The 56,078-nt window shown below is 53.6% G+C and carries 57 protein-coding genes and 1 tRNA gene (2 of these 58 cut by a window edge); 31 read left to right on the forward strand and 27 right to left on the reverse strand.

Annotated elements, in window-relative coordinates:
- From LZ463_RS14750 to LZ463_RS14760, 3 genes are all read left to right on the forward strand, one after another.
- On the forward strand, positions 1-580 hold the 3' portion of the coding sequence (locus tag LZ463_RS14750) for an InlB B-repeat-containing protein (RefSeq protein ID WP_241456585.1). 53 nt of this gene lie to the left of the window's left edge; the window shows 580 of its 633 coding nt (coding positions 54-633); the start codon falls outside the window, past its left edge; its stop codon occupies positions 578-580.
- A 215-nt stretch (positions 581-795) separates the two neighbouring features.
- Positions 796-2,397 carry a right-handed parallel beta-helix repeat-containing protein gene (locus LZ463_RS14755; protein ID WP_241456586.1) on the forward strand — a complete coding sequence of 534 codons (1,602 nt, stop codon included), beginning with the start codon at positions 796-798 and terminating at the stop codon, positions 2,395-2,397.
- A 383-nt stretch (positions 2,398-2,780) separates the two neighbouring features.
- Positions 2,781-3,527, forward strand: coding sequence for a helix-turn-helix transcriptional regulator (locus LZ463_RS14760; RefSeq protein ID WP_241456587.1), 747 nt, complete (start codon positions 2,781-2,783; stop codon positions 3,525-3,527).
- Between the two features lie 34 nt (positions 3,528-3,561).
- Here the strand turns inward: LZ463_RS14760 and LZ463_RS14765 are convergent, their stop codons facing one another.
- The 3 genes from LZ463_RS14765 to LZ463_RS14775 all read right to left on the reverse strand — a co-directional run bounded on the left by LZ463_RS14765 (position 3,562) and on the right by LZ463_RS14775 (position 6,363).
- Positions 3,562-4,767, reverse strand: a complete 1,206-nt coding sequence (locus LZ463_RS14765) for a metallophosphoesterase (protein WP_241456588.1) — start codon at positions 4,765-4,767, stop codon at positions 3,562-3,564.
- Between the two features lie 72 nt (positions 4,768-4,839).
- On the reverse strand, positions 4,840-5,853 hold the full coding sequence (locus tag LZ463_RS14770) for a tetratricopeptide repeat protein (protein WP_241456589.1): 1,014 nt from the start codon (positions 5,851-5,853) through the stop codon (positions 4,840-4,842).
- Positions 5,854-6,015: 162 nt separating this feature from the next.
- Entirely contained in the window at positions 6,016-6,363 is a 348-nt protein-coding gene (locus LZ463_RS14775; protein WP_241456590.1) for a winged helix-turn-helix transcriptional regulator, read from the reverse strand.
- 172 nt (positions 6,364-6,535) lie between these two features.
- On the opposite strand from LZ463_RS14775, the gene LZ463_RS14780 reads away from it, so the two are divergent.
- From LZ463_RS14780 to LZ463_RS14790, 3 genes are all read left to right on the forward strand, one after another.
- A complete protein-coding gene (locus LZ463_RS14780) occupies positions 6,536-7,090 on the forward strand; it encodes a carboxymuconolactone decarboxylase family protein (protein WP_241456591.1) in 555 nt (184 codons plus the stop codon).
- A 159-nt stretch (positions 7,091-7,249) separates the two neighbouring features.
- Positions 7,250-8,485 carry a hypothetical protein gene (locus LZ463_RS14785; protein WP_241456592.1) on the forward strand — a complete coding sequence of 412 codons (1,236 nt, stop codon included), beginning with the start codon at positions 7,250-7,252 and terminating at the stop codon, positions 8,483-8,485.
- The gene (locus tag LZ463_RS14790; protein WP_241456593.1) at positions 8,482-10,104 is read left to right on the forward strand and encodes a hypothetical protein; all 1,623 of its coding nucleotides are present in this window, start codon (positions 8,482-8,484) and stop codon (positions 10,102-10,104) included. The genes LZ463_RS14785 and LZ463_RS14790 overlap by 4 nt, the downstream gene beginning before the upstream one ends.
- Before the next feature lie 62 nt (positions 10,105-10,166).
- On the opposite strand, the gene LZ463_RS14795 is transcribed toward LZ463_RS14790, so the two are convergent.
- From LZ463_RS14795 to LZ463_RS14805, 3 genes are all read right to left on the reverse strand, one after another.
- Positions 10,167-10,961, reverse strand: coding sequence for a substrate-binding periplasmic protein (locus LZ463_RS14795; RefSeq protein ID WP_241456594.1), 795 nt, complete (start codon positions 10,959-10,961; stop codon positions 10,167-10,169).
- A 235-nt stretch (positions 10,962-11,196) separates the two neighbouring features.
- Positions 11,197-11,631: a hypothetical protein gene (locus tag LZ463_RS14800; RefSeq protein ID WP_241456595.1), complete on the reverse strand. Its 435-nt coding sequence runs from the start codon at positions 11,629-11,631 to the stop codon at positions 11,197-11,199.
- A gap of 2 nt (positions 11,632-11,633) precedes the next feature.
- On the reverse strand, positions 11,634-12,134 hold the full coding sequence (locus LZ463_RS14805) for a MarR family winged helix-turn-helix transcriptional regulator (RefSeq protein ID WP_241456596.1): 501 nt from the start codon (positions 12,132-12,134) through the stop codon (positions 11,634-11,636).
- Between the two features lie 86 nt (positions 12,135-12,220).
- On the opposite strand from LZ463_RS14805, the gene LZ463_RS14810 reads away from it, so the two are divergent.
- The 3 genes from LZ463_RS14810 to LZ463_RS14820 are packed head-to-tail and all read left to right on the forward strand — an operon-like array spanning position 12,221 to position 13,800.
- Positions 12,221-12,712 (forward strand): carboxymuconolactone decarboxylase family protein, encoded by a 492-nt coding sequence (locus tag LZ463_RS14810; RefSeq protein ID WP_277624063.1) that lies wholly within the window; start codon positions 12,221-12,223, stop codon positions 12,710-12,712.
- Positions 12,709-13,152 (forward strand): GNAT family N-acetyltransferase, encoded by a 444-nt coding sequence (locus tag LZ463_RS14815; RefSeq protein ID WP_241456597.1) that lies wholly within the window; start codon positions 12,709-12,711, stop codon positions 13,150-13,152. Before LZ463_RS14810 ends, LZ463_RS14815 begins: the two co-directional genes overlap by 4 nt.
- 6 nt (positions 13,153-13,158) lie before the next feature.
- Complete coding sequence (locus LZ463_RS14820; RefSeq protein ID WP_241456598.1) at positions 13,159-13,800, forward strand: FMN-dependent NADH-azoreductase; 642 nt, start codon at positions 13,159-13,161, stop codon at positions 13,798-13,800.
- A gap of 79 nt (positions 13,801-13,879) precedes the next feature.
- Here the strand turns inward: LZ463_RS14820 and LZ463_RS14825 are convergent, their stop codons facing one another.
- The 4 genes from LZ463_RS14825 to gcvA all read right to left on the reverse strand — a co-directional run bounded on the left by LZ463_RS14825 (position 13,880) and on the right by gcvA (position 16,708).
- Entirely contained in the window at positions 13,880-14,029 is a 150-nt protein-coding gene (locus LZ463_RS14825; protein ID WP_241456599.1) for a hypothetical protein, read from the reverse strand.
- Between the two features lie 67 nt (positions 14,030-14,096).
- A complete protein-coding gene (locus LZ463_RS14830; protein WP_241456600.1) occupies positions 14,097-14,954 on the reverse strand; it encodes an alpha/beta fold hydrolase in 858 nt (285 codons plus the stop codon).
- A 121-nt stretch (positions 14,955-15,075) separates the two neighbouring features.
- Complete coding sequence (locus LZ463_RS14835; protein ID WP_241456601.1) at positions 15,076-15,654, reverse strand: TetR/AcrR family transcriptional regulator; 579 nt, start codon at positions 15,652-15,654, stop codon at positions 15,076-15,078.
- Between the two features lie 148 nt (positions 15,655-15,802).
- Entirely contained in the window at positions 15,803-16,708 is a 906-nt protein-coding gene (gcvA, locus tag LZ463_RS14840; RefSeq protein WP_241456602.1) for a transcriptional regulator GcvA, read from the reverse strand.
- A gap of 156 nt (positions 16,709-16,864) precedes the next feature.
- On the opposite strand from gcvA, the gene LZ463_RS14845 reads away from it, so the two are divergent.
- Positions 16,865-17,770, forward strand: a complete 906-nt coding sequence (locus LZ463_RS14845) for a DMT family transporter (RefSeq protein ID WP_241456603.1) — start codon at positions 16,865-16,867, stop codon at positions 17,768-17,770.
- Between the two features lie 185 nt (positions 17,771-17,955).
- Here the strand turns inward: LZ463_RS14845 and LZ463_RS14850 are convergent, their stop codons facing one another.
- Complete coding sequence (locus LZ463_RS14850; RefSeq protein ID WP_241456604.1) at positions 17,956-19,374, reverse strand: FAD-binding oxidoreductase; 1,419 nt, start codon at positions 19,372-19,374, stop codon at positions 17,956-17,958.
- Between the two features lie 180 nt (positions 19,375-19,554).
- On the opposite strand from LZ463_RS14850, the gene LZ463_RS14855 reads away from it, so the two are divergent.
- The 10 genes from LZ463_RS14855 (at position 19,555) to LZ463_RS14895 (ending at position 27,915) form a co-directional block, all read left to right on the forward strand.
- Positions 19,555-20,571 carry a YHYH protein gene (locus LZ463_RS14855; protein WP_241456605.1) on the forward strand — a complete coding sequence of 339 codons (1,017 nt, stop codon included), beginning with the start codon at positions 19,555-19,557 and terminating at the stop codon, positions 20,569-20,571.
- A gap of 19 nt (positions 20,572-20,590) precedes the next feature.
- A complete protein-coding gene (locus LZ463_RS14860) occupies positions 20,591-21,307 on the forward strand; it encodes an SCO family protein (RefSeq protein WP_241456606.1) in 717 nt (238 codons plus the stop codon).
- A gap of 89 nt (positions 21,308-21,396) precedes the next feature.
- Complete coding sequence (locus LZ463_RS14865; protein ID WP_241456607.1) at positions 21,397-22,569, forward strand: metallopeptidase domain-containing protein; 1,173 nt, start codon at positions 21,397-21,399, stop codon at positions 22,567-22,569.
- Positions 22,570-22,694: 125 nt separating this feature from the next.
- Positions 22,695-23,732, forward strand: a complete 1,038-nt coding sequence (locus LZ463_RS14870) for an SPFH domain-containing protein (RefSeq protein ID WP_241456608.1) — start codon at positions 22,695-22,697, stop codon at positions 23,730-23,732.
- A gap of 5 nt (positions 23,733-23,737) precedes the next feature.
- Positions 23,738-24,688, forward strand: a complete 951-nt coding sequence (locus tag LZ463_RS14875; RefSeq protein WP_241456609.1) for a diacylglycerol kinase catalytic domain-containing protein — start codon at positions 23,738-23,740, stop codon at positions 24,686-24,688.
- Positions 24,689-24,721: 33 nt separating this feature from the next.
- Positions 24,722-25,189, forward strand: a complete 468-nt coding sequence (locus LZ463_RS14880; RefSeq protein WP_241456610.1) for a hypothetical protein — start codon at positions 24,722-24,724, stop codon at positions 25,187-25,189.
- A gap of 4 nt (positions 25,190-25,193) precedes the next feature.
- A complete protein-coding gene (locus LZ463_RS29110; RefSeq protein WP_277624064.1) occupies positions 25,194-25,322 on the forward strand; it encodes a hypothetical protein in 129 nt (42 codons plus the stop codon).
- 128 nt (positions 25,323-25,450) lie between these two features.
- Positions 25,451-26,389, forward strand: coding sequence for an ADP-ribosylglycohydrolase family protein (locus LZ463_RS14885; protein WP_241456611.1), 939 nt, complete (start codon positions 25,451-25,453; stop codon positions 26,387-26,389).
- Positions 26,386-26,790, forward strand: a complete 405-nt coding sequence (locus LZ463_RS14890) for a macro domain-containing protein (protein ID WP_241456612.1) — start codon at positions 26,386-26,388, stop codon at positions 26,788-26,790. Before LZ463_RS14885 ends, LZ463_RS14890 begins: the two co-directional genes overlap by 4 nt.
- A 78-nt stretch (positions 26,791-26,868) precedes the next feature.
- Positions 26,869-27,915: an ADP-ribosylglycohydrolase family protein gene (locus LZ463_RS14895; RefSeq protein ID WP_489686121.1), complete on the forward strand. Its 1,047-nt coding sequence runs from the start codon at positions 26,869-26,871 to the stop codon at positions 27,913-27,915.
- Positions 27,916-28,025: 110 nt separating this feature from the next.
- Here the strand turns inward: LZ463_RS14895 and LZ463_RS14900 are convergent, their stop codons facing one another.
- On the reverse strand, positions 28,026-28,412 hold the full coding sequence (locus LZ463_RS14900) for a nuclear transport factor 2 family protein (protein ID WP_241456614.1): 387 nt from the start codon (positions 28,410-28,412) through the stop codon (positions 28,026-28,028).
- On the opposite strand from LZ463_RS14900, the gene LZ463_RS14905 reads away from it, so the two are divergent.
- The gene (locus LZ463_RS14905) at positions 28,407-28,610 is read left to right on the forward strand and encodes a hypothetical protein (RefSeq protein WP_241456615.1); all 204 of its coding nucleotides are present in this window, start codon (positions 28,407-28,409) and stop codon (positions 28,608-28,610) included. The genes LZ463_RS14900 and LZ463_RS14905 overlap by 6 nt on opposite strands.
- Before the next feature lie 311 nt (positions 28,611-28,921).
- A complete protein-coding gene (locus LZ463_RS14910; protein ID WP_241456616.1) occupies positions 28,922-29,281 on the forward strand; it encodes a glyoxalase superfamily protein in 360 nt (119 codons plus the stop codon).
- 48 nt (positions 29,282-29,329) lie between these two features.
- Here LZ463_RS14910 and LZ463_RS14915 read toward each other — a convergent pair whose 3' ends face one another.
- Positions 29,330-30,223 carry a GNAT family N-acetyltransferase gene (locus LZ463_RS14915; protein WP_241456617.1) on the reverse strand — a complete coding sequence of 298 codons (894 nt, stop codon included), beginning with the start codon at positions 30,221-30,223 and terminating at the stop codon, positions 29,330-29,332.
- Positions 30,224-30,424: 201 nt separating this feature from the next.
- Positions 30,425-33,196, reverse strand: a complete 2,772-nt coding sequence (gene polA / locus LZ463_RS14920) for a DNA polymerase I (protein ID WP_241456618.1) — start codon at positions 33,194-33,196, stop codon at positions 30,425-30,427.
- Between polA and LZ463_RS14925 the strand changes: the two genes are divergently transcribed.
- Both LZ463_RS14925 and LZ463_RS14930 read left to right on the forward strand, forming a co-directional pair.
- Positions 33,197-33,934, forward strand: coding sequence for an LOG family protein (locus LZ463_RS14925; RefSeq protein WP_241456619.1), 738 nt, complete (start codon positions 33,197-33,199; stop codon positions 33,932-33,934).
- A gap of 32 nt (positions 33,935-33,966) precedes the next feature.
- Positions 33,967-34,731 (forward strand): DUF4253 domain-containing protein, encoded by a 765-nt coding sequence (locus LZ463_RS14930; RefSeq protein WP_241456620.1) that lies wholly within the window; start codon positions 33,967-33,969, stop codon positions 34,729-34,731.
- Between the two features lie 200 nt (positions 34,732-34,931).
- Here the strand turns inward: LZ463_RS14930 and LZ463_RS14935 are convergent, their stop codons facing one another.
- The 5 genes from LZ463_RS14935 to LZ463_RS14955 all read right to left on the reverse strand — a co-directional run bounded on the left by LZ463_RS14935 (position 34,932) and on the right by LZ463_RS14955 (position 39,297).
- Positions 34,932-35,750 carry a hypothetical protein gene (locus LZ463_RS14935; protein WP_241456621.1) on the reverse strand — a complete coding sequence of 273 codons (819 nt, stop codon included), beginning with the start codon at positions 35,748-35,750 and terminating at the stop codon, positions 34,932-34,934.
- A gap of 39 nt (positions 35,751-35,789) precedes the next feature.
- Positions 35,790-36,356: a DUF922 domain-containing Zn-dependent protease gene (locus LZ463_RS14940; protein ID WP_241456622.1), complete on the reverse strand. Its 567-nt coding sequence runs from the start codon at positions 36,354-36,356 to the stop codon at positions 35,790-35,792.
- Between the two features lie 83 nt (positions 36,357-36,439).
- Positions 36,440-37,627, reverse strand: coding sequence for a basic secretory protein-like protein (locus LZ463_RS14945; RefSeq protein ID WP_241456623.1), 1,188 nt, complete (start codon positions 37,625-37,627; stop codon positions 36,440-36,442).
- 79 nt (positions 37,628-37,706) lie between these two features.
- Complete coding sequence (locus LZ463_RS14950) at positions 37,707-38,360, reverse strand: LysE family translocator (protein ID WP_241456624.1); 654 nt, start codon at positions 38,358-38,360, stop codon at positions 37,707-37,709.
- Positions 38,353-39,297 (reverse strand): NAD-dependent epimerase/dehydratase family protein, encoded by a 945-nt coding sequence (locus LZ463_RS14955; RefSeq protein ID WP_241456625.1) that lies wholly within the window; start codon positions 39,295-39,297, stop codon positions 38,353-38,355. The genes LZ463_RS14950 and LZ463_RS14955 overlap by 8 nt, the downstream gene beginning before the upstream one ends.
- 140 nt (positions 39,298-39,437) lie before the next feature.
- Between LZ463_RS14955 and LZ463_RS14960 the strand changes: the two genes are divergently transcribed.
- On the forward strand, positions 39,438-40,343 hold the full coding sequence (locus LZ463_RS14960; RefSeq protein WP_241456626.1) for a LysR substrate-binding domain-containing protein: 906 nt from the start codon (positions 39,438-39,440) through the stop codon (positions 40,341-40,343).
- Positions 40,344-40,452: 109 nt separating this feature from the next.
- Here the strand turns inward: LZ463_RS14960 and LZ463_RS14965 are convergent, their stop codons facing one another.
- Complete coding sequence (locus LZ463_RS14965) at positions 40,453-41,355, reverse strand: CPBP family intramembrane glutamic endopeptidase (protein ID WP_241456627.1); 903 nt, start codon at positions 41,353-41,355, stop codon at positions 40,453-40,455.
- Between the two features lie 554 nt (positions 41,356-41,909).
- On the opposite strand from LZ463_RS14965, the gene LZ463_RS14970 reads away from it, so the two are divergent.
- Positions 41,910-42,797 (forward strand): substrate-binding periplasmic protein, encoded by an 888-nt coding sequence (locus LZ463_RS14970; protein ID WP_241456628.1) that lies wholly within the window; start codon positions 41,910-41,912, stop codon positions 42,795-42,797.
- Positions 42,798-42,818: 21 nt separating this feature from the next.
- Here the strand turns inward: LZ463_RS14970 and LZ463_RS14975 are convergent, their stop codons facing one another.
- The 4 genes from LZ463_RS14975 to LZ463_RS14990 all read right to left on the reverse strand — a co-directional run bounded on the left by LZ463_RS14975 (position 42,819) and on the right by LZ463_RS14990 (position 46,025).
- The gene (locus tag LZ463_RS14975) at positions 42,819-43,148 is read right to left on the reverse strand and encodes a peptidyl-tRNA hydrolase (RefSeq protein WP_241456629.1); all 330 of its coding nucleotides are present in this window, start codon (positions 43,146-43,148) and stop codon (positions 42,819-42,821) included.
- Between the two features lie 13 nt (positions 43,149-43,161).
- Entirely contained in the window at positions 43,162-44,379 is a 1,218-nt protein-coding gene (locus LZ463_RS14980) for a DUF1444 domain-containing protein (RefSeq protein ID WP_241456630.1), read from the reverse strand.
- 83 nt (positions 44,380-44,462) lie between these two features.
- Positions 44,463-45,506, reverse strand: coding sequence for a ribonuclease T2 family protein (locus tag LZ463_RS14985; RefSeq protein WP_241456631.1), 1,044 nt, complete (start codon positions 45,504-45,506; stop codon positions 44,463-44,465).
- Between the two features lie 78 nt (positions 45,507-45,584).
- Positions 45,585-46,025, reverse strand: coding sequence for a hypothetical protein (locus LZ463_RS14990; RefSeq protein ID WP_241456632.1), 441 nt, complete (start codon positions 46,023-46,025; stop codon positions 45,585-45,587).
- 9 nt (positions 46,026-46,034) lie between these two features.
- On the opposite strand from LZ463_RS14990, the gene LZ463_RS14995 reads away from it, so the two are divergent.
- Together LZ463_RS14995 and LZ463_RS15000 are read left to right on the forward strand one after the other, a co-directional pair.
- Positions 46,035-48,431, forward strand: coding sequence for a fused MFS/spermidine synthase (locus tag LZ463_RS14995; protein ID WP_241456633.1), 2,397 nt, complete (start codon positions 46,035-46,037; stop codon positions 48,429-48,431).
- Between the two features lie 201 nt (positions 48,432-48,632).
- A complete protein-coding gene (locus tag LZ463_RS15000; protein WP_241456634.1) occupies positions 48,633-49,223 on the forward strand; it encodes a metal-dependent hydrolase in 591 nt (196 codons plus the stop codon).
- Positions 49,224-49,233: 10 nt separating this feature from the next.
- Here LZ463_RS15000 and LZ463_RS15005 read toward each other — a convergent pair whose 3' ends face one another.
- The 3 genes from LZ463_RS15005 to LZ463_RS15015 form a co-directional block, all read right to left on the reverse strand.
- Positions 49,234-50,238: a LysR family transcriptional regulator gene (locus LZ463_RS15005; RefSeq protein ID WP_241456635.1), complete on the reverse strand. Its 1,005-nt coding sequence runs from the start codon at positions 50,236-50,238 to the stop codon at positions 49,234-49,236.
- Positions 50,239-50,509: 271 nt separating this feature from the next.
- A tRNA-Gly gene (locus tag LZ463_RS15010) sits at positions 50,510-50,583 on the reverse strand.
- Between the two features lie 589 nt (positions 50,584-51,172).
- The gene (locus tag LZ463_RS15015) at positions 51,173-51,841 is read right to left on the reverse strand and encodes a hypothetical protein (RefSeq protein WP_241456636.1); all 669 of its coding nucleotides are present in this window, start codon (positions 51,839-51,841) and stop codon (positions 51,173-51,175) included.
- A 494-nt stretch (positions 51,842-52,335) separates the two neighbouring features.
- On the opposite strand from LZ463_RS15015, the gene LZ463_RS15020 reads away from it, so the two are divergent.
- The 3 genes from LZ463_RS15020 to LZ463_RS15030 all read left to right on the forward strand — a co-directional run.
- The gene (locus tag LZ463_RS15020) at positions 52,336-53,961 is read left to right on the forward strand and encodes a ribosomal eL19 family protein (RefSeq protein ID WP_241456637.1); all 1,626 of its coding nucleotides are present in this window, start codon (positions 52,336-52,338) and stop codon (positions 53,959-53,961) included.
- A gap of 164 nt (positions 53,962-54,125) precedes the next feature.
- The gene (locus LZ463_RS15025) at positions 54,126-54,845 is read left to right on the forward strand and encodes a foldase protein PrsA (protein WP_241456638.1); all 720 of its coding nucleotides are present in this window, start codon (positions 54,126-54,128) and stop codon (positions 54,843-54,845) included.
- A 717-nt stretch (positions 54,846-55,562) separates the two neighbouring features.
- Positions 55,563-56,078, forward strand: partial view of a glycoside hydrolase family protein gene (locus LZ463_RS15030; RefSeq protein WP_241456639.1) — the 5' portion only. Its footprint extends 969 nt past the window's final position; the window shows 516 of its 1,485 coding nt (coding positions 1-516); its start codon is at positions 55,563-55,565; its stop codon lies off the right edge, out of view.

Below are 56,078 nucleotides of genomic sequence, written 5' to 3' on the forward strand. Positions count from 1 at the left end.
ACTGTCCGTAGCGCATGCCCAGACACAGAACGGATCTTTCAACCTGACGGTCAGTCAGACTGGTGTTGGCCGTATCACTTCTGACTTAGGCGGCATTCGTTGCGACAATACCTGCACAGTCAGTTTTAATGCAGGCAGCATCGTGACCCTGACGGCCATACCTGCCAATAAGTACATGACGCTGGGTAGTTGGGGCGGGGCATGCAGCGGGAACAGCCCGACCTGTGAAGTGAAAATGAATTCTGCCAAGACCGTGACGGCCACCTTCAAATATGCCCAGCTACCCGGAAATCCAAGTAGCCCGACCGGGGCGCCTGTTACCATCAAGTGGAAAGCACCTGTGACCAAGGCAGACGGCGCCGCCTTGATTGGCCTGACCGGCTACAAGATCTATGGCAGCAAAACCCAGTATGACCTGGCGCCAACCCTACTGACGACAGTACAGAATCCCCAGGCCCTGTCAGCATCGGTCAGCGGATTGACAATCGGCACCTGGTATTTCTGGGTATCGGCCACAACCAACGAGGCCGAAAGCGAATTGCAATACCTGAACCAGGCTGTTGTCGCAGCTGCTCCTTAAACGGGCGGCCCGCTATTTGTCAGCATCAATACATTGATCATTTTTGTATCCGCCCCATCCATATCGCTATACCAATGTGTGCCGGGCGGATGATTCAAAACAAATTCGAAAGACTACTCATGAATAAAATTCTTGCGTATGGACTGTTGGTTTTTGCCTCTGCGTCTGCTCAGGCAACAGACTATTATTTTTCTGACTGTCAGACAGGTGCTGATATGCAGACATGCAAAATCGGGAACGACAGCAACCCGGGTACGCCAGATGCGCCCAAGCTCAGCCTCGCGCATGCAAGGGTCATCCTGGATAATGCATCTGCCGGTGACCAGATACTGTTTGCCAGAAACGGCTCATGGACATCGGTGACCTCGGCTTTCTGGACTGGTAACAACAGAGGGACAGCGGCAAAACCGATTGTCATTGGCGACTATACGCCAAAGAACTACACAGGGTCAGCGAAACCGCTGATCACTCTCACCGGTCCGCAGGCAAGCTGTCTGGTGATTACCAATGGCGGCGCAACTCCTGTTCATAAGGAGGGATTTGTATTCAAGAACATCAAGTGTGTCGGCATTGGCGCGACAGGTGTTGCCGATGCAACCGGCATCAATACCTATAACGATGTCAGTGATGTCTTGCTGGATAATCTTGACATCAGTGGTTTCTCCATCGGTGTCTACCCCGCGGATGGCCGCGTTGCCGGCACGGTGACCAAAAGCCTGACGTTGCGCAATTCCTACATCCACGATAATACGACCCAGGGCTTTCTTGGTGGTGGCCCCAATCTGCTGATTGAAAACAATGTTTTTGATAACAATGGCTATATATCAGATCGTGGTAAGTCGCTGGACAGGAATCATCATATTTACCTGACTGCAGAAAAATTTACCGGTGCAGTTGTGCGTGGTAACAAACTGACCCGCTCTGCAGTATGTACCCCTGCCAGTGGAATTACCTGCGCCACGCAGAACCAGTGTTATGGTGTTCCGATTGTGGCGCATGGAACGGTGAGTGACCTCGTGATAGAAAACAATGTCATCGATGAGTCAAGTGGTGCTGCACCCGGCTGTTACGGTATTCAGGTCGCACCCGGGTATGGCAGCATCGTTGAAGCCTTCCCTGGAGCAATCGTGCGTGGCAACCGTCTTGTCAATGTGGGCGGGAATGCGATAGATATCGGCTCATGCCCGAATTGCGTGATTGAAGACAATGTCATCGCCTGGACTAACTCGCCCAACATGACTGTCGTAGGCATCAATGCACCCTCTGGTAACGTCGGATCAGGTGACGCTGTTGATACCAGCCTAACAGTGCGCAATAATTCCATCTATGTCAGTGGCGCCGATGCCTATAGCAGGGGGATACAGTTGACATCGACCGGCACTGCGCACAACGTCATCAACAACCTGATTTTTTTTGCATCGAACACAAGTGCAAGCGCCAGATGCTTTGTCACTACAGACCTTGGCATTGCAAAATTCAATGCGTTTGACTACAACTTGTGCTACAGCGACAGGCCTGATCATATGGTGCGTTACAGCCAGGCTTATGCAACCCTGACAGGTACTGGAGGAGCTCAAGCCAACGGTTTTGACGTACACGGCAAGAACAGTAATCCGCTGATTACCGTCCCTGTACCAGGCAATGATTATTCCATGGCCCTGTCTTCGCTGAACAGCCCGGCTGCGAGCGGCGGCCATCCGGCATTGTCCAAGCGGCTTGGTTATCGTGGATCGTTCAGCCCTAACGGTCCGATGTTCATCGGCGCTTATCCATACAGGCCTTTGGTTACGGCACCGTCATCGCCGACGCCGAACTGATCCGGCTTGAGCCTGTTCATCTTGATAACATGACAGCTTTTGCAGGTGAACAGGCTCATCCTGGCAGTTTTATTGTTGTAGTCGGGCCATACGGATCAATATTTTGTAAGCATTTGATTCAGTAAATATACCCGTTCAAATAAACCAGATCCATTGACCTGGTTTTTATCTGATGCAAACTCAAGCTGCTCAAGCGCAGACAGATAATAAGGCAGGTGATTTACCGGTTTAAGCGCATCAAAAGCCCGGTTTGCTCAGACAAACCGGTTTCTTGACAGGGTATCGCTACTCTGTAGATAATTTTGCAGGGTGCTGGCGGTCAATCAATTTGTTGTCAACCCGAAGGAAGCGTATGCCGTATTCATGCTGAGAGGGGTGTCAACTTGACTGATCAACTAGTGTCAGAAGCAGCGTCAATTATTACCATTGCCGATTTCAAGCAATGGATACGCAACTTCATTCAACCCCTTTATCACCATGCGGCCATTTATTGTGGCTATGGCCGTGTGCATGCAGGTGGCGTTGGTCTTGATTACGTCATTACCGATAATTTCCCGGTTGAGCACCTGGACAATATCCGCAACAAGGCGGGTGGCATGGATTCTCCCATTTTGCGGCGCTGGATAGCCACGCAGCAGCCACAGTTTTTTTCAATCGACGAACCCTGGGCTGATATTCCGCCAGCGTGGTTCCAGCACTTTCGGAATACCGGATTAAAAAATATTGCTTCCCACGGTGTGTTTGACACAGTGCGTTGTGTCGGTACCTATTTCAGTTTTTTTGACGTTGGCAGACCATTCAGTGAGGAAGATGCTGAGCTGCTCAAATACCTGTGCCCCATCATTCATGAAGCGATGTGCGATGCCATTGACAGGCTCAATGATGTCAGCAAAATCGAAGCCAGCCTGGATAGCCTGACCAAACGTGAGCGCGAAATTGCTGACCATATCGGGCTGGGCAAGACCAACCGTGAAATTTCCGAAGCGCTTTGCCTGAGTGAGATTACGGTGAAACATCATCTGATGAAAATTTTCACCAAGTTTGAAGTCAGCACGCGGGCGCAGCTGGCAGGCTTGCTGGCTGAATACCGGGCAAAGCTCAAGCCGGATTGCGAGTTCAAGCTGCTGTAAAAAAATGGCGGCGTATGCTGGCCAGTCATACAGGTCAGTCGACAAGGTCTTTTGACTTTTGCGGCCCGTCTGGTATTTCGGCATGTACGCCATCCATGCCTGCCTTGCTGATCTTGCCATTCTCCCAGAAGAACATTTCCCCTTTGACGCCGCCCTTGATGCCTGAATCGATGGAAATCACCTTGCCCTGGTAATGTGAATACACACCATCCATGGTGGTATGGCCGACAACGATGCGGCCGACCTTCATCTGCTGCAGCAAGGCAGCCAGGTCATCATTCGCCAGTTTGGGGGTATTAAAATAGCCGCGGTACCAGAGTGGCCCCAGGCTGCCGTACAGATAGTCGAGTACGGCTTCTGTCTTGATCTGCTCCTTGCTCAAACCCAGTGACTGGCGATATTTTTCATTGATCTCGGCCATGCTCAGTTTGAGGTTCTGGTAATCAGGATGCAGGCCTCCATGCATGAACAGCATGCCGTTGACCTCAATGATGACAGGTTTGCTGCGCAGCCAGCGGCCCAGCACACTGTTGTTGTCGAACATTTGCTGATAACTGCTGCCGAGCTGGCGTGCGACTTCTGCATATTTCTTGTTCAGATAGCGCACATTGCCTGACAGCGACATCGCTTCATGATTGCCGATCAGCAGATGGACTGCGCCACCGGCTGCCCTGGCCTGCTCCTCCAGCGCATACAGCAACCACAAGGCTTCAGTGACCTTGGGACCGCGATCGAAGACATCACCGGTAATGACCAGGTGACCCTTGCCATAAGTCCATTGCCAATCCTTGTTGATGATGCCATTGCCCTGCAAGAGCTTCTGCATCAGGTCGAACTGGCCGTGGATGTCGCTGATGGCCGCCAGCTTGTCCGCTGTAAATCTGGCCGTGACAGGGAAGGCGGATTCTGCTGCGCGTATTGTCAATGCCTGCGGATAACCGCAAGGTGCCGGCAAGGTGACATTCGCGGTTTTGGTGAAACTGCGTTTTTGTACCTGGTCATTGCAAACCCAGCTGACATCCAGACCTCCTTTGTCAGTCTGGTAAAACACATATGGACCGTCGTTGATGCCAGTGACAGGTGCGGTGGCTGTGCTGACCTGGCTGGTGATGGTGGCAGTCTGTGCCAGGCTGGCCTGCACCAGCGTCAAACCGGAGAGTGCCGCAACGGCGATTTGTGTTGCTCGCTTGCGCAGGCTCGTACCGGCAACTGCCGGAAATAAGGTCAGGGCTGGCATCATGGGGATCGTTGTTGCGTTGAGTGAGACTTCAATATGTCATGCTTAAATAGGTCTGATTATGCTCAGCTGGTTTTAATAAGAGATAGGCAATACCTGTCCCTGTATCACTTCCGGCTTGCTCCTGGGTTTGTTGTTCGATGGCAGGTTCAGTTTTGGTGGCAGGCTGCCAGATTTCCATTCTTCGGCCAGGGCCAGGGCCCCCTGTATGTCCTCTGTCTTCATGCGGAAGGCCAGGCCGAGTTTTTCCCTGTTGGGCAGGTCCTGCAATTCCTTGTTCTTGTCGAGCTTGTCGGCGATGGAAAAATACAGATAGGCACGTGACAGGTCGACGGGCACGCCATTGCCCTCGGCATAGATGCTGCCCAGTCGCACAAAGGCACGGGCGTGACCCTGCCTGGCGGCCTGGGCCAGCAGGTAGATTGCCTGGCCTGGATCGCGCGGCATGGTCGTGCCGTTCAGGTATTGGGTTGCCAGATAGGTTTGGGCCTGGGCATTGCCAAGCTCGGCGGCATGGCCGGCAAAGATATTGGCGACGCGCTGGTTGACCTCGGTCCCCAGACCCAGAGCGTACACACGCGCCAGACGGAAATAGCCCTCTGCATCATGCTGGTCTGCTGCAGCCCAATACCACTTGTTGGCCAGGGCCTGGTCTTTGGGCAAGCCTTCGCCGGTTTCATAACAGATACCCAGGGTGATCTGGGCTGTGGCCAAACCTTTTTCGGCAGCTTTTTTATACCACGCCAGCGCCTGCTGCATGTCTTTTTCCACACCCAGGCCCAGGCGATAGCCTTCAGCCAGGCTGAACTGTGCACGCAGATGATCAGACAGGGCCGCACGGCGGAACCATTCCATGGCCTTGGCTTCGTCTTTGTCCGGTCCTTTGCCACTCAGGTAGAGCAGGCCCAGGCTGTATTGTGCTGCTGTCTCGCCTTTTTCTGCCCGCAGGCTCCAGTCCTGGAAGGCCAGGGCGTAATTGCCTTCCACATAAGCGGCAGCGGCTTCATCCGGCTTGGCTTGCGCCAGCGCCGGGGCGGGGGACAGCATGTAAGAAGAAACAAGAGCGGCAAGAAGATAGGTTTTGAACATGGGCATCAATAGTCAATCATGCAAGTGGCGCAGCCATCAAAGCGGCAGTTTAACGCATGACTGTGCAAAGGTGGCTCTTAATTAACAGCAATTTGCCATTCGTCCCCATACTGCCCAGCTTGCGGCTGACAGTCCTCGGCGACCACGGGCAGGCGGCCTGATTCATTCATCAGTATTGGCTTCATCAAGCAGGAGTCCCCACTCTTCCGACCACTGCAAAAGTGGTAGCAGGGCCTGCAGCAGGCTTTGTCCTGATGTGCTCAGTACATAGCCGCCGGTTGCCGCCATTTCTATGATGTGGGTGTCGCGCAATTCGCGCAGGCGCTGGTTGAGGACGGTGGGCGACATATCGTCGCAGCGTTCACGCAATTCGCGAAAAGTCAGTGCGTCTGTACGCAATTCCCAGATCATGCGCAGCGCCCAGCGCCTGCCCAATAAATCCAGCAAGGCCATGATGGGGCGGCCGGTTTGGGAGCCGCGTACCGGTTGCCGTGGTTTGGGTGTTGTCATCACTTCTCCAGGTGCTACGTAAACAGTAGCAATTATTTTGTTGGTGTGCTACTGTAAACGTAGCGGATGCGGCCTATTGTAGCACTGGTAACACTGGCAACACTGCACAAAAATTGCAACGGGGCTGCCAGCGCATACGTGCTGTGCTGCCCGCTCACCTGAGGAAGAAAGCATGTCCACCAGCAGAATCGCTCCCCTGGAGCCCCCTTATGCACCAGAGATTGAACAGGCATTCCAGCGCATCATGCCGCCTGGCATGGCGCCGTTGAAGTTGTTTCGCACCCAGGCCCATAACAGCCGGGTCCTGCAGCGCGTATTTGCCGGCAATCTGCTGGACAAGGGCAGCATCAGCTTGCGCGAGCGCGAACTGGTCATATTACGTACCTGTGCACGTTGCGGTTCTGAATATGAATGGGGTGTCCACGTCGCCCTGTTTGCCGCTCGCGCCGGTCTGACGCAAGCAGACATAGCAGCTACCTTGTTGCCAGACCCGGGACGGACTGAGTTGCCAGACCGGGAGATTATCTTGCTCAGGGCCGTGGACGAACTGCATGATACCTCCGGCATCACCGATGCAAGCTGGCAGGGCCTGGCGCAGCACTACGACCAGACACAGATACTGGAGATCATTACCTTGTGCGGCAGTTATCACACGATATCCTTTGTTACCAATGCTGCCCGGGTGGAACTGGAAGACTTTGCACCACGGTTTGCGCAGTATCGCTGAATCCTCTGCAAGCACGTACCAGCTTCTTTGAGCAGGATGGCAGTTTCCGGAGGCAAAAGGGTTTTCAGGCCTGTAGCCCAAGTTAATAAATGTTTTGTGCTATTATTGTCTTAAACTTTTTAAGACTGACGCTTGAAAGACCTCAGCCCCGAGAGCACAATGCAGACCAAACTACTTTTGCCAGGCTTATTTTTCTCTGCATTTTCCTCAGTGCTTGCCTTCTCCGGCTGCAAGGATAAGGCGGCCGTTCCTTCTGGCGAGATTGTTGGCGGTGCCGCTCATTTCTACAAGGTGAGCCCCAGCCCGTATGCGCGAGCTGCCTATTCGTGGTGCGACGCCAGCCATCTGGCCATGACATTGAAAGCCAGTGACGCTACACAGCCATTGCGCAGCCTGTACCTTGACCCAGCTCATCCGGACCAGGCCCAGCCCATAGAATTCAGTGACGAACAGGGCAGGAAGCCGCTTTTTTCCGTCGCCGACTGCCATGACAACAAGCTGCTGATCTCTGCCGAAAGCGCAGGCAAATATCCCGGCCCCAATTACCAGGATGACCTGTACCTGATGCCGCTGGGTAAGCCTGCGCAATTGCTGATGGTGGCAAAAGACAGCCCGGCTACCCATGTCAGCCTGTCAGGCAAATATATGCTGGCCAGCATGCCGCGCAATCTGGACGGCAAGGGCTACAAACTGGACCCGCAATGTACAAGATTTGCCAGTACAGAATTCAAGACCCTGTGCTGGGATGTGAAAGACAACGACGTCCTCGCACTGTCGCGTTTCGTGATCCAGAAATACCTGTGGCAGGACCGGGTGTCGGTACGTATTCCCGGCGCCGGTTTCAAGGACGTGCCCAATACCGAGCCTGCCATGCAGGGCGGGGCGGGCAAGCCTGCCATAGAGAATGCCATTCTGCTCCAGGACCTGGACAACAAACTCATTGCGCGGCTTGACGATGATGCAAAGTTCGAGACTTACTGGATGATGTCTTACGCCATCAACCCCGATGAAAACATGCTGTATGCAGCCTGCAAACTGAAGGGCAAGTCCACGTCCACCACGGATTTTGACAAGGTCTGCCGCTATCGCCTGGACGGTGCTGCCCACGCCTGGGAGGAAGTATTCAGCTTCCCGCTGTCAGACCAGATCAAAAAAGGCATACAGGAAATCAGCATCGATGCAGCCGGCAATGTTTACTTCGCCATGCCGGGCAGCAGCGGTAAAGAGGGAGGCATCTGGAAGTTTGATGTCGCAAAAAACAAGGTAGTACAGATCGTGCCAGGTGTAGCCAATCAGTCCGATGGCAAGCCCAGCGTGTCTGCCGATGGCAAGACACTGGTTTTTGAACGCGAAGGTGCTCTGCATTTCGCTTATCAGCAAGGGGAAGCAAAATGAATGGTTTTGTCGACAAGGAAGTTGCCAGGCAGGTGTCAGAAAATGTCTACAAGGATGCGGCTGGCACCAAACTGCCGCCTGGGTTTCAGATCGACAAGAGCTTTGGCAACAAGGGTGAGTTCAAGGACAATAACGGCGTCTACATGTATGCCCTGATGCCGACGGCAGACAATACCAGCGTGCCATCCAATACCCGCATACTCGGCATGCGCGGGACGGAAGGAAAAGCCACCGACGTCTATGCCGACATTGCCGATGTCGGGCATGGTCAGTTCGGTGCGGCAAAACCTGCTGTCAATGCCTGGCTGGCCAACAATATCAAGGCTGGCAACAATATCGAAGTGACTGGCCACAGCCTGGGCGGCGCACTCGTGCAATGGACTATTAATGACAAGAACCTGCAGGCGATAGCCGACATACCCATGCCGCCTTCAAAGCAGGGGCTGGCCATGGCAGATATACAGTCGCACCTGCATTTCACGACCTTCAATGCGCCTGGCATATCCCAGGTGCCGGGTACCACATCCCAGGACCGTACCAGCGCCATCAGTGGCGAACACCATGTCATTGCCTTTGAAAAGAAACCCGGCGCATTGCTGTATTCCGGCGATCCTGTGCATCTGCTTGGCGGCGAACATGTTGGCGGCACCATGGTGGCGCACAGCCCCAATTATGCCGGTCAGAGTTTTATCGATGAACACGCAGCCCACACCATCGGCAACAAATCAGGTAACTGGAATGCGCCGGTGCTGGCAAATTACAAAGCCCCATCCATTGATGCCAGTGAATACCAGGATTATGTCAAGACCATGATGGGCGCGCTGGGCCAGGATGGCCAGCCCAAAAGCGAGTCACAGGCCGCCGCCAAAACGGCATTGGCGCTGTATCTGGCCGGTGGCAAGCTCGGTTACGAAACCATCAAATCAGGCGTCACCACAGTAGTCGATTACAGCGATAAAGCCATCAACTACGCCAGCCAGACCGTCAAGCTTGGCGTCAACACCGTGGCCGATGCCGGTGGCAAAGCATTTGAGGCGACAGCACATGCTGTCAAGGACGGTGTCAATGCCGCCGTCGATTACAGCCAGAAAGCCGCCAACGCTACCGTCCAGACCGTCAAGCTTGGTGTCAATACCGTGGCCGATGCCGGTGGCAAAGCATTTGACGCGACTGCGCATGCCGTCAAGAGCGGCGCACATGCTGTCGTTGACTATGGCAGCAAAGCCGTCCATGCCACCACCCAGACCATCAAATATGGCGCCCATGTCGTGGCGGATACCGGGGCCAAGGCATACCACGCCCTGGCTGAAAGCGGAGCCAAGGCATACAACGTCATCGCCGAGACGACCAAGGCCGGGGCACACGCCGCAGTTGATTATGGCAGCAAGGCAGTCAATGCGACCGCCCATGCAGTCAAAGCCGGCGCCCATATCGTGCTCGATGCCGGCAGTGCCGGCCTGGACAAGATGGCCAAGCTGGGCAAGGAAGGCGGCGCCATGCTCAACAAATCGCTGGTGGACCTGGGTCTGTTGTCTGCGCCGTCGACACCCTCAAGCCGCATGGTGGAACGCGCCGGCCCGCCGCCATCAGAAGCAGCCAATAACCGGGTCAAGCCTTGACACCGTGTTTTGGGCAGATGGCTGGCCGACGCCAGCCATCAATGAGATATGCTTCCCCCGTTTCAATTACCAGGTGATGCATCGACCCGGATGACTTGTGGGGGCGGGACGTCTCCTGGCAGCCACTTCTGGTGTATTTTCTGGAAGCTGCCATCTTTCTTCATCTGGCGCAAAGCTGCCTCCCACAGGGCAAGGGTGGCAGGTGATGTCCTGATGGAAAAAGCCAGGTACAACTCCAGGCTGTCGAGCACCATTACTTCTTCTATGTCGGCCATGCTGTGACCGGTTTCCTGCAAGACGGCGTTGACGGCCATGCTGCCCTCCACCCACAGGTCAAAACGTTTGGCGAACAGCATCTTTGACGAGTTTTGCGGTGAATCAGCCTGAACGAGTTTGTAGAATCCCTTTTTTCTGGCAGCGTCGGCAAAGATGCTGCCACGATAGGCGCCGACTCCCATTTTGTATATATCCACGTCAGGCATTCTCAGACGTGCAGCCTCGCCCTTGCGCGTATAAATAACCGTCTTGGAAATGGCGATCGGCCCCAGCATGTGCATGAGCTTTTCCCGCTCTGGCGAACGGCCCAGGCTGAACAGTAATACGTTTTCATCTTCCAGCACAGCCTTGTAGCCGCGTGACCAGGGCACCAGTTGTATGGGTTCCTGGTTACCAATCATTTTTTGCAGGGATTTGACGACATCAACGGCCATACCATCCACGCCTGTCTTGCTCTGGAAATTCATCGGCGGCCAGTCTTCGGTATAGATAGTCAATTTTTGCGCATACGCAAACGTGCCAGGCAAAAGCAGGATGGCAGCGGCAATAATGATGCCCAAGCCAGACTGGACTGAAGCCATTGCAATAGATCGCAGATGAACCCTGTTGAGCATAACTCCTCTGACGCTTGGCAAAAATCCGGATCGAGAAACGGATGGTTTATCATACAACTGCCATCGTGAGAGGGGCATTCAATTGTGGCGTTTGAGTGGCCGTGAAACCATGTTTTACTTTTATCGATTGCAAAAAATAATGACTTTCCGACACTATTGTCTGGTCGATGCCTATATTGCCACCATAGTCTGGGTGCCAGCTTCAATCGAGTTTTTGCATACCGCAGCTTAATGTACGTGCATCGACGTCTTCTTCTTTGCGGTGTTCATAGTCTTGTTGTGATGTATAGCCCTGGACCAGCCAGAATTGCGGAAATGCAGGATCGAGTGTCATGGCAATCACAGCCTGGCGACATGTTTTGTTTTTGTGCTTGAGCAAAACGGCAATGTGAGGCGATGCGCTGTCCATATCAATTTTCAGTATGGTATAGGCGACTGGCTTGCACACGCTAAAAGAGCTATTCCATTCTATCGTTTTTTTACGCAAAAACAGTTTGCCAAAACAAGCTCTGCCCTGACCCTGGAAAACGCCGGTGTAAGTCTGACTGGCAGCGTCTGCATTTCCATGATCCAGCAGGGCCAGTATCAACAGGCATAGCATACGCAGCATATTCCGGGTGAATGAAGTGTTTTGCATAGTTAGTCGCCTGCTTCTGGAGTAGTCCTGGCCACGTCCACCAGCCAGCGCCTGATGACTTTTTCTTCTTCCGCATTAAGGTCAGGCAGCAGAGACTGCTCCACAGGATGGGCTGCCTTTTTGCAGCGCGCCAGCAATTCTTTTCCCTCAGGAGTAATTTCTATGACCTGTATGCGTCCATGCACCGGGTGGGGCTTGCGCCTGACCATGCCATCTCTTTCGAGATTGTTGACGATGACGCTCATGGTTTGCGGTGTCAGCAGGGCAAGGCGGGCCAGGTCAGCGCCAGATGCCCCGGGGTAGGCGGCCAGCATGGTCAGTACAGAAAACTGCGGCAAGGTCAGGCCCAGCCCGGCCAGCACTTTTTCCATGCGTATGCGGTGGGCAGCGTAAGCCTGCCCCAGCAGGTAGCCGATATGACCCTGCTCACCGCGCTTGCCCTCGCCGATGGCTGGTACGGTGGCCAGGATGGCGTCAGGGGTATTCAGATTTTTCTTGCGCATGATGTAAGAATTCGAATATTATTGTAAACATGATCGAATTCTGATATTAACCTGAAATTAACCCGGATGAAAGAGAAAGACTATCCATGATTACCTCCCACCAGGCCCGCAGTGACTGGGCCACATTTGAACAAACCGCACCTGAAGTGCTGCTCGCGATGCGTGCTCTTGGCAAGGCGGTCGACGACAGCGGGCTGGACAAGAGCCTGACTGAACTGATCAAGGTGCGTGCTTCGCAGATCAATGGTTGCGCATTCTGCCTGCAATTTCATTTGAACCTGGCACGCAAGCTCGGTGTGCCCGCAGCGAGGTTGGACCTGGTGGCCGTCTGGCAGGAGGCGGCCATCTACAATGCCCGCGAACGTGCTGCACTGGCCTGGACTGAAAGTCTGTGCAACATGGCCGGCCAGCCGGTCAGTGATACTGCCTACGCGCAGGTGAAGCAGGAATTCAGCGATAGTGAAATCGCCTTCCTTACCACGTCGATTGCGGCCATCAATGCCTGGAACCGCATTGCCGGCGCCTTGCAGTTCGCTCCTCCGATACCGGCAGAAAACTTGAGCGGTGGTGAACAATGAAGATAGTTGACATCCATGATGAAGCGGGTCTGCGCGCCATCTTCCCGCTGATGCAGCAATTGCGCCCGCATCTGGCTGATGCGGATGAGTTCATCCAGCGCTGGCAAAGACAGAGGCTGGATGCTTACCGGATTGTCGCGCTATACGCGGATGAAGAAGCGGATAGTGAGCCACTGGCCCTGGCCGGTTATCGCATACAGGAAAATCTCGTGCATGGCCGCTTTCTTTACCTTGATGACCTGGTGTCTGACCAGACATCGCGCAGCAAAGGTTATGGTCAGTACCTGATGGATTATCTGCACAAACAGGCCAGCCTGCATGGTTGTGCAAAACTGGTGCTTGATACACCCTTGTCCAATTCCCTTGGTCATCGTTTTTATTTCCGCTGCGGCATGCTGGCGACATCGCTACGCTTTAACATGCCAATTGCATCAGCCTGAATAGGTATGAAAAGCCTTTTGCATATTGCCGTCAGCCCGCGTGAGGGCGCCTCACATAGCCGTCAGGCTGCACATCAGCTCATTACCGGCCTGCAAGAGCGTGGTCCGGTTCGCGTCATCAAGCGCGATCTCGCCGTCACGCCACTGCCGCATCCGGACCAGGCTTTCGTGACAGCCAGCCTGTGTCCACCTGCACGGCGCAATCAACAGCAGGAACAGGTACTGGCCCTGTCAGACATGCTGATCAATGAGCTGGTATTGGCGGATGCCGTGCTGATCTCCACGCCCATGCACAATTTCGCCCTGCCGTCGGTACTGAAAGCCTGGGTTGATCATATTGTACGGCCGCATCGTACTTTCATCAGCACGGCACAGGGCAAGCAGGGCTTGTTGCAGGATAAACCGGTTGCCCTGCTGCTCGCCTGCGGCGGTGCTGTTGCTGATATTGCCGATGTTGCCGATGAGTCAGGCCCTGTCGTTGATGGCATGCAGAAGGACTGGGCCACACCCTATCTGCGTCATATATTCCAGACCATGGGCATACGCAGTTTTCAGTCTGTCCTCCTGCAGAATTGCAACCGTGACGTCAGTCTGCGCCAGGCATCACTGGACAGGCTCAGGGGCTGGCAGCAAAACTGGCCCTGGTAAGCAAGCATAGTGACTTCGCTGCTGTGTGCTTTGCCCGGACACGGTGTCGTGTTGGCGCCAACGGCGGTCTTTGCAGAGCTTATCTGCCTGTTCCCAGATAGACTGGCGACTCTGCCGAAAGACTGGCATGCACCCTGACGGCACAGGCGGCCAGCAGGCCTTGCGCAGATGCACTGCCCAGACCCCGGTTTGCGCCGGTGACGAGGGCGACAGATCCCTGGATTTTCATGATATTCCTTTCATTGTTGATCGTGGCTGGTAGTCGTGGAGTCGGCAGGTGAGACGCCGGTTGTGGCTCAGAGCGACATGAAGCCAGTCGCGGCAGTGATGACTGCCTCATCCGTCAACAGGCGTTTATGGCCCAGCCCTTCGACACGCAGATGCTGCGCACCCGGCCAGGCTGCGGCGGTGGCAATGCTGTCAGTGATGGCGACAACGCGGTCGTCATCTGAATGAATGAACAGGGCCGGCTGCCGCAGATGTGGTGCACGTTGCGGCAGTGAGATTTCACTGACATCGACGCCGATGAGGTCGTGCAATATCGTCAGCATGGTTGTCGTGCCTGCCGCATCAAGGCCGGCAGCGGCAGCAAAGCCGCGCGCATAATCTTCATAGCGTGCCGGTGCTGCGACAAACACGGCACGCTCTGCCGCCAACCCGGCATACAGGGCTTCACCAAGGACTGCCGAGCCGACTGAGTGGGCAATCACACCATGCAGCGGCCCCAGCGCCTCGCCAACTGCCAGCAGTGCGCGGGCAGATTGCGGTATTGACGACTGCTGCCCGGCTGATGCGCCATGTGCCGGCAAATCCATCACCAGCACACTGAAGCCGGCGGCCAGCAAGGGGGTGACAAAGCTGGCCATGTCCGCTGCCTGACCTTCCCAGCCATGCAGCAGCAATACTGCTGGCCCGGTACCGGTACGCTGGATGGCAATCTCGCCTTCTGGCGTATTGACGCGCAAGGTTTCGCCCGATTCCAGCACCAGGGCCTGGCGTTGCCTGGGTGGTCTGGGCGTAAGAAAAGCGCGGGCGATTTGCTCTGGTCGCAGTTTTGGTTGCTGTTTTGATGACAGTTCACCTTGCGTGGCTGCTTGCGGTCCTGTCACTGGTTTGTTTGTCCGGGCAGGTGAAAAATCAACAGTATCTCTCATGCTTTCTCCTGAAATATGATGATTATCATATTGTTTGCGAAAAAAAATCAAACCTGCCTGGCGTGGCTGCTTGCAACCCTGGCCCTGACCAAAGCTCCTGGCTTGTCACTAATCCTTCTGCTCAGGCTTTCGAGGTCAGATGCCTGATTGCAGCGGTACATAGCGCATCAGACAGGCCAGGGTCGTCAACTGCACGTGCCAGCGACAACGCACCCACCATGGTTGCCACTGTCACCAGGGCCTGTTCGTGCGCACCTGGTTGCCCCCAGTGTGGCGACTGGCGGGCAACCAGGTCTATCATTTCCTTGATGCGATGGGTGGCCGCATGGCGTACGTCAGGTGTCTGGCGCCATACCTCAGACGCCAGCGCTGCCACGGGGCAGCCGTGTTCGGCCTTTTCCACATGCGTTTTTGACAGATAAGCCTCCAGTAAAGCCTGCAAGGCTTGCTGCTCTGGCGCTCCTGCCACCACACGCGACAGCAGTGCGGCACTGTCGGCGCCGGCGCGCATGGTGGCTTCTGCCAGCATGGCTTCGCGTGAAGGAAAGTGGGCGTAAAAACCACCATGTGTCAGGCCGGCATCTTTCATGATGTCAGCCACGCCGGTTCCATCAAAGCCGCTACGCCGTATGGCGCGTGCAGCAGCCTCGACGATACGTTCATGGGTGGCTTCTTTGCGGCTGGGTTTAGTCTGTTTCATCTGATTCACCAAAATATTGTGATCATCATATAAAAGTCAAAGGGAATATACAAGAAAATACAAGAAAAAAATAAAAATGATCAATATCAAACCAGCTTGCATGCATTTTGCACAAGATTGCAAGACAAACTGCCTTGCAGGTCATGAATCAATTATTGTCAATCATGTCAATTTCATGATGTAGCCAGTTCCTGAAGATGGCGGCAGGCTTGCGCTCCAGAGTGATGGCCGGGTACACCAGGTAGTAGGCAATATTGGTCTTGACCGCTGCCTTCAGGGGCATTACCAGGTGACCACTTTTGATTTCATCCTGCACCAGCATTTTCCTGGCAAGGGCCACACCATGGCCACGGATGGCAGCTTCTATCGCGCCATTGGAGTCGACGAAGAGCGGGCCCTGGTTCCACTCCACATGCCCGTTGCCGGTTGCTTCCAGCCATAGCTTCCAGTCCAGCCTTTGCTCATCATGCAGCAGGGTCAGTGGCTGGATGTCATCGAGTTTTTTGACCTGCCTGCGGCGGCCCGTGCGGCTTAGCAGGCGCGGACTGCATACCGGTTGCAACTCGTCGTCGATCAGCAATTCTGTCTGCAAGCCGGGGTAATTGCCGTGACCGTGGCGCACGGCAAAATCGACGTCATCCCTGGCAAAGTCAACCAGACGATTGGTAGAGCTGATGCGTATATCTATGTCAGGGTAAGCCTCATTGAAATGCGGCAGACGTGGCAACAAAAACTGCATGGCAAAGCCGGTGGTGCAGCTCAAGGTCAGCACAGGATTGGCTGCCTGCAGAGCCAGTTGCCGGGTAGAGGCTTCTATCTGGCGAAAAGCCGGGCTGATGCCCAGGAAATACTGTTCGCCTGCCGCCGTCAACTCCACACCGCGCCCCTTTTTGCCAAACAGTGCCACCTGCAGCAGGTCTTCCAGCTTGGCAATCTGCTGGCTGATGGCTGCCGGGCTGACATGCAGTTCTTCGGCAGCGAACTTGACACTCAGGTGCCGGGCAACCGATTCAAAACAATGCAGGGCATGCAGGGGTGGCAGGCGGGTCATCATGATTTAGTTTTTCTAAATTAATTGCAGAAAGAATGAGTTGATGCTGACTATTTTGCCATGGTTAAATTCACTTGTGACTGAATCTTTGATTTAGAAAATATTAAATAAAAATGCCTGTCTGATTGATAAAACATCGGCAGGCACACAGGAAAAATAATGAAAACCTCTGACACCATAAGACTTCTGGCCCTGGCCGCCATCTGGGGCGCCAGCTTTTTGTTCATGCGCATGATCGTGCCGGTGCTGGGCGCGTTGCCTGCCACCTTTTTTCGCGTCCTGCTCGGCGCGGCAGGTTTGTTACTGATATTGACAGCATTGCGTGTCAGGTTTGACTTCAAAGGTAAACTGGGCGTTGCCATGGTGCTGGGCATCATCAACTCGGGCATCCCGTTTGTGATGTACAGTTTTGCGGCCAAGGTTTTGCCGGCTGGGTATTCAGCCATACTCAACGCCACCACACCGCTGATGGGCGTCATCATCGGCGCCGTGTTTTTTTCAGACAGGCTGACGCTGGCCAAGGCCATGGGTGTGCTGCTGGGCCTGCTCGGCGTGGCGGTACTGACCAGCACCGGTCCGGTGCAGTTCAATCACCAGGTCCTGACGGGCGCAGGCGCCTGCCTGGTGGCCACCGCCTGCTATGGCCTGGCTGGCTTTTTGACCAGGCGCTGGATTACAGAAAAAGGCGGGCTTGAGGCCAAACTGGTGGCACTGGGCAGCCAGCTGGGTGCGGTTGCCTTGCTGTCGCCCTTGTTTTTGGTCAGTGTCAACCAGCAGCCACCGGCAAGCTGGGGTGGCGTCAATGTATGGATGGCGCTGGCCGGTCTGGGCCTGGTCTGTACTGCCCTCGCATACATACTGTATTTCCGTCTGATTGCTGACATAGGGCCGGTCAAGGCATTGACCGTGACCTTCCTGATACCGCCTTTTGGTGTATTGTGGGGCGCGCTTTTCCTCGGTGAGCAGATCAGTTGGGCCCATGCAGCAGGTGGCGCATTGATTGGCATGGCAGTCTGGCTGGTGTTGAAGCCCGCTGCCCCGCCAAGGGACAGGGTGCTAGTGTAGTGCTGCACTCTTCTTGCGACATAAAAATGCGTCTTTCGCGCCGACGCATTGTTGCAAATCCGCGCAATAGCTCACTATTGCTTTGGTTTGCGCCTCAATTCGACACGAAATCCCGCATTTTTATACGTCGCAATCTACGTGCAACACGACACTAGCCCAGGCGAGGTGATGTCAGCGCATCCGGTTTACAGATACTTGTTCCACATCTCATTCAAGAACCGCTTGCCAGGGTCAAACCTGTTTTTCAGTGCAGACAGTTGAGCAGCTTCAGGATAAGCAGCTTGAAATTGCTGTCTGGTGGCGTGCAACTGATAGGGCAGGTAATAGCGACCCTCATGTGCTATGGCCAGATCGATCAGTTCGCGCGTCCAGACTGCCACCTTGTCCCTGGCGCCCGCATAGGTGCGCTGCTTGTAGTACAGCACAAAAGAAAATACTTCTTCCTTGGCCCATGGAAGTATGGAAGTGGTGTCGGCAGGTGCATGCCGTATTGATATGTTCAATGCTTCTACGTCGTGCTTCTGCAGTACTTTGGCCATTGTTCTGGCAAAGCTGAGGAAGTGGCGCGGCGGAATGAAATACTCCTGCAGCACATAAGTCGAAAAGAGACGGGTACGTGGTTCCAGCGAGGCCACATCAAGGCTGGCTTCATGATTGCGCCAGGTGACGGCAGGTTTTTCCAGCATCATCGGGCGTATCCTGTTTTGCAGGCTCTGCCCGAAAGGCAGTTCCGTTGCTGCCCAGATCATGTTCTTTTCTGCGGTGTACGATAAGCCGCGCGGTATCAGCCTGGCGTTTTCTGTCAACGGCTTGTCCGTGGTGCGCCAGGTGACAGAGATGGGTGCATCAAATGCCGGTGGTAACAGGTCGGCATTGTGCATGATATTGCTTTTATCGGCGGCTACCCTGGTGCTGAAGAACTCAGGATATTGGTCGAGTGGTACTGACTGCACAATACGCTCCATGCGTATATTGTCAGTCAGGCGCAATTCGACTTCCGTCACCACGCCGATTGCCCCGTAGCTGCCAAAAGCCGCGCGGAACAAATCCGTGTTTTCACTGGCACTGGCTTCGACAATACTGCCGTCGGCCAGCACCACTTGCAGCGCCAGCACAGAATTGCATAACGGTCCGTTACCAACATAACGGCCATGCACGTTGACTGCTACGCTGCCGCCTATGCTGAAATTGGAGTAGCTTTGCATCGTCATGACTGCCAGGCCGTGCGGATCGATGATGTCTTGCAGGTCACGCCAGCACATGCCAGCCTGCACACGTGCGCGCTTTTCTTTTTCCTTTAACCAGACCAGCCTGTTCATGCTGCGCATATCCAGGTGGAGGCCAGCGCGTATAGCGATCTGGCCACCCATGCTATAGCGCCCGCCACCAACGGCAATACGCCCCGGCCATTTGCGTACCTGCTCTGCCGCTTCCTGCGCGTTTCTGGGTGCGCTGATGGCTGCCACCTTGATACTGTACAGGCCGGTAATGTTTGGCACCAGCAGCTCGGTCGTGCTGGCTGGTCTGGCCGTTGTCGTGGTCAACAATCCGGCACTGGCCAGCGAGTAAGCCAGAAAGCGGCGACGTGGTAACTGTGTATTCATTGTGTAATCATTGTGTATCCATGCCTGATACGGTGTGAGCAAATCAATGACATTGCATTATGATGAACGCGGCAACATTGTGCTACAAAAAGCCATGTCCAGGCCCCGCCCGCCTCCATATTTTCTTCATATTTCTGCCGCACTATGCGTTCCATGTTTGAAACCTGGTTGGGGATAGCAATGAAGCAGAAAAAACTGATAGCAGTCATGGCAGTCAGCCTGAGTGTCGGCCTGCTTGCCTGTGGAGGTGGTTCCGGCAGTACCGCAGCGGTGAATGCCGCGACGACAACAGGAGCAAGCACGGGAACAACCACAGGTACAACAACGGGTACCTCCACAGGTACCGGCAGCACCTCAGGTAGTACTTCTGGCAGCAGCACAGGATCGACCACAAGCACCGCCACGGTTGATGCCAGCAAATTGCCGCTCGGTGACGGCAAGTTCACACGTACGGCACCGGCGGTCGGTTATGTCTATGCCTGTTATAGCGCGGGCAGTGGCGGGGCCAGCAGCAAGGGGCCGTGGTTCAATGCGGACGGGTCTACCTGGAACTCCCTGAGCAAGATCAGCGTGCAGGGCGCCGTCAAATGGACATCGAGCTTTATCGTCACGCTGGGGACTACGCTGGGCATCACCGGCAATGGCCTGCCATCGACCCCGACTGGCAATTTCCCCATTGCCAGTACAGACCCTGCCTATGCTTATGACCGCAATCCCAACGCCATTGCCCAGTCCAATATTGCCTGGGGTTTGCCGGGTAATCCAGTGGTGGCTGACAAACCGTCCTGCACCAGTCTGGGCGCTATCGGCGTCTTGCTGGACGGTGCGCGTCTGTTCAATGCCGACGATGGCGGCTATCGCGATGCCGTCGCCTGGGAAGTGCAGGATGCCTGCCAGGGCCACCCTGAGCGGACAGGCCAGTACCATCATCACAACATCAGTACCTGTCTGGCACAAAAAGACACGACGGGCCAGCACTCACCCTTGCTCGGCTACATCGCCGACGGCTTTGGCATCTATGGCAATCTCGGTGAAAACGGCAAGGCGCTGACCAATGCTGATCTTGATGAATGCCATGGTCACAGCCATGCCATCGTCGTCAATGGCGTGAGCGTCAATCAGTACCATTATCACCAGACCAAAGAATTCCCTTACACCGTTGGTTGTTTCAAGGGTACGCCGGTAACCATACATTGATGTTGGGGAAGAGACCGCCATGATCAGTCAAGCCAGCCCACGTCTGCCATGTGCCTGTAGCCGCACCATCAGATTGATGTTGCGCATACTGAGCATAGCGCTGTTAGTGTTTACTTCCGCCATATTGGTGCTGGCCTGGCTGACGGGCGCCACGGATACATCACAGAATGCCCTGAACAATGACAGCCTGCCTTACTATGTACAAAAAAGCTGGCAGCCGCGCTGGGACCGGTGGGCATCGTGGCAGCAGGTATCCGGCTTCAATCTGGTTGACCAGCATGGGCAGCCTGTTGATGCCAGTCTTCTGCAAGGCAAGCCTGGGTTTGTCGGTTTCTTCTATACAGGTTGTGTGACGCTATGCCCGGTGTCGTTGGAAGTATTGCGCGCCCTGAAGGAGCAGATACTGGCAAGAAAACTGGCCAGCCCCCAATTCACCTTGCTCACCATTACGCCAGAACAGGATGATGCCAGGGCCATGGCAGCCTATGCACAACGACTGAAACTGCCTGCTGACTGGCATATGCTGAGCGGGCAAAGACCGCAAATGCAAAAGCTGACTGGCAGCCTGATGACCGACATCGACGCCCGTGCAGCCAATGGCGAGCCCCTGCATGGGCAGCGCGCCTTCCTGCTTGATGCGAAGGCACGCATACGCGGGATCTATGATGCTTCGTCCATGGTGGAAATGCGGCGCATGGCTGGTGACTATGAAAGGCTGTTAGCCGTATCAGAGTGAAGTCAGGGCGAAGTCAGGGTGAAAGCAGGCTTGTTTCTGATCATCTGCTCCACTATGATCTGGGCTTCACAAAATCAGTCTTTTTTGCCATGATCAATTCCCTGAGCAAATTTCTTGCCGGTATCAGCCTTGCCTGTTATGGCATGACCAGCCATGCCGCTGTCCCGGCAGCAGCAATTGACCAGACCGACTCCCTGGCGGCCTGCCGTCTGCCCGAAATGCACGTCCGCAGCGATGTCGGCCTCGGCTTTCCGCGTAATCCATTTCGTCTGAAAGCCCTCGGAGAAGTACGTTTAACGGTCCTGTTCGTGGATTTCAGCGATGTGCCTGCCACCATCTCGCCACAGCAGGCGATGTCCATCATCTCGCCAGAGGCTGAAAAATACTTTGACGCCGTCTCTTACGGCAAGCTCAGGCTCAGCCTGGTGCCGCATTACCAGTGGCTGCGCATGAACCGGACTTCGGCTGACTATCATTTTGCCCGTGGTGCATCATTCGCTACCCATCGCACCTACCTGCAAGAAGCTGTGCAAAGGGCAGCTACACATGTAGACTACAGCCAGACAGATGCCGTGCTGGTCATCGCCAACCCCGCCGTCAAGGCCATCGATTATGGCCCTGCATTCACGGCAGCACCCGGTTATGGCATACAGGCTGGCGGCCGCGAAATACTCAATGGCGCGACCTCGGGCAGCGACCTGAGCATACTCGGCTGGCCCTGGTTCAGTCATGAAATCAGCCACGCATTATCACTCATTGACCTGGCGGGGCCATTGCCTGGCACGCAGGACTGGCATACCTATGTCGGTGAATTCAGCGTTACGGGCGACCCGGCTGGCAAAGCAAAAGAATTACTCGCCTGGGAAAGATGGCAGCTTGGCTGGCTCGATGACAGTCAGGTCTTGTGTGCAAATGACCAGAAATTACAGCTAAGGCTGACACCGATAGAGCGCCGTGGCGGCAACAAGGCTGTCATCATCCCCACTGGCAAGACCACCGCCATTGTCGTTGAAAGCCGCCGCGCCGAAGGCTATGACCGCGACCTGCCCAGGCCAGGCCTGCTGGTCTATACCATCGATACCCGCCTGACATCTCACCAGGGAGCAATACGCATACAGAAACTCAATGGCAGGGTGGGGGACACCCGTCATAGGCTGGCGCCGCTGCAAACCGGCGAAACCCTGCGCATAGGCAAGACCAGCATCAGTAATCTTGGCAGTGACGCCAATGGCGACTTGTTGCAGGTAGAGACGATGCCATAAGTTTTGTCGCCAGGGCCAGGGCTTTACTATCTTGGTTGAAGTATTTCACTAACTTAGTTGATTTTTTAAACTAAGTGATTTATCCTGTCTTCAGGCGGGTAGTTTCCCGCATGACGGGAGCAATCATGTTCAGCATCAAATTCATCAAATTCCAGCCCACCACCTATGTATTGCAATACAAGAATGGCAAAGTCAGGCGCGAAGGCGCGGGTCTGGCCTTCTTCTACTATGCACCGACCACCTCCATGCTGGCCATACCCATGGCCAGTGAAGATACATCCTTCATCTTTGAAGAAAACTCATCTGACTTCCAGACCGTGACCGTGCAGGGCCAGGTCACTTACCGCATCAGTGATCCGCAAAAGATTGGCGGCCTGCTTAATTTCGCCATCAACCCGGTGACCCAGCAATACATTTCTGATGATCCTAAAAAGCTCTCGCAGCGTATCGTCAACCTGGTCAAGGTATTGACACGCAAGGGCCTGCAAAACCTGGCCCTGCGTGATGCCCTGAAGGCAGCTGACATGTTGGGGGCCGCCGTGACAACAGCAGTCAGGAATAGTAAAGAACTGCAAGACCTGGGGGTGGAATTGCTGGGCCTGAACTTCCTGGCCCTGAAGCCCACACCAGAAGCCGCCAAGGCCCTGGAAGCACAGGCGCGTGAGCAAATCCTCAAATGCGCCGACGAAGCCATCTATGAGCGCCGCAACTCTGCCGTCGAGCAGGAACGTCGCATACGCGAGAATGAACTGAATACCGAAATCGCCGTCGAGAGCAAAAAACGCCAGATACGCGAAACCCAGATGGAAGCTGAAAAAAGCATACAGCATAAAGAAAATGAACTGAAACTGGCCCAGATGCAGGCAAAAATACAGCAGGAGAACCAGAATACCGTACTGGTGCAACTGGCCACGGAAAATGCCCGCTCAGAAGCTGATAGCCGCGCCTATGCCGCACAGACCCTGATGAAAGCTTACGATGGCGTAGAGCCCAAAGTCTTGCAGGCCCTGTCCATGGGCAATATGGAATCAGGCCAATTGATTGCCCTGGCGTTTCAGGAACTGGCAGAAAAAGCCGGCTCCATAGGCCAGTTGAATATCACGCCCGACCTCTTGCGTGAAATCATGCAGCGCCCTGTAGACAAACCTGCCCGTGCAAGGTAATCATCATGCGCCTGACAGAAAACAAGATTATCCTGGTCACCCGTAAAACACGGCTGGAAGAATTGATCGTCAAGTACAACACCATAGACCAGGCCAGGTTTTACATAGAACACATGGGTGCAGACTTTAGCAGCTACCTGGCTGAGCATGAGAATTACCGTGCCTGTGTCAGCCAGGCAGAAACCGCCTTGCTGCGCCTGGCCAGGTTGCAGATCATAGAGCGCAGCTTTTTGCCCAACATGATCTTTGCAGAAAAAGACATCGTCATCGCCCTGGGGCAAGACGGTCTGGTCGTCAATACCATGAAATACCTGAATGGCCAGCAACTGATCGGCGTCAATCCTGATCCCAGGCAATGGGATGGCGTCTTGCTACCCTTCCAGGTCAGGGATCTGGTACGCCTGTTGCCCGAGGTATTCGCCCGGCGCCGCCAGATCAGGGAAGTCACCATGGCCAAAGCCAGCCTCAACAATGGGCAGGCCATCTATGGCGTTAACGACATCTTCATCGGCCCCAAAAGCCATACCTCGGCACTGTATACCCTGCAACTGCAAGAGCGGCAAGAACGCCAGTCATCAAGCGGCATCATCGTCTCTACCGGCCTGGGTTCCACCGGCTGGCTGAAAAGCATATTGACCGGGGCTGCTGCCCTGTACAGTCACAGCCGGGACCCACGCCTGGCCCTATTCGACAACACCATGGAAGCCCTCGCCGCCACAAGCTGGGATACGCGTGAACTCATGTTTGCCGTACGCGAACCTTTCCCCAGCAAGACCTCATTTACCAGCCTGGTCCATGGCAGTGTCACACATCGTGATCCGTTAAAAGTCACTTCGCACATGGCAGAACACGGTGTCATCTTCAGCGATGGCATAGAGGCCGACTACCTCGAATTCAATGCCGGGCTGACAGCAGAAATCAGCGTGGCAGACAAGCGCGGGTATCTGGTGGTGTAGACTCCCTGAAAATTCAATGACTATTGAGATGACATGAGCAGCGATAAAAATAACCTGGCTGAGAAATTCGAACAGCTGATTAAAAAAATCGAAGAACTGATTGTCATCGTTGACAAGAACGATGGGCAATTCTGGAGCGATCGTTTTCGCGCGGCGGTGAAGGTGCTCAAATCAGGCGATAGTGATGGCGCCAGGGACTTTTTGAGCAACTTCGGTGGCAATAGCTCATTCAATGAGTTTTCGCTGGATTGCGGGACTTGGGTAAACGATCAATTCATCGCCGATACCAAACTGACAGCCAAAGCCAATGATTTTAAAAATCTGGTCGCCTCCACACGTCTCCTGGCCATGGAAATTGCTTCAGAGACTGAGCACAGCCTGCGCCAGGATTTATGGTCAGGTATAGGCAAGCTCTGTCATAGCAAGCCTGTCATGCTGACCGCAGGCTTGGCACTTGCCTATGCGCTACTATTTTCGATCGCAATACTCTCTCGTACATGAGCATATGAACAAACCAACGTTACAAGAACGTCTGGCAGGTGGCCTGATTGGCCTGCTGGTTGGTGATGTCTTGGCGTGCCATATGAATTCCACGATGCGTCTGTCATATCTGAAACCGACTTCATCGGATTAAACAGATACAGAACACAAACCTGATTTCACAGGAATTTCTTAGTTATTATAATAAACTAAGATAGTTGATAATTTTAACTAAGTGCGTTATTCTGATGATCAATTTATTTCCTCATGAGAAAACCGCGTATGAACATCACTCTGGAACAACGCTATCTTGGCACACTGGCTGGCCTGGCCTGCGGGGATGCTGTTGGTACGACGGTAGAATTCTCCGCATGCGGCAGCTTCACACCTGTGACTGACATGATTGGCAAGGGGCCTTTTGGTTTGCTACCCGGTGAATGGACCGATGACACCTCCATGGCGCTATGTCTGGCAGACAGCCTGTTGACCAAAAACGGCTTCGACGCCAAAGACCAGATGGGACGTTACCTGAACTGGTGGAAATGGGGTTACCTGAGTTCCACCGGCATTTGTTTTGACATAGGCAATACCGTGCGTGATGCCTTGTCACGCTATGCCAGTAGCGGCGAACCCTATTGTGGTGCAGAGCACCCCAGCACGGCTGGTAATGGCTCACTGATGCGGCTGGCCCCAGTTGTGATGTTTGGCTACCCCGACGTGTCGTCGGCAATCCACCATGCGGCAGAGAGCTCGCGCACTACCCATGCCGCAGCAGAAGCCGTGCAAAGCTGCCAGTTGCTGGCCGCCATATTGTGCAGGCTGTTTGCCGGCTGCAACAAGACGGATTTGTTTGCGGTACTGCCATACACACCGTCCGAGCCAAAAATCATCGCTCTCAGCAAGGCGGAGTTCATGAACAAAGACAGTACACAAATACGCGGCAGCGGCTATTCTGTCGAATCGCTCGAAGCTTCGCTATGGTGCTTTATGCATACCGACAGCTTTGAAAGCGCCATCCTCACCGCTGCCAATCTGGGCGACGATGCGGATACGACCGCTGCCATCACGGGCCAGATCGCCGGCGCTTATTACGGAATCAAAGGTATCCCGGCAACATGGCTGGAACGACTGGCCATGCGTGAAGAAATATTGCGTATGGCACGGGAGTTGTATCAGCGCTTTGGCAGCAGGGACGTTTTGCAAGTGAGTGAGTCTGCATGAAAGAGCGTACTGGTGATTTATTGGCGCTCGCTTTGCAGGGCGAATTTGACGTTATCGTTCATGGCTGTAACTGTTTTTGCACCATGGGTACAGGTATTGCCAAGAGCATCAAAAACCAATTCCCTGAAGCTCACGCAGCAGATCAAATGACTTTGCCCGCCGATCATACCAAGCTGGGAAGCTACAGCCACGCTCGCATACAAAGGGATGGCAGACAATTCGTCATCATCAATGCCTATACACAATCCGACTGGCGCGGCAAAGGCGTGAAGGCTGATTATGCAGCAATACGCCAGGTGTTTTCTGGCGTAGCCAGGGAGTTTCATGGCATGCGGGTAGGTTACCCGTTGATAGGCGCCGGTCTGGCTGGAGGGAACAGGGCATTGATTGCTCATCATTGATGAAGAATTGACTGGTCTTGATCATGTTCTGGTCAGATTACCGGCAAGCTGATACATCACTTTTGCAGGGGGCTAACTTTGTCGACTTCTAGTGCAAACGCCATTCAAGGATGCCTGATGGGTATTGCCGTCGGTGATGCCATCGGTTTACCGTATGAAGGCATGTCACCAAGACGTATCCATCGTTTGGCGAAATTCCCTTTGCAGCATGGCTTGTTGCCAGGAAGGGGCATGGTCAGCGATGATACCGATCACGCGATTTTTGTCAGTCAGGCGCTGATCGCTGGCAAAGGTGATGTGAATCAATTCAGACGCGCCCTTGCATGGCGATTGCGATTCTGGTTGTTGTGTCTGCCAGCCGGCGTGGGTTTTGCGACTTTGCGCAGCATCATGCGGCTATGGCTGGGTTTGTCGAATAGCGGGGTTTATTCCGCAGGTAATGGTCCTTGCATGCGCAGCGGCATGATAGGCGCAATACTGGCCCATGATGTACAGGCGCGCCGTGTTCATGTACAAGCTTCAACGATGATGACGCATACCGATCCCAAAGCCTTTGCCGGAGCGATGGCAATCGCCGAAGTCGTGGCGCGCATCGTCAACGGACAATGGCCGGGCAAGCCGCAACTGGACGAGTTGATCGCAGTGCTGACAGATATTTCACCGGATGCTGACTGGCAGCTTGCTGTTACACGTATCAACGCTGCCTGCAAGGCCCCTGACTCCATGCTGGCAGCGCAGCAGTATTTTGGGGGGCAACATGGCGTATCAGGCTACGCCTTGCATACTGTGCCATTTGCATTGATCGCCTGGTATCAGCACTACGGTGATTACAGGGCGACTATAGAAGCGGTCGTGCGTGCAGGTGGCGACACCGATACGGTGGCGGCGATTGCAGGCGCCATGGCTGGAGCAAGCGTTGGTCTGCCTGGTATTCCGGCTGAATGGCGCTCAGGTCTGGCAGACTGCCCGCACAGTGGCAGCTATCTGACCGCGCTAGGCAGGCGTATCTGCAAACACGATGAAACCGTTTCACTGCGTTTTTCTTTCTTGCTGTTTCCGCGCAATATGCTGTTTCTTGTTATTGTTTTACTACATGGACTACGGCGCTTGTTGCCACCGTATTAGACAGGACGCAGAAACCTGTTCATCTGGCATTCCATCCCTTGATATTGACCAATTCTTTCCTTACCAGGGGAGAGGGTTGGAATGCCATAGACTTCATGCTGACACGCAGATCAACTGATATCAGTGATCGCCTTGATCAAGTCATCTTCAAACGCAAATTCTGACACGCCTTGCAACTGCAATTGCTGGCCCTGTTTCAAGCCATTTGGTAAGTCCATGCCCACTACTGCGTTGAAACTGATTTCCAGTTTGACGTTGCCATTGTCCAGGGTTTCGCGCCGCAAGGGCGTCTGTTCGCGTGAGCTGAAGAAATTTTTGGACATGTCAGCCAGCTTGAAAAACTCTTCTTTCCCGGATGTCGATACGGTCACTTCTGCGCCAGAGATATTGTGGAAGCTGACATCATCATGCAAGAGCTTGAGCATGCCTTCGATGTCGAAGTTGTTATAGGCACGTATGTAACGGTCTACCAGTTGCTTTTTCAGTTCGTCATGCATGGGGTTACCTTTCAAAAATTTTGGCTATTGCGTTTTCAGGATTGCAAGCTCGAAAGTATCGTCGACGCCATTGCCGCCTGCGGTGCCGTGACAACAGCCATCGCCTTGCGTAGCGAGGCCAGCAAACCTGTCCTGCGCGCCGCCCTTGAGGAGAGTGAGGGACTGTCAGCAGATACGACTAATGCAGGTTTTTGTTAAGCCTGTATCCAGACTGGAACGAATTGTTGCCAGGAGATGATTTTGTCGAAAAAAGCACTACCGGAGTTTTGCCAAATGCACTATGCTGCTTAAATCTTAAGCAGCAAACTCCCCCGCGCATCAACTTGTCATCCCATTCTGACATCTGCCGTATATCCTTGTCCATATATACTGCATTTGTGACACGGTGTTGTGTCGATAAGTGTCGATATGTGTGGATATAAGCAGAGCGCAGAGTGATGATGCGAATGAGTAAGCTGAGCACCATGGTATCCACTGTCAAGCCGTCAATAGCACTTTCTGGAGGTCTTATGAAACCTATCGCCAGCACCACAGTCCTGCAAGTTTCCAATTTTTCCAAATCACTGCATTTTTATACCGAAATCCTGGGTTTTGAACTTGATTTCAAATATGGCGAACCTGAATGCTATGCCGGTCTGTCATGGGGCAGCGCCTATCTGCACATCGGCACATTTTCACCCTATAAAGACAATACCGGCCATGGCGTCATCTACCTGACGTTTGAAGAAGTGGATTCGATTTATAAACGGCTGGTCAAGGCCGACGTGCAGTTTTATTCGCATATCGCAGACCAGGACTATGGCATGCGTGATTTTTCCGTCAAGGACCCCGACGGTAATCAGATAGGCTTTGGAGCTTCCATCGCCTGAAGATCAATGATTGCGCTGCAGATGCACCAGTATCATGCGTGAAGGTGATTAGCTGGCATGAATTTTTTTGACAAAGGTGCACTTGGTATACGCCAGGCTGAAACCTGCTCTTTCCGTATTACGTGAGCTGGCATTCGCCGGTCTGGCGGTAACGCAGGCCAGCACGCAAGAGGTTTGCTGTGCCGCCGCCAGCCGCGCCTGTAATAAAGACTGCTGCACACCACGCCCGCGATACGCAGGCAGGGTACTGGCAATATACAGATAAGCCACCTTACCCGCAGCCGTGTCAATCACACTCATGCCGGCGCTACCGGCCACTTCCCCATTGATGCGCGCCAGGTACAGACTGCTGTCTTCGCGCAGTACAGCCATCTGCGCCAACACCTCCAGCAGCCGCGCAGGGCGTGGCCTGGCCTGCACGGCAAAGCCGGCGACAGAATGCGTGACAAATACAGACGCAAGCGCAGTCTTGTCTGTCACGATTTCTATCTCTTCGTGATTGGTTGCCTTGCCGTCAAAATCATCGAGCCTGCGCGCATAGGTATTGCTGAAGTCTGTCACCACATACCCACGCCGCGCTATCAACGCCAGCGCACCAGGGTCTGCATGGGTGCACAGGTCAATCTCAGTATCAAGGCCCAGCGCAGCATAGGCCTGTTCCAGTTGCGCTATCGATTCAACATCAGGGACCGCACCCATCCCCATGCCAGTGACATGGTTGAGCTTGCGACCAAATCCAGCCTCAGTGAAGGCGGCAATGCCTCCGCATACGGGTATGGCGCATGCATTGTTGTTTTGCGTCAGCTGCCGGTATGCTTCAACCTGCTGCCGCAAATGTTCTGCTTCGACGGCTTCAAGCAGGCGGGCGATGTCGGGGGTAGTGAGAAGCGCAGGCGAGAATTGTTTTATGTGAACATCGGCGGTTTCTGCTGTGCTGGCCATATTTATTAAAGTATTTGTCAATATGAAGTATGTAGGTTGGGCCGGGCCTCGCTAGGCTAACGCTTCATCAGCCCAACTCCAACTCCCTCAATTCCTTCATGCGTTTTTTAAGGCCTGGTGTTGGACTGATGAAGCCTAGCCTAGCGAGGCCCGACCCAACCTACGAAAAATAGCTTAACGAGAAATAATGAATTTAGCTCTCTAATGCGCCTCTTCCCAATTCCCGCCCACGCCAACTTCTGCCAATAAAGGCACATCAAGCTTCGCTACCGTCGCCATTAATTCCGGTAATTTCTGTTTGACCAGTTCCAGCTCGGCTTGCGGTACTTCGAGTACCAGTTCATCGTGCACCTGCATGATCATTTTTGATTGCAGTTTTTCTGTTTCCAGCCAACCCTGTACGGCGATCATGGCGAGTTTGATGAGGTCGGCGGCGGTGCCTTGCATGGGGGCGTTGATCGCGGCGCGCTCGGCTCCGGCGCGGCGGGGGCCGTTGGGGGAATTGATTTCTGCCAGCCACAGGCGGCGGCCAAACACGGTTTCTACATAGCCGTGGGCCTTGGCCTTGGTGCGGGTGTCGGCCATGTACTGGGCGACGCCGGGGTAGCGCTGGAAGTATTTGTCGATATAGCTTTGTGCAGCACTGCGTTCTATGCCGAGGTTGCCAGCCAGGCCAAAGGCGCTCATGCCATAGATGAGGCCGAAGTTGATGACCTTGGCATAGCGGCGTTGTTCGCTGCTGACTTCATCGAGGGCAACAGCGAATATCTCGGATGCGGTGGCTCTGTGGATATCTTCGCCATTGGCAAAGGCGGCCAGCAGGCTGGCATCGCCCGAGATATGGGCCATGATGCGCAATTCGATTTGCGAATAGTCGGCAGAGATGATGACATTGCCCGGCCCGGCGACAAAGGCTTCGCGTATGCGGCGGCCTTCTGCCGTACGCACGGGGATGTTTTGCAGGTTAGGGTCATTCGATGCCAGACGGCCGGTGACGGCCACGGCTTGCGCATAATTGGTGTGGACGCGGCCAGTGCTGGCGTTGACCATCTTGGGCAACTTGTCGGTGTAAGTCGATTTGAGTTTGGCCAGGCCACGGTATTCAAGGATGATCTTGGGCAAGGGGAAATCTTCGGCCAGCTTCTGCAGGACTTCTTCATCGGTCGATGGTGCGCCGGAAGGAGTTTTCTTGACGACGGGCAGGCCCAGCTTGCCAAAGAAAATTTCACCGAGTTGCTTGGGTGAATTCAAATTGAAGGGTTGTTCTGCCAGTTCATAGGCTTTTTGTTCCAGCTCCAGCAGACGTATGCCGATTTCATGCGACTGGGTTTCCAGCAGGTCTTTGTTGATGTGTACGCCATTGCGTTCTATCTTTTGCAGCACGACTGAGGTGGGCAATTCTATGTCGTGATAAACGCGCAGCAGATTCGCATCCGGTTCTATTTCTGGCCACATGGCCAGGTGCAGTTGCAGAGTGATGTCGGCATCTTCTGCCGCATAGGCGGTGGCACGCTCCAGGTCAACCTGGTCAAAGCCGATCTGGCTCGCGCCCTTGCCGCAGACTTCTTCAAAGCTGATGGTCTTTTTGCCGAGGTGGCGCATGGCCAGGCTGTCCATGTCATGCGATTTATGCGATTCAAAGACATAGGATTCGAGCAGGGTATCATGCGCGATGCCGCGCAGGTTCACACCCTGGTTGGCGAAAATATGGCTGTCGTATTTGAGGTTTTGGCCGACCTTGGGTTTGTTCTCGTCTTCGAGCCAGGGGCGCAGTTTTGCCAGCACCAGCTCGCGCGACAATTGCTCAGGCGCGCCGGGGTAGTTATGAGCGACCGGGATGTAAGCTGCATGACCAACTTCGCAGCACAGCGAGATGCCGACTAGTTGCGCCGTCATCGGTTCGAGCGAAGTGGTTTCGGTATCGACGGCGGTCAGTGTGGCGGCATTGATGCGTTCCAGCCAGGCGTCGAGTGCAGCTTCAGTCAGTACGGTTTCGTAGTTGACCTCAATGCTGGCGGCTGTTGCCGCTTCTTCATTGAACAAGCCGCCTTGCACAGGGCTGGAGGCTACCTGTGCCTTGGCAGCGGGCAGTGGTGTTGCGCCAGCCGTGGCGTCACCCGTCAGTTCACGCAGCCAGGTCTTGAAGCCCCAGCGGGTGGCAAAGGCAATCAGTTCTTCCTTGTTCTCACCTTTGGCGACCAGGCTGTCCTGGATGGACTGGTAGTGGCCGGTCAGGTCGCAGTCTGTCTTGACGGTGATCAGCACGCGGCCCTGCGGCAGCCAGTCCAGCGCACTGCGCAGGTTGTCGCCAACCACGCCCTTGATCTTGTCAGCGTTGGCGATGACACCATCAAGGCTGTCGTATTCGGTCAGCCATTTGACGGCAGTCTTGGGGCCGCACTTGGTTACACCGGGCACATTGTCGACAGTATCGCCAATCAGGGTCAGGTAATCGATGATGCGGTTGGGGGGGACGCCAAACTTGGCCAGCACACCGGGCTCATCCAGTGTTTCATTGCTCATGGTGTTGATCAGGGTGACATTGGCATTGACCAGTTGCGCCAGGTCTTTGTCACCGGTAGAGACGATGGTGTTGAAGCCGAGCCTGGTTGCCTCTACTGCCAGGGTGCCGATAACGTCATCGGCCTCTACCCCTTCCACCATCAGGATGGGCCAGCCCAGAGCCTTGACGGCCTGGTGTATGGGTTCTATCTGGAGCCGCAAATCATCAGGCATGGGTGCGCGCTGGGCCTTGTATTCAGGGTAGAGGTCGTCACGGAAAGTCTTGCCTTTTGCATCGAACACGCAGGCGATGTATGCTGCCGGGTAATCCGTGTGCAGGCGGCGTAACATATTGACCATGCCATGGATGGCGCCGGTGGGCTCGCCTTGCGCATTGCGCAGGTCAGGCAGGGCATGGAAGGCACGGTACAGGTAACTGGAGCCATCGACTAACAAGAGGGTATTTTGCATATGAACGGAAACAGGAAAGAGGTAACAAGGTTGCGCCAGATCATCGATCAGGAGAAAGCAACATCGCTGAAAGCGCGTGAATCATGGCATATGTTCACAATTATGGCAGAGTTTATCGAATCCACCGAAAGGCTTTCCACAATCCGCCCGGCGGTGACGATATTCGGTTCTGCCCGCACCAAGCCAGACGATCCGGATTATGTCAAATGTGTGGATCTGGCGCGCCGCCTGTCGGACGAGGGTTTTGCTGTCATCTCCGGTGGCGGCCCCGGCATCATGGAGGCGGCCAACAAGGGAGCATTTGAAGGGGCATCGCCTTCGGTGGGGCTCAATATCGAATTGCCACATGAGCAACGCAGCAATCCCTGGCAAAACATCAGCCTGTCCTTCCGCCATTTCTTTGCCCGCAAGGTGGCCTTTGTCAAATATGCCGACGCTTATGTAGTTTTCCCTGGCGGGTTTGGCACCATGGATGAAGTCAGCGAAGTCCTGACCCTGATACAGACAGGCAAGAGCCGCCACATTCCGGTTATCCTGGTCGGCACCAGTTTCTGGAGCGGCCTGCTGGAATGGATCAGGACGCAGATGGCTGGCAACGGCATGATAGACCACGCAGACCTGGATTTGGTGCAATTGATTGATGAGCCTGCCAATATCGTCGACGCGATCTTTGCGTTTTACGAAGCCAGGGACATTGAGCCTTCAGAAGACGAACGGCAAAAAATGCTGTATCTGTAGAACCCTGGGAAAGTCAGAAAAGGTTAACCTGCATGCAATTGGACTACATTACCGGTGAATATGAACGCTTTCTCTGCGATCGCTATGCCTGCCAGCAGATAAGCGGCGCAGCAGACATGATCGCTACCTACCACAGCCTGCTGGACAAAAATCCCGGGTATCGTTTTCTGTTTACCCTCGATGACCTGGGGCAGGCTCTGTATACTTCCATGCACGCAAGTTCTGGCGAAGACCTTGATGACGTGGAGGGGTATGACCTCAGCCATTTGCCCGCAAGCTGTTTTGAAGATGGCCAGCATCTAGGCTACCTGACTTGCAAGGAAGAATTGTTCATCGTCAGGGGAAATATTGAAAAGAAATGCCGCGAGCTGGATTTTGAAGATGTCTGCGCACGTGGCATCAGCCTTTTCCATGACAGCATTGATGAATTCAAGCAAGCCAACCAGGACATTTTGTCGATACTGGATGAAGAATGCTTTATCTTGAAAGTACCGGTTACGCACCAGTATGAAACCATCTGTGCTTTCCCCAATGGCTATTTTTCCTGCGACTTAAGTCCCATGGAAAATCTCCTGTTCGCCAGACTACTTGACGAGCAATTTGGGTACCAGCTGATAGGCATAGGGGCCAGCTATGTCGCTTTTTTAAAGACGCGCGAGCTGGACGAAAGTGAAATCCAATCCATGATCACGATGCTGGCCAGGGTTTACGCAGACGAATTTAACGAAACGTTGACCAGTTTGCTGGCCGACATGATACGGGGGCAGGAGATTCTGGTCCTGACCTACACCGAATAGGGTTGCGCTGACATGCTGGTCAGTCAGGCAGAGGCATCGCAGCCTGATTTTCACCCAGCACCAATCACCAGACTGAAACCAGTGTCAGCCTGTATCTGCCTGTAACGTATATCTACAACACACTGGCGGACACCAGAACTGCCATCAGTAACATGAATGACTGGCGCATGTCAGGTGCATGATCATGCCTGTTTTTCATTCTACGCATCAGCGACAAAAATCCGCATGATATCCGCCTGCAAACTGAACATGTCGCTGAGTGCATACAAACCGGTAGCAGCCTGCAGGTGGCTGTTGTCCGGTCTGGTGCTGATGCCACTGGCGATCAGGTGGAACTGGTTGGCAGGATCAGGTACATGGCGCATACCACATACGCCAAAATGCGAAATGCGCTTGCTGCCGTCATTATAGGTCTGGCCCTGGGCGCGTCTGCCTGCCAGTTCGAGCATGTCCGGTTTGTGCACAAACCTGCCTTCATACAGTTCCAGTATCGGGTATTCGTTGAAGCCGGAGATGGAATGTACATAGGCTGCATAATAATACCCGGCCAGTTGCAGGCTGATGACGTCCTGCGCACGCAGGAATGTCACAGTATCCCTTTCGCTGGGGCGTTTTTTGGGTAAAGCAGCAGGGCTAGCCAGTAGGGCCTTGATGGATTCGCTATTTTTAAAAAAAGCATCGCTCAGTGCCACTTTGGCGTTGAGCCTGTCTATGGCCAGGCAGGCTCTTTGCTGCAGGTCGGTGTCGACAATTCCATGCTTGTGCAAGAGCAGCGCCAGGGCCAGTGCGGTCTTGTCCTGATAATTTTCACTGACTTCATCTTCAGTGCCATGCAGTATGCAATTCCAGCGCAACATCAGGTTTGTCAGTACAAATCCAGGCAAGTCAAAAGCTGCATTGTGTTTGGCATAGCTGATGGCCTTGCCAAGCAGACGGGCAATATCGTCTTCGATGACGGGGACCAATTGCCGCGCTGCCAGTTTGTCGAGTGCCTGCTGATGTGTAATGGAATCTGCCATGTCGCTGCCTTTGTCAAAAATTAAACTCAAAGATCAAGCTCAATGATCGAGCCAGGCGCCTTGCGTTCGACCATGGCTGGTACTGGCGTCATACTGCCTGTCTTGCGCCCTGGCTTCGTCAAGCACGGCCTCACCCCGTTGGTTAAGCGTGGTTTTGAGCAATTCACAGTTGGGCATGGCTGGCTGCGCCAATAATGTCCGCTCCACTTTTTTTGCAGCTTCCTGTGAAATCTGGTAGTGACCGGTTTCATGTTTCTTCAGGGCTGGCAGGTAAGTGTCAAACTGCTTTTTGGCAGATTGATCGCTGCTGCTCAGTTCAGGCAGGCTGATGGTCGCATCCAGATTGACGGTTGCCGAAGTAATCTTGCACGAACCGCTGGCTGTCGTATCGAATCTGTAACGCCATGAAATGTGCCATTTGGTGTAGCCATGATATTTGTGGCCGCCTTCATTAAACGGTGTGGCGGCATTGATTGCTTTTGCCAGCGATGTACCGGACTGGTGCTCCACGCGGTATGGCTTGTAGTGCAGGTTTTCGATGACTTCGGCCCTGCCGGTAAGGCAAACTGGTAACAGCGCGAGAAAAAACAGGTTCCTGAGCGTCATGACTGGTCCTGGTGAACTTGATAAAAATGAGGCAACTGCAAGCAATTATCCATGCAAGACGGGCGGATGTATATGACTTGCCTTTATTTGCCCGCGACTTGTTTTGCCAGCCTGTTCACCATCGCTTCCGAGTAATACTCACCAGTCCTGTCTGTTTCGCTGATCAGGGCGCGCCAGACGACGGGCGCAGCCAGACTCATGTTCATGAAATTCTGCAAGCCACAGGCGTAGTCACGCTCATAGGCAGGCGGACCGTCCTTGAGCTTGTCACAGGTCTGGCTGGCCTTGTTTTTGTAGGCGTCAACTTCGTCTTTTGACCACAGACCGGTATTTTCCAGCGCGTCCATAGCCATGGCTTCGGCGCCGCCTTCATGTATCCAGGCCGGGTTCTCGCCTATGCCACCCTGACTGACATTCTCTTGCCAGATGTGCGCCATTTCATGGCTGACCAGGCGTTTCACCATGCTGCGCAGGGGTGGGACATCCTTGACCAGACTCTTACCGCTCAACCTGTAGGTGATCTGGCCATTGGTGGCGCCGCCTTTCATCGATGCGCCGGGGCTTTCAAATTCGGCGACCGATATCATCAGCACCAGTTCACGCGCCAGAGGGCGCTGATAAGTCGCACTGTAATAGTTCGACATTTTCGTGCCGGTTTCAAGGATCAGTCCGGTCAGCCAGGCTGGGGTGGCTGGATCAATGATGATCTTCGCCGAACCTGCATCCATAGGCTTTTGCGGACCAAAATAGGCATAGGCATTGAGGCTCTTGCTGGCGTCAGCAAAGCGTGGCGGCGCGATGACAGTCTCGCCGGGCATACCCTGGTAGCTGACCGTCAGTACCATGTCGCGCGCTATTCCAGCCTGTTGCACTGCGCCCTCAAAAAAGCCCATGTAGAGTGCTGCGCCACCGTCTGTGAAACGGTTGTTCGGTGCATAATTCTTGGGCAGGTACTGGTCATAGGCGGCAATCTCGACACTGATTTTTTTCAGTGGCTGGCTGCTGACATAGCTGTCCATCTGTTCATTTGTCTGATAGCGCACACCGGGTGTCAATACCTTCCAGGCGGTGCTGCGATAATCGCCGCGTTTTTCAAAGTTCAGTGCCGTGACCGCTTCTGAAAACACATAGTCTGCTTGCCAGGTCGTAGCTGACAGGCGGCTTAATTGCATACTGACTGGCAGGGCAGCCAGCTTCTCTGCCATGGCTGGCATGGTCGCCAGACACAGGAAGATGAAGAACAGACTGCGGAAGTTGAATAGTGCATACATGGCAGATCTCTTTCAGCATGGAAATCAGGAATCGCTATTGTAGGGGCTCTCCATGCAAAAAGGGTGCAGTTACAGTCCACTAGTACACGATGGACAGGGCCATGCCCAGCCCGCACACGATCAGGCCGCCGCCACAGACTTGCTGTATGCCGCCGCTCGCCAGCCAACTCGCCCACCAGTTGTGACTGTCGGGCTGGTGCGCCAGCGCATGTTTCGCCCAATTTAACAGGACACACAAGGCAGCAAAGTAAAGCAGGTTAATCATTTCAAACATCAGGCCCAGCATCATAAAGCCCTGCGCAGCGCCATCTGGTGCCGATGGAATGAACAGTGGAAAAAAACTGGAGAAAAACAGTATGGGTTTGGGATTGCTGATAGTGACCAGCAGGCCACGCGCAAAGTTGGCAGACCCTGTTTGTTGAGTACTGTTTTTGTGACCCTTGCCGCTTCTCCCATCGTGCAGCAAACCCAGGCCCAGGTAAAGCAGGTATGCCGCCCCTGTGAGTCGCAAAGCAGGCAAGAGCCAGGGCAAACCTTGCATCAGGACGGCAAAGCCAGCCAGCGACAGGCCGATCAGCAGCAGGTCGCCACAGACGATGCCCGCCACTGCCACGGCTGCCCGTTGGCCTGATTGCCTGGCCTGTTCTGCCACCAGCAGGGTGGCGGGCCCAGGTACGATAATAATCAGGCTGGCCGCCAGGATAAAGCCTGGCAGGTTGGCAATATCATGCATATTGCACTCCGCTGACTTTTGCTTGCAACTGATGATGCAGGTCCAGTATCAAGGGATCAAGCCAGTCATCCACGGCACTGAAAGTATGGCCCAGGCTGCGCGCCCGGGTGGTGTCCATCACATAGTCCTGGGCATAGTCAAAAGGACTGTTTTCTGTCGTGCCTTCGGTGGCCTGTAGCAGGGCAGGCTGTTGCAGCAAAGCGGCGATGCGTGCATGCAGTTGCGGCGCTGACAGGCTGCCTTCGCAAGCCAGATTGACAGGGCCAAGGAAGTCTGCGGCGCCGGCCCACAGCATGGCGTCGACGATGGCTGCCACATCCAGAAAGGAGGAGCACCCCGCACCAGCCAGATGGTGCAGAACGTCGCCCTGCTGCACCCGATGCACATAGCTGGCCAGCCTGCCGGTAAAATCATCCTGCGCTGCCAGTACATGGGCAATGCGCAGGATGACGACGGGCAGACGACCATCCTGTAGCAAGACAGCCTCTGCCTGCTGCTTGCCCGCCGCATAGCTGATGTCTGCCAGGGCAGGGTCGCGCCAGGGGTAATGCCAGTCTACGCTGGTGTTCAGCGGGTCAAGGTCATCCTCACGCAGCGGGCGCCTGATTGTATCGGTCAGGTGGCGGTAGACTTCTATCGTCGACGACATCACATAACGCCCGGCCTTGCCGGCGAATACATCGGCAGCAATGGCTGCGTCAAGCGGGCTGTAGCACATCTGGTCAAACACCAGGTCATAGCGGGCATGGGCGAACATGGCCTGCATGGCAGCCGCATCACGCCTGTCTACCCGCAATCTTTGTACGGTATTGCCAAAGTCATCGGGTGTCAGGCCACGGGTGGCGATACTCACAGCGTGACCCTGTTCCAGCAGACGCCGGACTAGATGCTTACCAAAAAAACGTGTACCACCTATAATCAAGATATTCTTGCTCATTATTGTCGCCCCGGTATGTTGAATTGTTTTCTGTTGAGGAAAGCATGCTTGTATGATGCGACTCATCTGGCTTATGGGCAAACAGGTGATACTGATGTCATGAATAAGTTTTACTTACTCATAAAATTGAAGATGCAAAGATGAACAAGCCCTTGCGCAATATTGCCGCCCTGGTTGATTTTGATTGCGCCGCGCGCTGGTGCAGCTTCAAGCTGGCTGCACATGAGTTGCACAAGACGCCGGCGGCAGTCAGCCAGAATATCAAGCAGCTCGAGCAGCAACTTGGTTTTGCCTTGTTTGAACGCCATGCCCGCCACCTGAGCATGACAGAAAAAGGCCGTGAGCTGGCTGTGACGGTCAGCCGAGTCCTCAATGACCTGCAGGTCAAGGTAGCCGCCCTGCAGGATGAAGACAGCAACGACAGCCTGCGCATTTCGTGTACCCATTCCTTCGCCATGAAGTGGCTGGTGCCACGCCTGCACCGCTTTACGGAAAAACATCCCAACATCGATATACGGGTAGAGTCGAGTGATACTGTGGTGGACATGGTGCAGGGCCTGTGTGATGTCGCCATCCGCCATCAGCTGTATAGCGAGGGGGATGATGCCAGTCTGCTCTGGCGCGAACAGTTATTACTCGCCTACAGTCCCGACTTGCTCGACCAGAAAGACCGTAAAGCAAGCCAGCCTGTCCTCAAGCGCCTGCTGCGTTACCCCCTGCTGTACGAGGGCACGCCCGAGAACTGGATACGCCTGTTGCAAGCCCGGTCCATGCTGGGCCAGCAGACTGACTTTGCGCAAAGCTACAGCCATGCCGGCCTGCTGGTGCAGGCGACAGTAGCAGCGCAGGGCGTTGCCATGTTGCCCTATGCGATTGCCTATGAAGATTTGCGCCAGGGGCGCTTGTGTATCATGCCTGGCATGCAACTGCCTTCCAGATACTGCTATCGACTGTTGACAGCGGCAGGAAAAGCGGATGCGGACAGAGTGCTGCACTTCATTACCTGGCTAAAAGAAGAACTTGCCATGATGGCTGCGCTGTTGTAGCAGAATGACTCTGTGTCAGAGCAGGACATTTGAGAGGGGGCAGACCAGGTGAGCAGATACAGTGCTGGTCAGGGTTGCACCTGACCAGATGATTATCTCAGGCCGTAGACTATACAGCCAGCTGCGCGGCTTTTGCCGGTTTTTTCCAGAAACCCTGCTTGAACTCGCCTTTCCTGATGGCCGCCCGCAAGAACAGTACACCGATCAGTGTCGCCAGCGCAACGGTCAGCAACGAGGCTTCTGCGCCGAAATTGCCGCCGGTCAGCCAGTCCGGCCCGGTCATGCGGCTCTGCATCCAACCCTTGGCGTCCATGCCGGAAACCGCTACCGAGAACACTGCGCCCTGGGTAAAGTTCCAGGCAAAGTGAAAGCCTATGCACAGCGCCAGTCGGCGTGTCAGCATATAGATCGCGCCAAAGGTGAAACCGGCTTCCAGTGCAATCGCCAGTGAGCTGAACCAGGTTGCGCCCGGGTTGGAAATATGGGCAAAACCAAAGATCAGACCGGACAGTACCAGGGCAACAGTGCTGCCCAGCGAATCCTCAAGCAAGCGAAAGACGATCCCCCTGAAGACAATTTCTTCCATGATGGCGACGCCGATAAAAATAAGCAGGAAAGGCAACATCGTGGCCGGGCTGTTAAAACCGTCCACATGAAAGACACCGGCGACAGACAACAGGCCCAGTACGACAACGAAGAGCGAGACGCCCAACGCCAAGCCAGCCAGCCATTCTTTCCAGGCGGGTAGCAGAGTCAGTTCGGTCACGGCGCGTTTTTCGATCAGGCGCACATAGGTGATATAGGCGGAGACGCCAACGACGAGGTTGAGAAAATTGCGCAGGATCTTGAGCTCTGGCCCGACCACAAACTTGCCGGTGAATACATGCAGCAGCGCCAGGCTGCCGCCGATGAATAATGCCGCCATCATGAAACGGACGATATTGTATTGCAGGAGTTTTTTGTGCCAGGCCATCTTGGCAGGCAAGTCTTGTTGCAGGTCCACTGTCGTCATGCTTGTTCCCTTTCTTTTCTGATATTGAGTACTTGTTGAGTGAGCCAGTGGACTGTCACAGTGAAAAGCGAAGTGCCAACTATGTGCGCGCCGACCAGGGCGGCGTTGCAAATACGCGCGATAGCCCCGCTATCGCTGTGTTTATTTGTCAAAACCTTACCTTGCCCTGATTCGCCGGCCACATGCTCTTCACTTCCGCTTTCACTGTGACAGTCCACTAGTGTTTTGTCTCAGGGTGGACTATAGACAGCCAGACGCTGCCTGACAGCCGGAATACGACCAAGCGCAGATACACAGGGACGAGAGGGCAAAATTGGCGATAAATGGGTAACAAATGGGTAACAAATGGGTAACAAATGGATGGCAAACGGGTAGCAAATTGACAGCAGGCTATAGAGTAATCTCAAATCAGGGATTTGGCAGCCTGTTCTGCCAGACTTGCAACAAGCCATGCGCAATTGGTGGCCTTCCTGCTGCAAGCAGGGTTACACTGAGGATAGATACCAACCAGACATCAACCGTATGCAGAATGGACATCAGACAGGAATAAAGTGATGCTGCTGAAAAAACTGGCAAACCTGACGCTGCTCCTTATCTTTATCCCTCTATTGTCAGGGCTGACTGCCCATACTGCCAGGGCGGCGGAAGCAGCCAGGGTCATTCGCTATCCCCGCCTGTCAGCTATGGTTGATCCCCAGAGCGAATACATGCTCGAAATCCTCAGGCTGGCGATAAAAAGCAGCGGCCAGGCCTATCAGTTGCAACCCAGCGATGCGCCCATGCAGCAGGCCAGGGCCATCTATGAAATGGCGTCAGGACAGGGCAAGGTTGATCTGCTGTGGACCATGAGCACCGACGAAAGGGAGGCGCAATTACTGCCCATACGCATCCCCATAGACAAGGGCCTGATAGGCTGGCGTGTCGCCCTGCTGACAGCAGGCAATAAGGCCATGTTCAAGAACGTCAGGTCGGTCAAAGAACTGGCCGCCTTCACGGCAGGGCAGGAGCTGGACTGGCCCGATGTAGGCATCCTGAAAAGCAATGGGCTGCCAGTCAGTACCTCAACTTCGTATGAACCTCTGTTCACCATGCTGGGGGCCGGGCGCTTTGATTATTTCCCGCGGTCAGTGTTTGAAGTACAGAATGAAGTGGATGCCCACCCTGGCCAGAACCTGCATATCGATACCCATATCCTGCTGTATTACCCGTCTGCCCTGTACTTTTTTGTGACGCCGCGTGATCCGAAAATGGCAGAAGACCTGCAGAATGGCCTGGAAGAAATGATCAGGAACGGCAGCTTTGAAAAAATCTTCCAGCGCTTCCAGCAGAACTTCATCAGGAACCTCAACCTCAGACAGCGCACCGTGATCGCATTGCGCAATCCCTTGCTGAGTCCGGACAAGATGCCGCTGAACCGGCCTGAGCTATGGTTCAAGCCTTGATGACGACTGTTTTGGCTGGCTTTATTTGGTGTCAGGTAAGGCAGGTGCTTCGCGATACAGTTTCAGGTATCTGAACATTTTGGGCCATTGTTCACGCGGCTTGAAGGCGATGGCAACTTCACGGTTATCCAAGGCTGATTCTGTCAGCACCACATGGTCGGCCACTTGCCTGGCATTGTCGAATTCTTTTGCATTGACCAGGCATACTGCTTTAAAGAAAGGACCGGCCAGCCAGGCTTTGACTTCAGGTGTATCCTGGAACTTCAGATAGGCGGCCAAAGAGGCATGCGCGACTGCCACCATGGCAAAACCAAGCGGTATATCATCCCTTACCAGAATGTACATCTTCATGACTGGCCCGATATCACAAGGTTGATTCCGGCGCATCAGCAATTGCCTGCGCCGCTGGAAATGCCCGCACCAGATAACGCGCCGGATAGCCTTCCACTGCCTGCATCAGGTCGGCGGCAATCGTGCACAGGTCTTGCCAGCTCAGTATCTTGCTGTCGTATTCGCCTTCTGTCCCCTTGGGAATGACCATGGCAACCAGGTCGGTTCTTGGCAGCAGCGAGATCACACCCTGGGTCCAGGTCGACAAGGATGTCAGCTTGTCGGTGTCATTGTTCTTGAGTACGGTATAGCTGGCGACAAAAATGTCTTCGCCGTTTTTTTCATGCAGGGCGTCAAGCAATTCTTTTTGAGAACCATAGTCTTCGGCCAGTTGCGTGGTTTCCAGGTTCTTCAGTTTGTCTGCCACATCGGCATCTTCGGGCTGATGGCGCACTATCTGGCCATCGCGCAATTTATACATGTGGGCAGAGACAACACGGCCTTCCCGTTCTATGCAGGTTTGCGCATGTTCCAGCATCTTCAACTGGCTGCTGACCGAATTCGAGGCCGTCAGCAACAGACGGCCACGGGTAGGCACCATGATCACCGGGTCGCTGCCGCAACCGGCCCGAAATATCAGGTGGGGCAACAATAGCCGTGATGAATCATAGGCATCGTCCCACACCCCCGCCACCACACCATCGCCTAGCTTGACGAAGTTATCGCCAGTACGGTCAGTCAGGTTCTCGATGGCTGCCTTCAGCGCATCTTCCATGCTGACGCCCCAGGTGTCGTAATTGGACTTGTTGACCAGGGCCATGGAGTGCTCGGTGTCATAGGCCAGCATCAGCACGGCGTCATCAGAAAAGGGGAGGGCGGCTCCGTCATACGACATGGGCTTGCCTTCCAGCATCGATGTCAGGCGCAGGTACTCACCCTGGCCACGCGGCTTCAGGCTGGGCATCAGGTGCGGTCTGGCAGTGGCAAAATCATCGGGTATGCCGTCTATCTGCAAACCAGCCGTGTACTTCAGCAGCACGGTATCGCGCTGGCCCCTGGCTGCTGCGCAGTAGTCGCGATAGGCATTGTGCAGGTTCAGGACATGCGAGCCGTTGTCGCCAACCACCAGGCGGAATTCTGCTTCATCAAAATGGATGGTTGTCGCCAACCCGCGCGCACGGGCATATTTGATGACGATCTGGGCAAACTTGTGCGTCGAGGGTTTGGATCTGAATAAATCAAAAAATCCCATGTCTATCCTGCATCGTGTCTGATTTGGTAAAGCATAACCCTGATATGATAGCCGCAGGGCGCTCAGCTGTGTGATTTTGCTGCCTAGCGGTTTTTGCCGCTGGCTTCTACAACAATTTGATTCCCGCATTTGTCGACCTGCCTGCCAAAACCGTCGGCGTCGCCAACGAGTTTTTCCAGGCCCTTGCCTGTTTCAAAATGGACTGGTAGTTTCAGGCGTATCTCTTGCAGGTATTTGCCATCGACGCAGCTGAGCAGGATATTGCCGGCGACTTTTTCACCTTCCTGTTTTTTGACCATATCAAAAAATTCATTGGCCGTGAAAGACTGACCCGCATGCGACACGATGAATTTACCAATGGCTGAATTATTGACTTCTTCCACTGCCGCCGCCGCTGTCCTGAAATAGGTGTCGGCATCGCGCGACTGGCAAACTCCGTGCTTGCTCCATTCATATTCGCCGAATTTGGTTTCAAACCTGAAGTTGGGCATCCATTTTTCTATGTGTGACACCGTGTCGGCAGACAGCTTGAGCGGCGTACCCGGGCAGTTGCCGTAATTGATACCGCATTCTTTTTTGTTGGGCCACAAGCCATGCAGGGTCAGGTTGGCGATCTTGAGCTTGCCACTATTGATGGCATCGCATTCCGGCTTTTTGCCATGATAAGGGAAATGCTCGCAAAAGCCCGGCTGCCAGGTGATGGCCAGTACATAACTGTCTTCCTGATTGGCTGTGCTGCACATGGCCTGGCGGCTGCCGCTGTTGCTCGTATTGCTGCTGCGGTCCTGACGTCGGCTATCAGACTGGGCCTGGTTGCCTTGTGTTTCTACCGCCTGGTCAAGCTGCGCCGTACCGCAGTCACGCGCCACCCAGCGCAGGCTGGGGTTGGCATTGGGTACGTCGACACGCAGCCAGCCATAGTCACCGGGTTTGTTGATCTCTTTGACGGCGTAACTGCTGCCAACGGTGGTCTGCAGGCCGTCAGGGTTTTTTTGTTTGGCAAACGAAGAATACAGTTCACAGGCCTTGCTGGCGGTGAAGCTGCCGTTGACGGGTTCGCTGGCGAGGCTGAGGCTGACGGCGCCAACCAGGCTGGCAGCCAGGAACAGGGGGCGTAGTTTGAGCATGAGGTTGGATGCGTTTTTATTCAGATTCGTTACGATAACATGATGGCGTGACCGGAAGTGCTTTAGCGCTGCGAGAAGTTACAGCAAAAGCCCCTTGATTTCACAATCCAGGGTTTTACCTGCACACCCAAGAATGTGTTCCGTACCGAGCAACGAAAGCCACTGAACTCCAGCCTGCGCAGGAGTGCCGATTTCAAGGCTCTGAGGGTGATCAGAAATATCCTCCATTTGAGAGCGAAAACCCTGTGCACGGCGATCTTCGTGACTGACGATACAGCTGCCGGTCCGGTATGCCTGGCCCGTTGAAAGCAGCTTGCTGCACCAGTGGCAAGCAAATAGCAGGTAAGTGTAAGCAAATGTTGCCATCAAGCGTGTAAATTCACTACCGAGTTGACACATAATTGTTGTTGGTGCAGCATCCGGGTGCTCTGGCGTCTTCCCGCTGCTCCTGTTTGTCTTGCTGCCAAGGCTGATCGGTTTGCATACGGTGTGCCCGTTATCCCCTGGTGTCATGTACAAAAGCAGCTCATGAAAAAACTCAATGTCTTGTTTGGCGTATTTTTTTGCTCGGGTTTTGCCGCCCTGGCTTACCAGATCTATTTCGCCAAAAAGCTGGCCCTGGTATTTGGCAGCCAGTCCAGTGCCACTTATACCGTGCTGGCCATTTATATGGGCGGCATGGCCCTGGGGGCCGCCATCGGTGCGCGCATCGCCAGAAGCACAACGAGGCCGGTGCACCTGTATGCCATTGCCGAATTGATCGTGGCCCTGTACTGCCTGTTCACACCCGGCATTTTTTCGCTGGCACATGATGCCTATCTGGTGGCAGCAGACGGTATTCGCCCTGACTCGTCAAGGCTGGTGCTATACCAGATATTGCTGGGCTCCCTGGTGCTGGCGGTGCCTACCATATTGATGGGCCTGACTTTTCCGCTGCTGGTGCGCGCGGCCAGTAATTTGCGCTCCTGCCTGGGTTCCATTGCCGGTTTTTATTCTTCCAATACCTTTGGTGCTGCGGTCGGCGCCTTGCTGGCAGGTTATGTATTGATACCGGCCATAGGCATGAACGGCACCTTGTGGCTGTCGACTGCGCTCGATGTGCTGGTTGCCATGGTGGCTTTTTATATTGCCGGCAAAGATGAGGTCGACAGCCTTGATACCGCTGTTGCCCCTGTTGCCACTGTTGCCACTGTTGCAAATGAAGCAGTTGTGGCAAACAAGGCAGACGATGACAGTGCCCGCCGCCTGGGTTTGCTGGTCCTGTTTGCTGTCGGTGCGATTACCCTGATGATGGAAGTGTCGACCATCCATATGCTGGCTGTAGTGATAGGCAATAGCGCCTATGCTTTTTCGCTGATGCTGTCCTGCTTTCTCGGCGGCCTGGCACTGGGTGGCCGCTTTGCCGGACGCCAGGCAGAAAAGCATGTCCATGCCACTCATCATCAACGCATACGCGATGGCCTGTCGCTGCTGATGTTCTGCATCCTGGGTTCCACCTTTTTATGGACGGCGGCTTCTGTCTACTTCATCATGCTGGCGCAAATGCATGTCGCCCATTCGTTCTGGCTGCGTGAGCTGCTGCGTGCCATTCCTGCTGCTGTCATCATCATTCCACCTGCTTTTGCCATTGGCGCCCTGTATCCGGTCAGCATGGCCGCGGCATCGGGGGGCAGGCATGATGACATCGGTTTCCCTTCGGCTATCAATACCCTGGGTAATATCGTCGGTGTGCTGCTGGCCGGCTTCATTCTCCTGCCTGTCATCGGTGGTTTCCAGATTGCCCTGGTTTGTGCCGCCATCGTCTTTGTTCTTTTGCTGGCTACGGGCGCCAGCATGATGCCAGGCTGGTCCATGATACAGCGCTATGGCGCATCAGCGATTTCCCTGGTTTTTTTACTGATCGCACCCAAGCAGCTTGATCTTAAATTGATAGCGACCGGCACCAATGTGTATTTCCACCTGCCTTACTACCTGGGCTGGGATGTTACTGATCATGCAGAAAGTGCCGATGGCGGCATCACTGCCGTCATGACGCACCATGATGAAAAAACCAATACCGACCATAAAACCCTGACTACCAACGGCAAGTTCCAGGGTAATAACATCATGAGCGACCACAGCGAAATGGGGCCGCAACTTGGCTATGGCCTGGCGCCGATGCGCCACCTGTCCAACTATGACAGGGCGCTGGTGATAGGCTATGGGACTGGTGTCACTTCCATGGTCGTGCATGAATCCGGCTTCAAGAACCTGGACGTCGTCGACCTCAGCAAGGATGTGGTCGACATAGCCAACCGCAATTTTGCCGATGTCAACCAGAACGTCGGCAAAGCGCCCGGCGTCGCCTTCTATTACACTGACGGCCGCAACTACCTGTCACTGACAAAAAATCGTTATGACCTGATTTCCATACAGGTGACGTCCATCTGGTTCGCCGGTGCCGCATCGCTGTATAACCGCGAGTTTTATCAACTGGCCGCCAGCAGGCTCAAAGACGACGGTGTGCTCAAGCAATGGTTCCAGCTGAATCACATGAGCAAAGCCAATATCCATGTGATATTGTCCAGTGCCGCTGCCTCGTTCCGTCATGTGTGGGTGTATGTCGTCGGTTCGCAGGGCGCCATTATTGCCAGCAATAGCGACCATGCCTTCCCTTCGGACGACAAGAACGCCAGGCTGATCAGCATGGCCGACAACAAAATCATGAAGCCCTATATCGACCTTTATCCCAAAGGCGTCGACACCATCAAAGAATCCCTGATATTGCAGCCAGACCAGGTCAGGCGCATGTTGGCAAGCCATGCGACGGCGCTGTCCGACGATAACAACCTGCTGCTTGAATACAGCACCCCCAAGGGCAATGCACTGCATGATGCAGAATTCAGGGATAATCTTGATTACCTCAAGAAGTTCGCCAGCCTGTAGTGACCTGTATCGTATGGCCGCTGTCTGGAAACTTTACCTGCCGCTCCTATGACCAGTTGATACGGAATGATTAAGCGGCAGCACCGCATTTGCTGACACGCCTGCAGAATCCACGGCAATACGGTACTTCACACACACCGCATACAGACTTCACAGTCGCTTGCTAGACTGCCGCATCTTCATTCCTGATCCTGCTTCCCCATGTCCTCACTTGTCGCCCATGTCGCCGTTGGCATGACAGTGTATTTTCGCAGTGCTCGCGTTAGTGGCAGACCATGGCGGGGTCATGTTGGATTGGCTGTATTGATCCTGCTGGCCATCATGCCCGACTTTGATTATTTTGCGATCTGGCTCCTGCATGTACGTTTTGCACTGCGATTCACCCATTCGCTATTCTTTTGCCTGATGATCAGCGCCATGGTCTGGCTATTGATCCGTACGTGGCGCCGACCAGATATGCTGCCGCTGAGCCTGGTATCGCTGCTGCTGGCCAGTTGCTCACACCTGCTGCTGGATTTGCTGGTAGGGCGCTCACTGCCCTTGCTCTGGCCCTTTGCCAATACCGAACTGGCGCTGCCCCTGGCAATGCTGCCGGGTGCTGCACATACCGGCCTGCTCAGCTATGAATTCTGGCGCAACCTGATCGTCGAGTCCTGCATCCTGCTGCCAGTATTGGCTGCGGTACTGCTTGGCACATACAGGCGGTTACGCCGCAAACACCTGCCTGAAATTTTGCTGGTGCTGCCCTTGTGGGCGGGCTGTATTTTCTATGGTACTTACCTGCAGGTTTGATGACATCAAATCATGCTCCGACGATACGCATCCTGGCCGGATGGCTGATGCCCAGCGCCCTGAGTTTTTCTTCGCAGACGCGGTGGATGCAATGGCGCATCCATACGTCTTCTTCCGGATGAGGAAACTTGCTGGCAATAAAATCGACAAAGCGCCTGACCTTGGCTGACAACTGGCGGCGGCTTGGGTACACCATCGAGACAGAGAGCGCACCAAAGCAATGCTCAGGGAATAGCCTGACCATGCGCCCCATGGCCAGATCATCACCCACCTGAAAAGACGGCCGCAAGACCAGACCCATACCGGCCAGCGCGCAGGCTCGCAGCATATCGGCATTATTGCTGATAACCTGGCTCTGGATGGGGATGCTGCGGTAAGAGTCACGCCCGATACGTTTGTCAAAAGCCATCCAGTTATCGCGCAAAAAATCATAGCTGGGGTTGAGGCAAAGATGCTGGGAGATTTCTTCAGGCGTAGCAGGCGTGCCATGTTTTGCCAGGTAGTCTGGCGAAGCGCAGAGCAAGATTTCAGACGTGGCCAGCTTGCGCGACACCATGTCCCCATCGACTTTCTGCACATCCAGGTAAAAGCCCACATCGATGGCTTCTTCAACCAGATCAACATGACGGTCAGTGATTTTTACATCAAGCACGACATCGGGATAATGACGCGCAAATTCCGGCAACAGCGGCCCCAGCTGCGCCTTGCCAAACTGTGGCACAGAATAAATACGCAGGGTGCCGCTGGGCTTTTTGGCCGCGTACGAGGCAATTGCATCAGCATCATCAATATCGCTGAGTATGGTGCGCACACGATCTATGTACACCTGGCCCGTCTCGGTCAGCGACAGTTTGCGGGTAGAACGGTTGAGCAACCGCGTGCCCAGATGATTTTCCAGGTCCGCCAGATAGCGCGTCACTACCGCCTTCGACATACTCAAAGCCTGCGCTGCCCTGGCAAAATTGCCCAGCTCGACAACCTTGGCAAAAATCCGCATTGACTGCAATCTATCCATTTCAGGTCTTTACTGTTGCCGGTCTGACGACCGTCCATTCCTGCTCCGCCAGAATCCAACGGACCGATACCGGCAAACTGTCCCTGGACAATGCATGGCAAAGGCCACAACCTGTCAATCCATCCTGAGCGGACTATTCCCGTTTGGGGAAACAAAACACTTGCACAGACAAACCAAACCATGTGTCGCAAAAGCTGCTGACAGACAGCGCGGATACATAAGAGCCGCATCAATTTTTGCCCGTGCGCAAGCCATCAAAGGCATTGTTCACTGGAGCGGGTGAAGGGAATCGAACCCTCGTATGAAGCTTGGGAAGCTGCCGTTCTACCATTAAACTACACCCGCATAAGCTACATTCTACGCGGGTTTTTGCTGTTTTGGCAATTTGCTTGTTTTTGACGAGGTGCTGGCACTGGTAGAACGGGCTTATTTCTGACCGGATAGGATAAGGCAATAGTTGTAGGCAATGAATGACAGGAGAAAATGAATTTAAAGGCGATGTTGGTCAAGATTACAATGGTGTCTTAGACTTGAGTTCTGTTTTGTATTCATATTTCTTAAAAGGCAAGGAAGGTATCCAACTATGTTCCAGGCAAATTTCAAATTTCCTCCTTGAGTCGTCTTCAGCCCGAAACCATATCTTGGATGGGCCTCTGCCACACAAAAACCGCACAGTCTCCATTTCGATCATTTGCAACGAATTCAACTTTGACCAACTTACTGCCGAGAGCAGGACTTTCATTTTTTTATTGGCCACATCCAGTCTGATTAAAAAATAGATTGGCGATACCATCCACACAAGTAGGAAAAGATCATTCATAAATTCAAAAAAGTTCATTCCATTTATCTACACTATTAAAAAGCACTGATTAATTTAACTTGCGAGCAAAAAAATCGTCCTGAGCCATTCATTTTATTGAGTCAGTATAAATTTTTATGGCGATCTACCGGAATTATCTTGTTTTACTTCCTTCTTATCCTTCTTATATAGGACAGAAAATTTTGGTTTAATGTGCTCACGATCCCAGGTAAAGACGACTTCGCTTACCGCCGGATTATTGCTATCATCGGCAGCATGAAAATCAGATACCGGATTGTATGAGAGGTATACGTTAGTGTCATTCAAATAAAAATACCCCAAACTCTTATAACCAGGGTTCAATATGTAAACGGGGTTTTCATACTCATCGGTAATATTTTTAGCACTCAGTTGCATAGCGGGATCGTAATAAATCGTCAAATTCGCGCTCACTAATGCTGTTTCCTCACGGCTATCACTTGGATCAAACTGGCGAGCATAGGCAATTGCCACAATGCTGCTTCCCTTCGGTATTTTTTTTTCTCGTAGATATAGCTCAGCGTCTGGCTCCCCACTCTTGGAACCGGGTACCAACTCAATATTCAGAATGTGTTCAAGTTGTTTGACGTCGGTAATGCCCGCCTTGGCAACGCGAATCACTAAGGCATCAAATTGAGATTGAATCACAGATATTTTGGGGCTGCTTTGTTTCTTCATTTTTACAGGGATTTGCTTCTGGTCGGATGCAAATCCCTGCCCCATAAAAACAGCACCCATGACTAGCAGTGTGAAAATTTTTAACATAACGGTGAGCCTTTATTATTGTAAAACGCATATTTTGCTTCCATTTGAATTTCTATCTAAGGTTGTATTCACCGCTGCCTGCGTAGATACGATTAGTGTAACGTAATCGCAAGCATACCGAGACTGGAAAATACTGATAACCACTTTCGACCAACGCACGCTCGCCATAGCAGATCGTCAGCAGATTTTGAGAAGGCGACCAATTCCCGTGAATATCCGTTTAGCTCGTTGATATTGCTCTAGTGGGTGCCGGAGCTTGAACGTCGTGGTGGCCTCAGGCCCCAGCTCACAGCAGGGGGCAATGCCAACTAGTGGACTGACATTATGCACATCACGCGATGTAAAGAAGCAAAAAATTTCTACTGTATTTTGGAACCATTGTTCTCAGCAGCTCACTCATGATACAGAAAACCTATCTGATATCCACTCTTAACCGTCATGTATGGCATGTCATTATTTGATGGTTGTTTTTTTGCCGTGAAAGGTCGCGCATTATGCAAGCCTCATTGGAAACAAGTCGTCATTCTTTTCAGCTAGATATGGGTGAAGTACATAGTCAAAGAAATAGCCGTGCAAACGCATCGAGCTATTACGATGACTCGAAGCGATGGGCAAAAAATACGGGTGTGGTCATGTTGCGAAACACGGTCTCTGTTCTGCTGCCAACTGCTGCCAGAGAGGGATTGCGTCGGACAGTTTTCAAGACCATGGCAGAAACGCATCCCGAACTGATGACAGGACTCAGTTTGGGAATAGGGTTGTTACCAGTCGCATTACAACTGGCCGGACTGGGGAAGGAATATTTCAACGGGACGCAAACACGCGAAACCGTGTTGTCGCGGATAGGGCTCATTGCCTTGACTGGGGGATGCGTCAGTGCTGCCGCGGCTGTTCCGGGAAGATTGCTGGCCGTAGCGCCGGCTATTCTGTCTGCAAATATTTATGTCGCATTACGCGATGGTGTCCAATATTTTGTGAGGCTGAAAGATAATAATGCTCCAGAGTCTTCGCAACGTTGTGGAACGTATTCCTCATCATCGCTTGCCTATGCGGCTAATCAGTTATTGGTGGGGGTGGGGATGGATACATGGACGAGTGCATTGACAGATGATTTGAAAGAAACCGGGGCAAATGTAGTGGCGCGCTCCTTGCTGAATTTTGCCGGAGAAACGGTTGATGAGCTGTTTTATCAGCAATCGCAACACTGGTTTTCTTCAGGCGGAGATAATGGATCGCTGGATTTGACATTTGATCGTCCTAAGCCGGTGAGCTACGAAGAAGTGGTTAACACTGCATTGACATCTGCTGCAGGTCGCTCGGCACTGTTCAGTTCAGCATTTAACGCTGCTTATGCTCCTCCCGATGATACGTGGAAACACTTTTCTGAAACCGGGGCCACGTGGGCATCTAACGCCATAGTAGCAGGGGTATTAGGTGTTGGGTATTCAGCCTTTGTTGGCTCACATATGCGGAAAGTCAATGCCGAAGATGCTGCCCCCGCGGAAGGGACGGAGGAGCAGAATCCCGATTCCTCTGTTGATCTCGAAAACGGGGAGTATATCGAAATGGCGACCCCACGATCGTCCCAGGGAGTGGTAGATGACAATGCCGCGCCAACGGGGAACGACAGTAACAGTATCCCTGATGTTTATCCTGCAGAGAGGAGGACGTCTTCTGCATCGGAAGCAGTGTCTGAGAACCAGGTAATATCGTCGGAGGCGCAAGCGACATCTTCTGAGCAGCAAGCCACGCCGTTGGAGCATCAGCCTCCATCGTCTGCGCATCTGGCTACGTCATCCGAGCCGCAGGCGACATCTTCTGGGCAGCAAGCAACACCGTTGCAGCATCAGCCTGCATCGCCCGCTCATCTGGCTACGTCATCCGAGCAGGAGGCGACATCTTCTGAGCAGCAAGCAACACCGTTGCAGCATCAGCCTGCATCGCCTGAGCATCTGGCTACATCATCCGAGCCGCAAGCGACATCTTCAGAGCAGCAAGCAATGCCGTCGGAACATCAATCAGCATCGCCTGCTCATCTGGCCACATCATCTGAACAGCAAGCAACATCACCTGCGCATCAGGTAACGTCGCCTGTGCATCGAGCAGCATCGTCTGAGTAACAAGCCGCAAGCAGCATATGCTCCGCGTCTTCTATCATTTTTTAACGAAAACGGAAGTTGTCTGATCAGAGAAGATGAATCACTCTGATTGCCAGCTTTGATGAGCGCTTTTTTTTGAGCAAGGAATTGAGCGTCTGTTCCAACAATTTTACAAGAGACATTTCATGAATAAAATTCAAATGGATTTGATGGGGACAAAAAATATCTCTTCCCCAGTAAAAAATGCGATCAACAACAGAATCAAAGAACTGGAGAAAGAAGTTGTTGTAGACCAGGATTTGCGTAAGGAGGTCACCCAATTTTTTCAGCAGCGCGATGATATTCTTTGGTCCATTCAGCAAGGGAATTTATCGATAAATGAAAAATTGCATCAATTGATCGAGTCAAGAGCTACAGATACCCTTGTCCGGGCATACATAGACCAGTTTTTTGAACACAATAAGGCTGATGATGCCTCACTCAAAAACGCCTATCAACAATATGTCAAAGGTGTGCGGGGAACTGATTATGAATTATCGATCATGACAACCAGATCAAAAGAAGACGCGCAGGCCGCTACGGTGGAATTCCACAAGACCCGGTGTTTTGGTGAGGTCGCAGCCAGGCATTCCATTACTGATACTGCCAGGACAGGCGGGTATATCGGTTGGGTGAGCGACAGCTGGCTGTCACCATCGATCAACGAGGTATTAAGAAAAATGCGTCCAAAGCAAAGCAGTGAACCTGTCCAGGCCCCGGAAGGGTTCCACGTGCTCTATTTTGAAAATGCCCGCCCCTCAACCCCGCAGGAATTTGAAGATGTCAGACCGCAACTTGAAATAGAGATTATTTCAAAACGCTTTGCGGACCATCTGCAGAAGGTCCAGCAACAACGAAAAAACTGAAACCTTTGAGCTTTCTTCACGCATCAACACCATGTCAATTTTTCGACGGGTCTGGCGATGGGCTATCCATCACCAGGCCGCTTGATATTCATGATTGAACTGTTTCCAGAAGTGCTCAACACCTTCGCCAGTACCAAATGCGCCGGCTCAGTCAATACCGGCAACACCTGCTACATTGCTGCCAAAGGGAGCCTGACGACGTAAAGAACGAACGGCAGCACCGAGCAGTACAGGTAGCGGCGTATATGGGGCCTTAGGCGCAAAACCTGCGCAAAGCTGGCAAAACTCTAACGACTTCCGTGGCGAAAAGTTTATTTTTAAATATTCTTTTGCAACATATTGTATTTGAGGTTGACATTTTAATAGTCTCCCAAACACGCAATTTTACTAGCGCCTTCAACACTTTTTTAATTTCCGGGCTCATCAGCAGAACCATTGATCACCCAATCTGAACGGTAATTGCGCTCAGCGCGATGGATGGCTCATTGTAATTTCGATATTGTTGCATTTAAAGCCAGTAGAATAGGCACCGGCAACACGCTCTGCCTGTCTTCACCAGGATTTTTTTAATTTGACCGGTGATTCAATGTAAATGGTGGCGAGTTGTGCTTCTGTCGAATGAAATATGTGCGCAATATGAATCAACCAAATCAAGCTTTACGTACCAATTAATGGGTAAAAAATAGCAGTTTTACTTTATTTAGAGAGGTCAAAAAAATGAGATTGGGATTACTTAAATTTCTGGCGTTGATGACTTACTTTGTACTGTCGTTCGCTCACGCAGATCAATTCGCATTCGCAGGAAAACTCGTCGATTCAAGAACAAATGGCTACACATATGGATATGGCCCGTCCATCATCTATGAAAACGGTCGTTACAACATGTTTTATTGCAGTACAGGCTCAAACGGTGCATGGGATGCAGTCCGGTATGTCAGTTCATCTGATGGCAATACCTGGAGCGCGCCGACTATCGCCCTGGGAGCCAACACCGGTGCGACCGGTGACACAGCGGCATGCGACCCGTCCGTTGTCAGGTATCAGGCACCTGGCGACGCGCAGCCATATTATTATTTGTTTTATTCAGGCTACGTCGCCAGCCAGCAAACCGTCATTTACGTAGCGCGCTCACTCAATATCAGCGGGCCTTATGAAAAATGGACCGGGGGAAGCAACTGGGCGTTGAATCCAGCGAATCCAAAATACATCATTGCGCCTAATCATGCGCAAACC

Source organism: Undibacterium paludis, assembly GCF_022568815.1.
In the GTDB taxonomy this organism is placed as follows: domain Bacteria; phylum Pseudomonadota; class Gammaproteobacteria; order Burkholderiales; family Burkholderiaceae_D; genus Undibacterium.

Excerpts from the sequence above, each read along its gene's own strand:
- LZ463_RS14940 (WP_241456622.1), bottom strand. The coding sequence starts at position 36,356 with ATGACGCTCAGGAACCTGTTTTTTCTCGCGCTGTTACCAGTTTGCCTT.
- LZ463_RS14805 (WP_241456596.1), bottom strand. The coding sequence starts at position 12,134 with ATGCGCAAGAAAAATCTGAATACCCCTGACGCCATCCTGGCCACCGTA.
- LZ463_RS14950 (WP_241456624.1), bottom strand. The coding sequence starts at position 38,360 with ATGCATGATATTGCCAACCTGCCAGGCTTTATCCTGGCGGCCAGCCTG.
- LZ463_RS29110 (WP_277624064.1), top strand. The coding sequence starts at position 25,194 with ATGAACAAACCAACGTTACAAGAACGTCTGGCAGGTGGCCTGATTGGC.
- LZ463_RS14975 (WP_241456629.1), bottom strand. The coding sequence starts at position 43,148 with ATGAAGATGTACATTCTGGTAAGGGATGATATACCGCTTGGTTTTGCC.
- LZ463_RS14870 (WP_241456608.1), top strand. The coding sequence starts at position 22,695 with ATGTTCAGCATCAAATTCATCAAATTCCAGCCCACCACCTATGTATTG.
- LZ463_RS14900 (WP_241456614.1), bottom strand. The coding sequence starts at position 28,412 with ATGCATGACGAACTGAAAAAGCAACTGGTAGACCGTTACATACGTGCC.
- LZ463_RS14765 (WP_241456588.1), bottom strand. The coding sequence starts at position 4,767 with ATGATGCCAGCCCTGACCTTATTTCCGGCAGTTGCCGGTACGAGCCTG.
- LZ463_RS14885 (WP_241456611.1), top strand. The coding sequence starts at position 25,451 with ATGAACATCACTCTGGAACAACGCTATCTTGGCACACTGGCTGGCCTG.
- LZ463_RS15025 (WP_241456638.1), top strand. The coding sequence starts at position 54,126 with ATGAATAAAATTCAAATGGATTTGATGGGGACAAAAAATATCTCTTCC.
- LZ463_RS14790 (WP_241456593.1), top strand. The coding sequence starts at position 8,482 with ATGAATGGTTTTGTCGACAAGGAAGTTGCCAGGCAGGTGTCAGAAAAT.
- LZ463_RS15020 (WP_241456637.1), top strand. The coding sequence starts at position 52,336 with ATGCAAGCCTCATTGGAAACAAGTCGTCATTCTTTTCAGCTAGATATG.
- LZ463_RS14780 (WP_241456591.1), top strand. The coding sequence starts at position 6,536 with ATGTCCACCAGCAGAATCGCTCCCCTGGAGCCCCCTTATGCACCAGAG.
- LZ463_RS14800 (WP_241456595.1), bottom strand. The coding sequence starts at position 11,631 with ATGCAAAACACTTCATTCACCCGGAATATGCTGCGTATGCTATGCCTG.
- LZ463_RS15005 (WP_241456635.1), bottom strand. The coding sequence starts at position 50,238 with ATGGATAGATTGCAGTCAATGCGGATTTTTGCCAAGGTTGTCGAGCTG.
- LZ463_RS14915 (WP_241456617.1), bottom strand. The coding sequence starts at position 30,223 with ATGGCCAGCACAGCAGAAACCGCCGATGTTCACATAAAACAATTCTCG.
- LZ463_RS14820 (WP_241456598.1), top strand. The coding sequence starts at position 13,159 with ATGAAAAGCCTTTTGCATATTGCCGTCAGCCCGCGTGAGGGCGCCTCA.
- LZ463_RS14855 (WP_241456605.1), top strand. The coding sequence starts at position 19,555 with ATGAAGCAGAAAAAACTGATAGCAGTCATGGCAGTCAGCCTGAGTGTC.
- LZ463_RS14970 (WP_241456628.1), top strand. The coding sequence starts at position 41,910 with ATGCTGCTGAAAAAACTGGCAAACCTGACGCTGCTCCTTATCTTTATC.
- LZ463_RS14935 (WP_241456621.1), bottom strand. The coding sequence starts at position 35,750 with ATGGCAGATTCCATTACACATCAGCAGGCACTCGACAAACTGGCAGCG.
- LZ463_RS14865 (WP_241456607.1), top strand. The coding sequence starts at position 21,397 with ATGATCAATTCCCTGAGCAAATTTCTTGCCGGTATCAGCCTTGCCTGT.
- LZ463_RS14795 (WP_241456594.1), bottom strand. The coding sequence starts at position 10,961 with ATGGCTTCAGTCCAGTCTGGCTTGGGCATCATTATTGCCGCTGCCATC.
- LZ463_RS14985 (WP_241456631.1), bottom strand. The coding sequence starts at position 45,506 with ATGCTCAAACTACGCCCCCTGTTCCTGGCTGCCAGCCTGGTTGGCGCC.
- LZ463_RS14930 (WP_241456620.1), top strand. The coding sequence starts at position 33,967 with ATGCAATTGGACTACATTACCGGTGAATATGAACGCTTTCTCTGCGAT.
- gcvA (WP_241456602.1), bottom strand. The coding sequence starts at position 16,708 with ATGATGACCCGCCTGCCACCCCTGCATGCCCTGCATTGTTTTGAATCG.
- LZ463_RS14755 (WP_241456586.1), top strand. The coding sequence starts at position 796 with ATGCAGACATGCAAAATCGGGAACGACAGCAACCCGGGTACGCCAGAT.
- LZ463_RS14980 (WP_241456630.1), bottom strand. The coding sequence starts at position 44,379 with ATGGGATTTTTTGATTTATTCAGATCCAAACCCTCGACGCACAAGTTT.
- LZ463_RS14770 (WP_241456589.1), bottom strand. The coding sequence starts at position 5,853 with ATGTTCAAAACCTATCTTCTTGCCGCTCTTGTTTCTTCTTACATGCTG.
- LZ463_RS14995 (WP_241456633.1), top strand. The coding sequence starts at position 46,035 with ATGAAAAAACTCAATGTCTTGTTTGGCGTATTTTTTTGCTCGGGTTTT.
- LZ463_RS14945 (WP_241456623.1), bottom strand. The coding sequence starts at position 37,627 with ATGTATGCACTATTCAACTTCCGCAGTCTGTTCTTCATCTTCCTGTGT.
- LZ463_RS14830 (WP_241456600.1), bottom strand. The coding sequence starts at position 14,954 with ATGAGAGATACTGTTGATTTTTCACCTGCCCGGACAAACAAACCAGTG.
- LZ463_RS14955 (WP_241456625.1), bottom strand. The coding sequence starts at position 39,297 with ATGAGCAAGAATATCTTGATTATAGGTGGTACACGTTTTTTTGGTAAG.
- LZ463_RS14775 (WP_241456590.1), bottom strand. The coding sequence starts at position 6,363 with ATGACAACACCCAAACCACGGCAACCGGTACGCGGCTCCCAAACCGGC.
- LZ463_RS14815 (WP_241456597.1), top strand. The coding sequence starts at position 12,709 with ATGAAGATAGTTGACATCCATGATGAAGCGGGTCTGCGCGCCATCTTC.
- LZ463_RS14875 (WP_241456609.1), top strand. The coding sequence starts at position 23,738 with ATGCGCCTGACAGAAAACAAGATTATCCTGGTCACCCGTAAAACACGG.
- LZ463_RS14910 (WP_241456616.1), top strand. The coding sequence starts at position 28,922 with ATGAAACCTATCGCCAGCACCACAGTCCTGCAAGTTTCCAATTTTTCC.
- LZ463_RS14825 (WP_241456599.1), bottom strand. The coding sequence starts at position 14,029 with ATGAAAATCCAGGGATCTGTCGCCCTCGTCACCGGCGCAAACCGGGGT.
- LZ463_RS14925 (WP_241456619.1), top strand. The coding sequence starts at position 33,197 with ATGAACGGAAACAGGAAAGAGGTAACAAGGTTGCGCCAGATCATCGAT.
- polA (WP_241456618.1), bottom strand. The coding sequence starts at position 33,196 with ATGCAAAATACCCTCTTGTTAGTCGATGGCTCCAGTTACCTGTACCGT.
- LZ463_RS15015 (WP_241456636.1), bottom strand. The coding sequence starts at position 51,841 with ATGTTAAAAATTTTCACACTGCTAGTCATGGGTGCTGTTTTTATGGGG.
- LZ463_RS14960 (WP_241456626.1), top strand. The coding sequence starts at position 39,438 with ATGAACAAGCCCTTGCGCAATATTGCCGCCCTGGTTGATTTTGATTGC.
- LZ463_RS14860 (WP_241456606.1), top strand. The coding sequence starts at position 20,591 with ATGATCAGTCAAGCCAGCCCACGTCTGCCATGTGCCTGTAGCCGCACC.
- LZ463_RS14880 (WP_241456610.1), top strand. The coding sequence starts at position 24,722 with ATGAGCAGCGATAAAAATAACCTGGCTGAGAAATTCGAACAGCTGATT.
- LZ463_RS14905 (WP_241456615.1), top strand. The coding sequence starts at position 28,407 with ATGCATGGGGTTACCTTTCAAAAATTTTGGCTATTGCGTTTTCAGGAT.
- LZ463_RS14785 (WP_241456592.1), top strand. The coding sequence starts at position 7,250 with ATGCAGACCAAACTACTTTTGCCAGGCTTATTTTTCTCTGCATTTTCC.
- LZ463_RS15000 (WP_241456634.1), top strand. The coding sequence starts at position 48,633 with ATGTCCTCACTTGTCGCCCATGTCGCCGTTGGCATGACAGTGTATTTT.
- LZ463_RS14850 (WP_241456604.1), bottom strand. The coding sequence starts at position 19,374 with ATGAATACACAGTTACCACGTCGCCGCTTTCTGGCTTACTCGCTGGCC.
- LZ463_RS14835 (WP_241456601.1), bottom strand. The coding sequence starts at position 15,654 with ATGAAACAGACTAAACCCAGCCGCAAAGAAGCCACCCATGAACGTATC.
- LZ463_RS14965 (WP_241456627.1), bottom strand. The coding sequence starts at position 41,355 with ATGACGACAGTGGACCTGCAACAAGACTTGCCTGCCAAGATGGCCTGG.
- LZ463_RS14890 (WP_241456612.1), top strand. The coding sequence starts at position 26,386 with ATGAAAGAGCGTACTGGTGATTTATTGGCGCTCGCTTTGCAGGGCGAA.
- LZ463_RS14810 (WP_277624063.1), top strand. The coding sequence starts at position 12,221 with ATGATTACCTCCCACCAGGCCCGCAGTGACTGGGCCACATTTGAACAA.
- LZ463_RS14845 (WP_241456603.1), top strand. The coding sequence starts at position 16,865 with ATGAAAACCTCTGACACCATAAGACTTCTGGCCCTGGCCGCCATCTGG.